The sequence below is a fragment of the Blastococcus carthaginiensis genome, assembly GCF_030731085.1.
Lineage (GTDB): Bacteria > Actinomycetota > Actinomycetes > Mycobacteriales > Geodermatophilaceae > Blastococcus > Blastococcus carthaginiensis.
In genome coordinates this window covers 56,850-114,318 of the sequence record NZ_JASNFN010000021.1, presented here as the reverse complement: position 1 = coordinate 114,318, position 57,469 = coordinate 56,850, and the positions used below count along the sequence as shown (strand labels likewise).

Here is a 57,469-nt window from a genome sequence, read left to right as displayed (position 1 = left end):
CGGACGGCGAGCTCGAGCCGGCCGACCTCGTCGACGTCAGCGCACCCGACGCCGTCGTCCTGCGCTGACCCCGACGCCGGTCCGGTGGCGCTCGGTGGCCGCGCGGGTGCGCACCGGCTCGGGCGGGCTCCCTCCGCGACACGCCGTCGTCCGCGACACGCCCGACACGCACCCCGGTCACGGATCTTTCTGCGCACGCGCGGCGGCGGCGCCTGGATCACGGGATGAGACGTTTCCGGCGCGAGTCGTCACAGCCAGTGGTGCAGATGTGACCAACGGGTCGCAGGAGTCTGGTGCGATCCGCGTCCACCGACACGCCGACCCGGAGAGGGTGCTTGTAGCGCCTCTCGGCACGCACCTAACTTCAACCCCGTCGACCTGGTTGACATAACTGTAAGGCTGAACTCGAGGTTGAGGGACACGGTAGGAGCGCCGCATGACACCTCCGCACAACTATCTAGCGGTCATCAAGGTCGTCGGCATCGGCGGCGGCGGGGTGAACGCGGTCAACCGCATGATCGAAGTCGGCCTCAAGGGGGTCGAGTTCATCGCGATCAACACCGACGCGCAGGCGCTGCTGATGAGCGACGCCGACGTCAAGCTCGACGTCGGCCGTGAGCTCACGCGCGGGCTGGGCGCCGGTGCGCAGCCCGACGTCGGCCGGCAGGCCGCCGAGGACCACCGCGAGGAGATCGAGGAGGTGCTCAAGGGCGCCGACATGGTCTTCGTGACCGCGGGCGAGGGCGGTGGCACCGGCACCGGTGGCGCGCCCGTCGTGGCCTCCATCGCGCGCAAGCTCGGCGCGCTGACCATCGGTGTCGTCACCCGCCCGTTCGCCTTCGAGGGCAAGCGGCGCGCGGTGCAGGCCGAGTCGGGCATCGAGGAGCTGCGCAACGAGTGCGACACGCTCATCGTGATCCCGAACGACCGGCTGCTGCAGCTGGGCGACCGGAACGTCAGCGTCATGGATGCCTTCCGCACCGCCGACCAGGTGCTGCTCTCCGGTGTCCAGGGCATCACCGACCTGATCACCACGCCCGGCCTGATCAACCTGGACTTCGCCGACGTCAAGTCGGTCATGTCCGGGGCGGGCTCGGCGCTGATGGGCATCGGCAGCGCGCGCGGTGACAACCGGGCGCTGCTCGCCGCCGAGCAGGCGATCGCCAGCCCGCTGCTGGAGGCCTCGATGGAGGGCGCCCACGGCGTGCTGCTGTCGATCTCGGGCGGGTCGGACCTCGGCCTGTTCGAGATCAACGAGGCCGCCTCGCTGGTGTCGGACGCCGCGCACCCCGACGCCAACATCATCTTCGGCGCGGTGATCGACGACGCGCTCGGTGACGAGGTGCGGGTGACCGTCATCGCCGCCGGCTTCGACGGCGGCCGGCCCAACACGCGCAAGGACGGCGCGGCGGCGAGCGGTGCGCCGCAGGCGCCGCTCTCCACCGGGGGCGCGTCACCGTTCGCCGCGCACCGCCGCCCGGTGGCCGCCCCGCCGGTGGCCGCCGCACCGCCGCCGGTCGCGGCGCCGTCGGCCGGCTCCGCGCCGGCTGCGGCTCCGGCCCCCGCCGCCCCCCCGGTGACGGGGGAGCGGCTCGCCCAGCAGGCCCCGCCGGCCTCCGGCGGGCGGCCGGGCACCGGGGGCGGCCTGACCGTGCCCCCGCTGCCGCCCATCCAGGGCTCCGCGGGCAACGGCCGTCGGCCGCTGTCGAACGAGGACTTCGAGGAAGAGCTGGACATCCCCGAGTTCCTCAAGGGCTGAAGGACCCCGCCCTCCTCGTCCCTCGCACGCTCGGGACGAGCCTCTGGGCGGGGCCGTAGCGCGCCGGGCACGTATCGTCTGGCGCGATGAGCAACGAACCGGCCGCTCCGTCGGCGGTACGACCTCGCAGGGTCGTCACCGACCGGCGGGGCGGCCGTTCCCGTCCGCCCTACGACTCCTTCAACCTGGGCTCCCACGTGGGCGACGACCCCGGTGACGTCGCCGCCAACCGGGCCCGCGTGGCCCGGGAGCTCGGCGTGGGGGAGGACCGGCTGGTCTGGATGGACCAGGTGCACGGCACCGGCGTCGCCGTCGTCGAGCGGCCGCAGGACGGGCCGGTGCCCGCCACCGACGCGCTGGTGACCGCGACCCCCGGGCTGGTCCTGGCCGTGCTCGCGGCCGACTGCGTGCCGGTCCTGCTGGCCGACCACGAGGCGGGCGTCGTCGCGGCGGTCCACGCCGGCCGCGAGGGGCTGCGCAAGGGCGTGCTCCCGGCAGCTCTGTCCGCCATGGCGAGCCTCGGCGCCCGGGCCAGGAACGTGACCGCGCTGCTGGGCCCGGCGGTCTGCGGGGCCTGCTACGAGGTGCCCGGGGAGATGCAGCGCGAGGTGGCGCGGGTCGCACCCGCCGCGGCGGTCCCCACCCGGGCCGGTAGCGCCGGCCTGGACCTGCGGGCCGGCGTCGAGGAGATCCTCCGGCGCGCCGGCATCCCGGAGGTCGTGCAGGACCCCCGCTGCACCGTCGAGGACCCCACGCTCTACTCCCACCGCCGCGACGGCGTCACCGGCCGCCAGGCCGGTCTGGTCTGGCTGGGCTGAGGAAGGGGAAGGCCCCCGTGCCCCCGTCGCTCGCAGGCTCGCGGCGGGGCCCTGCACGGGGGCCGGTCGCTGCGCGCACAATCTGCGCCGTGAGCTCGCTCGCTGAGAACCTGCGCACGGTGCGCGCCCGCATCGACCGGGCCGCCCGGGCTGCCGGGCGCGACCCCGCGACCGTGCGGCTGCTGGCGGTCAGCAAGACCTGGCCCGCCGAGGACGTGCGCGCGCTCGCCGCGCTCGGGCAGCGGGACTTCGGCGAGAACCGGGTGCAGGAGCTCCTGGGCAAGGCAGGTGAGCTCGGCAGCGTCGACGTGCGGTGGCACCTCGTCGGGCAGTTGCAGCGGAACAAGGCCGCCGCGGTGGCCCGCACCGGGGCCGTCGTCCACTCCCTGGACCGCGCCTCGCTGGCCACCACGCTGGACCGGGCCGGCCAGGAGGCCGGCCGCCCCGTGGACGTGCTGCTCCAGGTGGACCTGGGCGGCCCCGAGGGGGCCGCCGCCGCGCGCGGTGGGGCGCCGCCGGAGGAGGTGCCCGCGCTCGCCGACGCCGTGACGTCGGCCGCCGGCCTGCGGCTGCGCGGTGTCATGGCCGTCGCGCCCCGGGGGGAGGAGCCGGCGCCCGCGTTCGCCCGGCTGGCCCGGGTGGCCGAGCGGCTGCGCGCCGACCACCCGGAGGCCGTCGAGATCTCCGCGGGGATGAGCGGCGACCTGGAGGAGGCGATCGCCGCGGGCGCCACGCTCGTGCGTGTCGGAACCGCGTTGTTCGGCGACCGCCCCCTACCCTCCGGGGAGTTCGAGCAACACCAGCCACGCGAGTCACAGCAGTCGCACGAGCCGCGCCAGGAACGGGGGCGGCCCGGGACGATGTGACGACGACCGTGCAGACGCGACGCTGAGGACACCAGTAGAGGGGGAGGTCCGATGGCCGGAGCCATGCGGAAGATGGGGATCTACCTGGGGCTCGTCGAGGACGACGTGCCCCGCGGCTACGGCCGGTACGACGCCCGCCCGTCCGACGAGCTCGAGCACGATCGTCGCTACGGCCGCTACGACGAGGACCGCTACGGCGAGGGCTTCGCCGACCGCGGCTACGCCGACGACGAGTACGCCGACGACTACGCCGACGACGACCTCGCCCCGGTGCCCCCGGCCCGCGACCTTGAGCCCCTGTCGGTGCGCCGCGTCCAGGCCCGCCCCCTCGGCCTCGCCCCGACCGGCGCCGGCGCGACCGGCGCGACCGGCTCACGCGTGCTGAGCACCACCAGCGGCCCCGTCGCCGCGGCCGGCCTCGCCGTCCGCGAGCCGGTGGTGGCCCCCGAACCCGAGCCCGAGGCGGCACCAGCACCCGTGGCCAAGAGCTACCAGGTCGTCACCCTGCACCCGCGCACCTACAACGAGGCACGCACCATCGGCGAGCGGTTCCGCGACGGCATGCCGGTCATCATGAACCTCACCGAGATGGACGACGCCGACGCCAAGCGCCTCGTCGACTTCGCTGCGGGCCTGAGCTTCGGACTGCGCGGTAGTATCGAGCGCGTCACGGCGAAGGTGTTCCTGCTCAGTCCGCAGGACGTCGCCGTCACCGCTGAGGACAAGGCGAAGATCCGCGAGGGCGGGTTCTCCGAGAAGTCCTGAGCGGCGCAGTGGAGTCGGCACCGGGTGGTGCCCTGATCGAGCGGGGCCCGTGTCTCTTTTCTGGCAGATCGTCTCATCGGTGCTGCTCGTCTTCCTCGTCCTGCTCTTCGCGCGGTTCGTCGTCGACTGGGTGATGGTGCTGGCGCGCAGCTGGCGGCCTTCGGGGGCGGTCGCGGCCGGCCTCGAGATCGTCTACTCCACCACCGACCCGCCGCTGAAGGCGGTGCGGAAGGTGATCCCGCCGTTGAACCTGGGGTCCATCCGGCTGGACCTCGGGTTTATGGTGCTGCTGATCGCCGTGGTGGTCCTCCGGAACGTCACGCTCGCACTCGCATGACCGCTGAAACCCCCCGGGTCAGAGCCGTCGGACGGTGGCGCCCCGCCGCCGCTCCCACCGCCCTGTCCCGCCGTCCGACCTGAGGTGACCTGCGATGCCACTCACGCCTGCCGACGTGCACAACGTCGTCTTCAAGAAGCCGCCCATCGGCAAGCGGGGCTACGACGAGGACGAGGTCGACGCCTTCCTCGACGTGGTGGAGGCCGAGCTGGCCCGCCTGATCGAGGAGAACAACGAGCTGCGCTCCAGCGCCGGCCGGGCCGGTGCGCGCGTCGAGGAGCGGCCCGAGCCGCCGGCCCCCGTCCCGGCTCCGGCGCCGCAGCCGGCTCCCGCGCCGCCCGTGGTGCAGCAGCCCCGCGAGGACGACAGCGCCCGGGCCTCGCGCATGCTCGCGCTGGCCACCGAGACCGCTGACCGCTACGTCAACGAGGCCAAGACCCAGGCCGAGCAGATGCTCACCGGCGCCAAGACCAACAGCGACCGGATGGTGACCGAGGCGCGCGCCAAGAGCGAGCAGATGGTCGCCGAGGCCAAGCACCGGGCCGATTCCATGATCGGTGACGCCCGGACGCGCGCCGAGACGATGGAGCGGGAGGCCCGCGCCAAGGCCGCCGCCCTCGACCAGGACGCCGAGCGCCGGCACGTCGAGGTCATGGGCGGCCTCGAGGAGAAGCGCAGCAGCCTGGAGCGCAAGATCGAGGAGCTGCGCACCTTCGAGCGCGAGTACCGCACGCGGCTGCGGTCCTACCTCGAGTCGCACCTGCGCGACCTGGACAGCCGCGGCTCGGCCGAGCCCGCCGCCGCCGGGCGGCAGAACCAGCACGCCAGCGCCTGAGCACAGCTCGAGGAAGGCCCCGGACCCACGGTCCGGGGCCTTCGTCGTCCCCGGGGCCTGCGGCCGGCCGGTGCCCGGTCCGGCTGGGCGGTCGGGGCCCTCCGCGCGGCGGGCGAGCGGGGGCTCAGCCCTTGACGCTCCCCGCCAGCAGACCGCGCACGAAGAAGCGCTGCAGCGCCAGGAAGACGATCAGCGGCAGGATGATGGAGACGAAGGCGCCGGCCGCGAGCAGGTACCAGTCCGAGCCGCGGGTGCCCACCATGTCGGCCAGCCGCACCGTGAGCGGGGAGACGCCCTGGGCGCCACCGGCGAAGGTGAGGGCGACGAGCAGGTCGTTCCACACCCACAGGAACTGGAAGACGGCGAACGCGGCGATCGCCGGGGTGAGCAGCGGCAGCAGCACCTGGAAGAAGATCTTCACGTGCCCCGCGCCGTCCATGCGGGCGGCCTCGACGAGCGAGGGCGGGATCTCCTTCATGAAGTTGTGCAGCAGGAAGATCGCCAGGGGCAGCGCGAAGATCGCGTGCGAGAGCCAGATGGTCCAGAACGACCCGGCCAGCCCGGCGTCGACGTACAGGCTCAGCAGCGGGATGAGGGTCACCTGGATGGGGACCACCTGCAGCGAGAAGACGGCGACGAAGAGGATGCTGCGGCCCCGGAACGGCACCCAGGCGAAGGCGTAGGCCGCCAGCAGCGCCAGGGTGATCGGGATGACCACCGCCGGAAGCGTGATGACCAGCGAGTTGACGAACAGCCCCGCGAAGTCGGTGCCGCCGTAGAGCACCTGGTTGTAGTTGTCGAGGGTGAACTCGGGGTCGGTGAACGCCGTCCACCAGCCCGAGCGGCGGATGTCGAGCTCCGGCCGGAAGGAGGTGACCAGCAGGCCCAGGATCGGCACGGTCCAGAGGACGGCGATGACGATGGCGATCAGCGACGCGGCGGGGGAGGTGAGCCGCTTCTTGGCCCGCTCCGCCCGGGTGTGCGTCCGGCCGCGGGTGTCCGCCTCCCCGGGCACCGGGGCCATGACGGGGGTCGTGGTGGTCATCGGATCTCCTCGGCCAGGCGCAGCTGGCGGACGTTGTAGGCGATGATCGGGATGACCAGCAGGAAGAGCAGGACCGCCAGCGCGGCGCCGAGGCCGAAGTTGAACTGGCGGAAGGCCTGCGTGTAGAACTCGTTGGCCACGACGCTGGTGCCGAAGTTGCCGCCGGTCATCGTGCGCACGACGTCGAAGACCTTGAGCGTGACGATCGCGATCGTGGTGAGCACCACGACCAGCGCCGGGCGGATGCTCGGCACGGTGACGTAGCGGAACATCTGCAGGCCGCCGACGCCGTCGAGCCGCGCCGCCTCGATGATGTCGTCGGGGATCGCCTTGATCGCCGCGGAGAGCACCGTCATGGCGAACCCGGCCTGGATCCAGATCATCACGACGATGAGGAAGAAGGTGTTCGCCGGCGCGGTCAGCAGGAACTGCTGGGGCTCGATGCCGATCGACACCAGCAGCTGGTTGAGCAGGCCGATCTGGTTGACCCCCGGCTGGTCGGGGCGGAACTCGTAGACGAACTTCCAGATGACGCCCGCCGCCACCATGGAGATCGCCATGGGTAGGAAGACCAGCGCCTTGGCCAGGGACTCGAAGCGGGTGCGGTCGACCAGGTAGGCGTAGACCAGCCCGAGGGCGGTCGTGACCGCCGGGACCAGCAGGACCCAGAGCACGGTGTTGAGCAGCACGCGCTGGAAGTTGTCGTCGGTGAAGACGGTGGCGTAGTTGTCGAAGCCGACGAACTCCGAGCCGTCCTTGTCGTAGAACGAGCCGCGCACGGTCTCCAGCGCGGGGTACACCAGCCCGACCAGCAGCAGGACGAACGTGGGGCCGAGGAAGCCGGCCACGATCACCCAGGTGGGCACCCGCTTGGGCCGGTCGACGGCGAACAGGATCGCGCCCATCACGACGGCGAACAGCAGGATGGCGACCACCATGAGGGCGATCTTGTGACCTGCGGTGTTCGCCTCCAGGAGCCACTGCACCCGTGGCCACCTCCTTCCGACGGTGGATGCCGGGGGCGGCTGGGCTGCAGCCGTCCCCCGGCATCCGGGCTGGTGGGCGCCCGGTCAGCCAGGTGGCTGCCGGGCGCCCGGTGTCACGACCGAGAGGTCAGGACGCGGGCCAGGCCTGCTCGACGTCGGTGAGGACGGCTTCGCTGGACTTGTCGTTGGCGATCCAGTTGGTGAGCTCGGTCCACAGGCGGCCGGCGCCGATCTCGGCCGGCATCAGGTCCGACCCGTCGAACCGGAACACCGACTCCGGGTCCTGGAACAGCTCGGCGGAGAGCTGGTCCACCGGGGACTCCAGGTTGTCGGCGTCCAGGCCGGTGTTGGCGCTGACCCAGCCGGGGCCGGAGACCTGGGCCTTGATGTTCGCCCACTCCGGGGAGGACAGGTAGGTCTGGAACGCCTGGGTGGCCGGGTCGTCGTTGAACGCCGCGGTGAACTCGCCACCACCGAGGACGGGGGCCGTGCCGTCGCCACCGATGGGCGGCAGCGGGAAGGCGAAGACGTCGCCGTCCGGCCCGACCTCGGTGCCCTCCGGCCAGTTGGCCTGGTAGAAGGACGCCTGCCGGTGCATCCAGCAGCTGCCGTCGAGGATCGGCAGACCGGCGTCACCGAACTCGGTGGACGCGATCGACTGCACCTCGCCGAGGCCGGCGTTGACGAACTCGGGGTTCTTGAGGATCTCGCCGACGGTGTTCAGCGCCTCGACGATCCGCGGGTCGTTGAACGGGATCTCGTGGTTGACCCACTGGTCGTAGACCTCGGGGCCGGCCGTGCGGAGGACGACGTCCTCCAGCCAGTCGGTGGCCGGCCAGCCGGTGGCGTCACCGGAGCCGATGCCCGCGCACCACGGCTTGGCGCCGGTGGCGGCGATCTCCTCGGACAGCGCGATCATCTCGTCCCAGGTCTGCGGCACCTCGTAGCCGGCCTCCTCGAAGGCCGACGGCGAGTACCAGACGAAGGACTTGGCGTTGGCGCCCAGCGGCGCGGCGTAGAACTCGCCGTCGACGCTGCCGTACTCCTTCCAGCTCTCGTCCCAGTACTCGTCGACGTTCGCCTCGGTCTGCGCGGGAGCGGCCACGACGTCGCCGGAGCGGACGAGGTTGGCCAGCAGACCCGGCTGCGGGATGAACGCGATGTCGGGCGCGTTGCCGCTCTGGGTGCGGACGACGAGCTGCGCCTCGAACTCCCGGGAGCCCTCGTACTCGACGTCGACGCCGGTGCACTCCTCGAACGGCACGTACGAGTCGATGTGCGGCTGGTCCTCGGGGTCGACGATCGAGGTGTAGACGGAGACCGTCTCGCCCTCCAGGTCGCCGAACTCCTCGTAGGGCGCGCAGTCGATCTCCGTGTCGGCGGCCGCCGCGCCGCCACCGCCGCCGCCGTCGACCTCGTCGGCGCCGCACCCGGTGAGCAGGAGCGTCAGCCCCAGCCCGCCGGCCAGCGCCGCCGCGCCGCGGCCTCTCGCACGCTTGGTCATGTGGTCCCCTCCAGACTTCTGCGGCTCCGTCGCCGCATCGTGTGACTCGTGCCCGGCACCCGATCCCGGGTGCGGCCGCCACATCCGTCCGGCGACATTAGCGGCGCGGGAGATCCCCGGCGGCAACGTTGCCGTAACGGTTGTGCAGCCTCCGAGCGGTGGTGGCTCCTTCGGCGGTGGCTGCGTCGGCGAGCATATGGGAGCGCTCCCACGGTGTCCCGTGCTCGGTGCACGATCGGGGGAGGAATCTGTCCGGACCGGGTGACCCGGTCGGGGACGACGGCGACGTGATGGTGGTCCCGGTGGCCCCGGGCGTGCCAGAGTGACGGCACCGTTCGGCGCAGGAAGGGACCCATGGCCGCCATCACGTTCGACCACGCCACGCTCGTCTACCCCGGCGCGACCCGCCCATCGGTCGACGCGCTGGACCTCGAGATCACCGACGGCGAGTTCCTGGTGCTGGTCGGCCCGTCCGGCTGCGGCAAGTCGACGTCGCTGCGCATGCTGGCCGGCCTGGAGGAGGTCACCGACGGCGCCATCCGGGTCGGGGACCGGGACGTCACCCACCTCCCGCCCAAGGACAGGGACATCGCGATGGTGTTCCAGAACTACGCGCTCTACCCGCACATGACCGTCGCCGAGAACATGGGCTTCGCCCTGAAGATCGCCGGGGTCTCCAAGGAGGAGCGGTCGACCCGGGTCAAGGAGGCCGCCCGCATCCTCGACCTCGAGCCCTACCTCGACCGCAAGCCCAAGGCGCTCTCGGGTGGCCAGCGGCAGCGCGTCGCGATGGGGCGGGCCATCGTGCGCCAGCCGCAGGTCTTCCTGATGGACGAGCCGCTGTCCAACCTCGACGCCAAGCTGCGGGTGCAGACCCGCACCGAGATCGCCGCCCTGCAGCGCCGGCTCGGGGTCACCACCGTCTACGTCACCCACGACCAGGTGGAGGCGATGACGATGGGTGACCGGGTCGCGGTGCTCAGCGAGGGCGTGCTCCAGCAGGTCGACACCCCGCGCAACCTCTACGACAACCCGGCCAACGTGTTCGTCGCGGGCTTCATCGGGTCGCCGGCGATGAACATCGTCCCCGTCTCGCTGACCGAGGGCGGGGCGCAGGTCGCCGGGCACACCGTCCCGCTGCCGCGCGAGGCCCTGTCCGCGATCGCCCGCGAGGGCGGTGCCACCGCGACCCTCGGGTTCCGGCCGGAGTCGGTCGAGTTCGTCGCCGCCGGTCAGGGCATCCCGGTCGAGGTCCTGATCGTGGAGGAGCTCGGCTCGGACGCCTTCGCCTACGGCCGGCTGGCCGCGGGGGAGGCGGGCGGTGAGGACCGGCAGCTCGTGCTGCGGGCCGACCCCCGTCGCCCGCCCATGAAGGGCGAAATCGTCCACGTCGCTATCCGCCCGGGCGAGGCGCACCTCTTCTCCGCGGAGACCGGGCTCCGGGTCACCCAGACCCCGGGCTGACACCCGCCGCACCGGGGGCGTCCAGCGGGCGCCCCCGGCCGGCCGCGCCCTACAGTCCCTGCTGTGATCGTGATCGCCGCGCTGCTCCTGCTGCTGGGCCTCGGTCTCTTCGTGGGCGGCCTGCTGACGGGCAGCACCGCGCTGTACTGGGCCTGCGTGGCGGCCTGCGCCGTCGCCGCGGGGGTCCTGGTGGTGGCCCGCCGGCAGCTCGCCGCCCGCGCCGAGGAGCCGGCGGGCGCGCCGGCGGTGGGCACCGGGTCGACGGCGTCGAGCGCGCGGTCCACGGCTCCGGCGTCGTCCACGGCTCCGGCATCGTCCACGGCGGACGGCGTCCCGGCGTCCGACGCCGGCCCCGCGGCGACCGGGCCGGACCTCGCCACCGGTGCGACCTCGGTCCCGCCCGTGACCGCTCCGCCGCCCGCCGCCGAACCGGCCGCCGCCGACCCGCCCGCCGCCGACCCGCCCGCCGCCGACCCGGCCGCCTCCGAACCGACCCGGCCCGCCTCCGAACCGGTCGCGGTGGCGCCGGACGAGCCCGTGCTCCCGGCTCAGCCGGCCGGACCCCCGGCCGGCGGCCGCACCGCGGTCGGCGCGCGACCCGAGCTGGAGGATCCGCCGGTCGAGGAGGTCGAGGTGACCGACCTGCTGATCATCGTGGACCTCACCGACGAGGTGCTGGTCGTGGACGAGCACCCGCGCTACCACCTGCCCGGCTGCGTCCACCTCCGCGGCCACGAGCCGATCCCGCTGCCGCTGGACGAGGCGCGCACCGACGGCTTCACCCCCTGCGGCGTGTGCCGGCCCGACCGGCAGCTCGCCGACCGGGCCCGCGCCCGCCGGTCCCGGGGCGCCTGAGCCGCGCCCCGGGGCCCCTCAGACGGAGGCCTTGGCCACCCAGAAGCGCGAGCCCTCCGGACCCTCGACGCCCTCCCCGGTGCCGGGGGTGCCGGCGTGCACGGCGACGGCGAGCACCTCACCGGCCAGCTGCCCGGCGTGCTCGGTGAGCGCCTCCGCCATGGCGCCGTCCGCGGTCCACCACAGCTCGATGCGGTCGCTCACCTCCAGGCCGGTCGCCTTGCGCGCTTCCTGCACCAGCCGGATCGCCTCGCGGGCGCGGCCGGCTCGCTCGAGGGCAGGGGTGAGCGCGAGGTCGAGCGCCACGGTGAGCCCCCCGCTGCTGGCCACGGTCCAGCCCTCCCGCGGGGTCTCGGTGACGATCAGGTCGCCGTCGACGAGCTCGACCTCCGCCCCGTCGACCTCGACGCTCGCGGTGCCGGCCCGGTAGGCGGCGACCAGCGCCGGGGCGTCGGCGGCGGCGACGGCCTTGGCCACCGCCTGCACCTGCTTGCCGAGACGGCGGCCCACGGCGCGGAAGTCGATCTTCACGCTCACGTCGACCAGGTCACCGCCGACCGCGGCCAGCTCGAGCACCCCGGCCACGTTGAGCTCGTCCGCCACCTCGGCGACCAGGTCGCGGGGGAGCGAGCCCCACCCGGGCGCGGCGACGACGGCGCGCGCCAGCGGCTGCCGGGTGCGCACCTTGGCGGAGGTCCGGGCCGAGCGGCCCAGCTCCACCAGCCGGCGGACCAGCGCCATCTGCTCGACCAGGGCGTCGTCCAGGGCGTCGGGGTCCACGACGGGCCAGGAGGCCAGGTGCACCGAGTCCGGCACGTCCGAGCCGCCCAGGCCGGGGACGACGGCGCGGGCCCACACCTCGTCGGTGACGAACGGGGTGAAGGGGGCCATCAGCCGGGTCAGCCCGTCGAGCACCTCGTGCAGGGTGCCCAGGGCGGAGAGGTCGCCGTCCCAGAACCGGCGACGGGAGCGGCGCACGTACCAGTTGGAGAGGTCGTCGACGAACTGGGCCAGCAGGCGGCCCGCGCCCTGGGTGTCGAAGTCCTCCAGCGCCGCGGTGACGTCACGGGTGACGGCGGCGAGCTCGGCCAGCGCCCAGCGGTCCAGCAGCGGGCGCTCGGTCCGCGGCGGCGCCGGACTGGCGGCCGGGTCCCAGCCGTTGGTCTCCGCGTACAGGGTGAAGAAGCTCGCGGTGTTCCAGTAGGTGAGCAGCACCTTCCGGACGACCTCGGACAGCGTCTCGTGCCCGACCCGCCGGGCCGACCAGGGCGAACCGCCGGCGAGCATGAACCAGCGGACGGCGTCGGCGCCGTGCCGGTCCATCAGCGGGATGGGCTCGAGGATGTTGCCCAGGTGCTTGCTCATCTTCCGGCCGTCCTCGGCCAGGATGTGGCCCAGGCACAGCACGTTCTCGTAGGAGTTCTTGTCGAACACCAGGGTGCCCACGGCCATGAGCGAGTAGAACCAGCCGCGGGTCTGGTCGATCGCCTCGCAGATGAACTGGGCCGGGTAGGCGGCCTCGAACCGCTCCCGGTTCCGGTAGGGCGCGCCCCACTGGGCGAACGGCATCGAGCCGGAGTCGTACCAGGCGTCGATGACCTGCGGCACGCGCCGGTAGGTGCCCTCCTCGCCGGGGAGCGTGAAGGTCACCTCGTCGATGAAGGGCCGGTGCGGGTCGAGGTCGGAGAGGTCGCGGCCGGTCAGCTCCGAGAGCTCGGCGAGCGAGCCGACGACGACCATCCGCGCCGGGTCGGCGTCGTTGCGCCAGATGGGCAGCGGCGTGCCCCAGTACCGGTCGCGGGAGAGGGCCCAGTCGACGTTGTTGTTCAGCCAGTCGCCGTAGCGGCCGGTCTTGATGCTCTCGGGGTACCAGGTGGTGCGCGCGTTCTCGGCGAGCAGCTGGTCCTTGATCGCGCTGGTGCGGATGTACCAGGACGGCTGCGCGTAGTACATGAGCGGCGTGTGGCAGCGCCAGCAGTGCGGGTAGCTGTGCTCGTACCGGATCTCGCGGAACAGCACACCGCGGCTGTCCAGGTCCTCGACCAGGGCCGGGTCGGCGGCCTTGAAGAAGTGCCCGCCCACCAGCGGCACCTCGGCCAGGAAGTGCCCGGTCGCGTCGATCGGGTTCACCACGGGCAGCCCGTAGCCCCGGCAGACGACCAGGTCGTCGGCGCCGAAGGCGGGGGACTGGTGCACCAGGCCGGTGCCGTCGTCGGTGGTGACGTAGTCGGCGAGGACGACGAAGTGGGCGTCCCCCCCGGGGAACTCGACCAGCTCGAACGGCCGCTGGTAGTGCGTGCGCTCCCACTCGCGGCCCGGCGCGCTGCCCAGCACCTCGGCGCCCTCACCCAGCACCGCGGCGAGCAGCGGCTCGGCCACCACCACGGGGACGTCGTCGGTGCCGGCGGGGCGGGCGACGACGTAGCTGACCTCGGGGTGCACCGCGACGGCGGTGTTCGACGGCAGCGTCCACGGCGTCGTCGTCCACACCAGCAGGTCGGCCCGGCCGGCCCACTCGCCGTCGGTGATCGGCAGGCGGACGTACACCGAGGGGTCGGTGATCGACTCGTATCCCTGGGCCACCTCGTGGTCGGAGAGCCCGGTGCCGCAGCGCGGGCAGTAGGGCGCGACCCGGTGGTCCTCGACCAGGAGGCCCTTGTCGAACACCTGCTTGAGCGACCACCAGACGCTCTCGATGTACGCCGGGTCCATCGTCCAGTACGCGGTGGACAAGTCGACCCAGTAGCCCATGCGGTGGGTCAGCTCGGTGAAGGCGTCGACGTGGCGCTCGACCGACGCGCGGCAGCGGGCGTTGAACTCCGCGATGCCGAAGCGCTCGATGTCGGGCTTGCCGGCGAAGCCCAGCTCCTGCTCGACGGCGATCTCGACGGGCAGGCCGTGGCAGTCCCAGCCCGCGCGGCGGGGCACGTGCCAGCCCTGCATCGTCTTGAACCGGGGGAAGACGTCCTTGAACGCGCGCGCCTCGATGTGGTGGGTGCCGGGGCGGCCGTTCGCCGTCGGCGGGCCCTCGTAGACGTTCCACTGCGGGCGGCCCTGCGAGGCCTCCAGCGACCGGTCGAAGACCTTCTCGCTCTCCCAGCGTTCGAGGATGCGGTGCTCCAGGGCGGGGAGGTCGACCTGCGGGGGCAGCGCGGCGAAGGGACCGGTGGGGGCACTCACGCGGCCCATTCTCCCCGAACCGGCAAACACACCTCCGGTGGGGAACCCGACGCCTCCGGGGGAGCCTGCGAGGCCGTGCGGGAGACTGCCCCCATGGGGCGGCGACGGTGAACACGACGGTCACCGTCGCCCTCGCCCTCGGCGCCGGCGTCGTGCTCCTCGCGGCCGTGGCCCTGCGCCTGGCCGACCGGCTCGGGCTGCCCAGCCTCCTGCTGTACCTGGCGATCGGCGTGGTGCTGGGGGAGAGCGGTCTCGGCATCCAGTTCGACGACGCCGAGCTCACCCAGACCCTCGGCGTCGCCGCGCTCGTGGTCATCCTCGCCGAGGGAGGGCTGACCACCCGGTGGGCCGACGTCCGGAGGGCGATCGGCCCGGGGCTGACCCTCGCCACCGTGGGCGTCGCGGTCAGCGTGGCGGTCACCGCCGGGATCACGGTGTGGCTGCTGGACGCGTCGTGGGGGTTCGCGCTCCTGCTGGCCGCGGTCATCGGCTCGACCGACGCCGCGGCGGTGTTCGCGGCGCTCCGGCGGTTGCCGCTCCCGCGCCGGCTCGCCGCGGCCCTCGAGGCCGAGAGCGGGCTGAACGACGCCCCGGCGATCCTGCTGGTGACGACGCTGGCCGCCGTGCTCACCGACGCGGCGGCCGGCGCCTGGTGGCTGGTCGTCCTGCAGGTGGTCGGCCAGCTCGTCGGCGGGGCCGTCGTCGGCGTGGTCATCGGGCTGCTCGGCGCGGAGCTGCTGCGGCGGGTGGCGCTCCCGCTGGCCGGCTTCTACCCGCTCGCGACGCTGTCGCTCTGCGTGCTCGCCTTCGCGACCGCCACGCTGGCCTGGACCTCGGGCATCGTCGCGGTGTACCTGTGCGGCGTCGTGCTCGGGAACGCCGCGCTGCCGCACCGGACGGCGAGCATCGGCTTCGCCGAGGGCATGGCGTCGCTCGCCCAGATCGGGCTCTTCGTGCTGCTGGGCCTGCTGGTCTCGCCGCCCCGGCTGCTCGACGCCCTGGTGCCGGCCCTCGTCATCGGTGGCGCACTGCTGCTGGTGGCCCGGCCGCTGTCGGTCGCCCTGTCGCTGGTGTGGTTCCGGTGGCCGTGGCCGCAGCAGGCGTTCGTGTCGTGGGCCGGGCTCCGCGGTGCCGTGCCCATCGTCCTCGCCACGTTCCCCGTCACGGCCGGGGTGCCCGGTGCGGCGCGGATCTTCGACACCGTGTTCGTGCTCGTCGTCGTCTTCACGCTCGTGCAGGGCTGGTCGCTGCCCTGGGTGGCCCGCCGCCTGCGGATCGGCGCGCCGATCGCGCCGCGGGAGATCCAGGTGGAGGCCGCACCGCTGGAGGAGTTGGACGCAGAGCTGATGCAGATGCGGGTGCCGGAGGGGTCGCGCCTCCACGGCGTCTACCTGCCCGAGCTGCGGCTGCCCGAGGACGCCGCGGTGGTGCTCATCGTGCGCGGGGGCCGGGCGTTCGTGCCCGACGAGACGACCCGCCTGATGCACGGCGACCAGGCGCTGCTGGTCTCGGCGCGCGCGTCGCGGCCCGAGGCCGAACGCCGGCTGCGGGCGGTCAGCCGGGCCGGCCGGCTGGCCATGTGGCGTGGCGAGGACGGCCGCCCCGACCAGACCGACTGACGAAGGACCACCCTTCCCCCACGTCGCGGCGGCTGCGGCGTGGGATCGTGACGGCCAGCACCTGTCTTCCCCCCGGAGCGCGCCATGCGGTACCTCTTCCGACCACCGGCCACGGACGCGACCGGGCTGCTGTCGCTGCCGTGGGACCAGCCGCTGGAGGAGTGGGACGACGACCTCCTGCTCGACGTCCCCTCGCGCGGCATCTCCCGGCACGTCGTGCGCTTCGTCGCCGTCGAGGACCGGGTCTACGCGCTGAAGGAGATCGACGAGCGGCTGGCCCGCCACGAGTACGCGCTGCTCGCCCAGTTCGAGAACGAGGGCCTGCCCACCGTCTCGGTGCTCGGCATCTGCGTCGACCGGCCCGACGACCAGGCGGCGATCCTGGTCACCCGGTACCTCGAGTACTCGATGTCCTACCGCTGGCTGTTCTCCGGCCCGCGTGGCGGTCAGTCGGCCGACCAGCTGCTCGACACGATGGTCGTGCTGCTGGTGCGGCTGCACCTGGCCGGCGTCTTCTGGGGCGACTGCTCGCTGTCCAACACCCTCTTCCGCCTCGACGCCGGCACCTTCGCCGCCTACCTGGTCGACGCCGAGACCGTCGAGCGCCACCCGCGGCTGTCGCCCGGCCAGCGCCGCTACGACGTCGACCTGGCCTGCGAGCGGGTCGGCGCGGAGCTGCTCGACCTTCAGTTCGGCGGGCTGCTGCCCGAGGACATCGACCCCATCGAGGTGGCCGAGGGCCTGCCGCGGCGGTATGAGTCGCTGTGGGAGGAGGTCACCCGTGAGGAGGTCTTCCGCACCGACGAGCAGCGCTACCGCGTCGCCGAACGCCTGCAGCGGCTGAACGAGCTCGGTTTCGACGTCGGCGAGGTGGAGCTGCTCACGACCGACGAGGGCACCCGGCTGCGGGTGGAGACCCGGGTCGCCGAGCCCGGGCACAACCGCCGCGAGCTGTTCCGCCTCACCGGTCTGGAGGTGCGGGAGCGGCAGGCGCAGCGGTTGCTCAACGACGTCCGCGCCTTCCGCGCGTACCTGGAGCAGAAGTCGGGGCAGGCGGTGCCCGAGACGATCGCCGGCCACCGCTGGCTCGGCGAGGTCTACCAGCCGGTCGTGGACGCCATCCCCGAGCACCTGCGCGGCCGGCTCGAGCCGGCCGAGGTCTTCCACGAGGTCCTCGAGCACCGCTGGTTCCTGTCGGAGAAGGCCGGGCGCGACGTCGGGACGACGAAGGCCGCGCGTTCCTACTTCGACAACGTCCTGCCGGGCACGCCGCAGGAGCTCACCACGCCCTCGGTCATCGCCGGCCGGGGATGAACCGCAGGTGACGGGCCGGTCGGCCCGGTGTCACGTGCACGTCTCGTTCGGTTTGACAGCCTCCGGCGACGGTACGACGCTCCAAGTACCCCCGAGATCATCGGGCTGCACCGAGCGCCAACGGAGGCGATGCGCGTGTCAGCGATCCCCGATCCCCACCCGCCCCGAGCCCGCACGGGGGTTCCCGGCCAGGGCAGGGCCCGGCCGCGGCGCCTCGCGGGTGCAGCCGCCGGCGCGCTCCTGGCCTCCGGGCTCGCGGCCTGCGGCGGCGGGGGCGGGGGTGCTTCGACGCTCACCTGGTACATCAACCCGGACGCCGGCGGGCAGGCCGAGATCGCCGCCCGGTGCACCGAGGAGGCCGACGGCCGGTACACGATCGAGACGGCCCTGCTGCCCCGCGACGCGGCGTCGCAGCGCGAGCAGCTGATCCGGCGCCTCGCGGCCAACGACGACTCGATCGACCTCATGAGCCTGGACCCGCCCTTCATCCCGGAGTTCGCCCAGGCCGGCTTCCTGGCCCCGGTGCCCGACGACGTCGCCGACCGGGTGACCGAGGACGTCGTCGAGAGCGCCGTCGAGGGCTCCACCTGGGACGGTGAGCTCGTCGCGGTCCCCTTCTGGGCCAACACCCAGCTGCTCTGGTACCGGGAGTCGGTGGCGGAGGAGGCAGGGCTGGACATGTCCGAGCCCGTGACCTGGGAGCAGATCGTCCAGGCGGCCGAGGAGACCGGCACGCTGGTCGGCGCCCAGGGCGCCCGGGCCGAGTCGCTGACGGTCTGGTTCAACGCCCTGATCGAGTCCGCGGGCGGCTCCATCATCACCGACGCATCGCCCGAGGACCCGGCTCAGATCGAGCTCGGCCTCACCTCCGAGGCCGGTGTCCGGGCCGCCGAGGTGATGAAGATGGTCGCCGAGTCCGACGCGGCCGGGCCGGCCTTCTCGACGGCGAACGAGGACTCCACCGCCACCGGCTTCGAGAGCGAGGCCGGCGGCTTCCAGGTCAACTACCCGTTCGTCTACCCCCGCGCGCTGGGGGCGGCCGAGGCCGGGACCCTCGACCCGTCGGTGCCGGAGGACTACGCCGCGACCATCTACCCGCGGGTCGACGAGGAGACGCCGGCCGCCCCGCCCTACGGCGGCATCAACCTCGGGGTGAGCGCCTTCAGCGAGAGCCCCGAGCTGGCGTACGAAGCGGCCGAGTGCATCGTCTCCGACGAGAACCAGGCCTACTACTTTGTGACCAACGGCAACCCGGCGTCGTCCACCGCGGTCTACGACGACCCCGAGGTGCTCGAGGCCTTCCCGATGGCCCCGGCGATCCGGGAGTCCCTGGAGATGGCCGCACCCCGGCCGCAGACGCCGTACTACAACGAGATCTCGGTCGGCATCCAGCGCAGCTACCACCCGCCGTCGGGCGTCGACCCCGGCCAGACCGGCAAGGCGGCGACCGAGCTCATCAAGGCAGTCCTGGCGAAGGAGGACCTGTTGTGAGCGAGCTCGCGAGCGAACCGATGGGTGGAGCAGTCCCGCGAACGCGGGCGACGAGCGCCGGCGAGGAGTCCTCGTGAGTACGACGACGCTCCCGCCGACCAAGAAGGACGAACCGGTCTCGGCGCCCAAGGTCCGGGCGAGCGACCGGGCCCGCGGGGAGAAGCGGCTGGGGTGGCTGCTGGCCGGACCGGCGTTCGCGGTGATGCTCCTCGTCACCGCCTACCCGATCCTGCAGGCCACCTACGAGTCGCTGTTCGACTACCGGCTGACCGACCCGGCGAACCGCTCCTTCACCGGGCTCACCAACTACTGGGTGATCCTCACCGACTCGCTGTGGTGGCAGTCGATCGGCGTCACCGCCTTCATCACGGTGGTCACCGTGGCCGTGGAGCTGGTCCTCGGCTTCGGGCTGGCGCTGGTGATGGTGAAGGCGCTGCGGGCGCTGCGTCCGGTCCTCCGGGCGGCGATCCTCATCCCGTACGCGGTCATCACCGTCGTGTCGGCGTTCGCCTGGCAGTTCGCCTTCGACATCCAGTCCGGGTTCGTGAACTCGTGGTTCGCCTGGCTGCCCGGCGTCTCGGAGAGCACCGACTGGTTCGGCGACCGCTGGACGGCGCTGCTGGTCATCTGCCTCGCCGAGATCTGGAAGACCACCCCGTTCATCTCGCTGCTGCTGCTCGCCGGCCTGGCCCAGGTGCCCGAGGTGCTCCAGGAGGCGGCGAAGGTCGACGGCGCGACGCGGTGGCAGCGCCTGTGGAAGGTGACGATCCCCAACATGAAGGCGGCGATCATGGTCGCCCTGCTGTTCCGCACCCTCGACGCGTTCCGGGTGTTCGACAGCATCTTCATCATGACCAACGGTGCGAACGGCACCGAGTCGGTGTCGTTCCTGGCCTACCGGCAGACGATCGCCCGGCTGGAGATCGGCCTGGGGTCCGCGGTCTCGGTGCTGCTGTTCCTCGCGGTCGTGCTGATCGCCTTCAGCTTCATCAAGCTCTTCAAGGTCGACCTGGCCCAGGCGCGGGGGGAGTAGCCCATGTCCACGCGGAACAAGGTGCTCTGGGGCATCGGCGGCGCGCTCATCGTCGTCTACTGCCTGTTCCCGATCGCCTGGATCATCTCGGTGTCGCTCAAGGCGCCCAGCGACCTCTCCAACGGGAGCTTCCTGCCCACCGCGCCCACCTGGCAGAACTACGACCTGATCCTGTTCGGCGGGGCCAGCGACCTCTTCCTGCCGGCCCTGGTGAACTCCTTCGGCATCTGCCTCATCGCGACGGCGATCTCCTGCCTGCTGGCGATGTTCGCCGCCTACGCGATCGCCCGGCTGGACTTCCCGGGCAAGAAGCTGATCCTGTCCACGGCGCTGGCGGTGGCGATCTTCCCGGTCATCTCGATCGTCACGCCGCTGTTCAACCTCTGGCGGAACATCGGCCTGTACGACACCTGGCCGGGGCTGATCATCCCGTACCTGTCGCTGACGCTGCCGATCTCGATCTGGACGATGTCGGCGTTCTTCCGGGAGATCCCCTGGGAGATGGAGCAGGCGGCGCAGGTCGACGGCGCGACCACCTGGCAGGCGTTCCGCAAGGTGATCGTCCCGCTCGCCGCCCCCGGCGTCTTCACCACGGCGATCATCGCGTTCTTCATCGCCTGGAACGACTTCATCTACGGCATCTCGCTGACCTCCACGGAGGCGGCCCGCCCGGTGCCCGCGGCGCTCGGTCTGTTCACGGGTGCCTCGCAGTTCGAGGAGCCGACCGGCGCCATCTCGGCGGCCGCGGTGATCGTCACCATCCCCGTGGTGGTCCTCGTCCTGCTCTTCCAGCGGCGCATCGTCGCCGGCCTCACCAACGGCGCGGTCAAGGGCTGAGCGCCATGACCGACCGCAGTTGCACCTCATCGACCCAGCGAGGGGACGAATCCTGATGGCCTCCATCGACATGAAGAGCATCGTGAAGCAGTACGGCGACGGCTTCCCGGCGGTGAACGACGTCAGCCTGGACATCGCCGATGGGGAGTTCATGATCCTGGTCGGCCCGTCGGGCTGCGGGAAGTCGACGCTGCTGCGGATGATCGTCGGCCTGGAGGACATCACCAGCGGCGACATGGTCATCGGCGGGAAGCGGGTCAACGACCTGGCCCCCCGCGACCGCAACCTGTCGATGGTGTTCCAGAACTACGCGCTGTACCCGCACATGACGGTGTACGAGAACATCGCCTTCCCGCTGCGGCTGTCCAAGACCCCGGACGACGAGGTCCGCCGCAAGGTGGAGGCGGCGTCCGACGTGCTCGAGCTCAAGGAGCACCTGGAGCGCAAGCCGGCCAACCTCTCCGGTGGTCAGCGGCAGCGCGTCGCCATGGGGCGGGCCATCGTCCGTGACGCCGAGGCGTTCCTCTTCGACGAGCCGCTGTCGAACCTGGACGCGAAGCTCCGCGGGCAGATGCGCACCGAGATCTCCCGCCTCCAGCGCCGGCTGGGGATCACCACCGTCTACGTCACCCACGACCAGACCGAGGCGATGACCCTGGGCGACCGGGTCTGCGTGCTCCGCAAGGGCAAGATCCAGCAGGTCGCCTCGCCGCGCGAGCTGTACGAGCAGCCGGTCAACCTCTTCGTCGCCGGGTTCATCGGCTCCCCGCCGATGAACTTCCTCCCCGCGACGCCGGAGGGCAACCGGCTGAAGACGCCCTTCGGCGACATCGAGCTCGACGAGAAGCGGGCCGCGGCGGTCGCCGGGCGCGACCTGCTGCTGGTGGGCATCCGGCCCGAGTACTTCGAGGACGCGACGCTGGTCGACGAGGCCAAGCGGCCGGTCGGCTCCACCTTCCGGGCGCGGGTGGACGTCACCGAGTGGCTGGGCGACTCGCAGTACGCCTACATCCCCTACGACGCCCCCGACTCGATCAAGGCGCAGCTGCGCGACCTGTCCAAGGAGCTCGACTCCGAGGAGCTGCGCACCCAGGCAATCGTCTCGATCGACGCGACCAGCCGGATCCGGGAGGGCCGGGAGGCCGAGTTCTGGCTGGACAGCCGCAAGGTCCACGTCTTCGACCCCGAGACCGGCGACAACCTCACCCGCGACGCCGAGGCCGGCGCCGAGCTGACCCGGCTGGCCACTCAGGACCGGCTGGAGCAGGCCGAGGACGCTCGCGACCGCGAGACCGACGCCCGCGGCGGGGCGACGGCGGTGGGCGTGGGCTGAGCGGGCACCCGGCCCGCCGCCGCAGCGCCGGTGGCGGGCCCGGCTATCGTCGTCGGCACCGCCGGGTCGGCCGGCCGGTGCCGACCGAGCGAGGAGCCCGACCTGTCCGAGCACGTCGACCCGGCCGACGGCGCGGACGGCGGTTCCTCCGCCGCCGAGCCGTCCGGCCGGCCGCGCACCCGGTTGCTGCTGTCCCTCGCCGCCGCCGTCCTGGCGCTCGACCTGGTCACCAAGCTGGTGGTCGTCGCGACCATCGAGCCGGGGGAGGACATCCGCGTCCTGGGCGGCGCGCTGTACCTCACCAACCTGCGCAACACCGGCGCCGCGTTCTCCTTCGCGGAGGGTGCGACGGTGCTGTTCAGCCTGATCGCGGCCGTCGTCTCCGTCGTCATCGTGCGCACCGCCCGCCGCATGCGGTCGACCGGCTGGGCCGTCGCGCTGGGGCTGGTCCTCGGCGGGGCGGTGGGCAACCTGGTCGACCGGGTGTTCCGCGACCCTGGGTTCCTGCGCGGCGGCGTCGTCGACTTCCTGTCGGTGTTCGGTCCGGACGGGAGCGTGTGGCCGGTGTTCAACGTCGCCGACTCGGCCATCGTCTGCGGGGGCATCCTGGGGGTGCTGCTGGCGCTGCGGGGCATCGAGTTCGACGGCACCCGCAGCGGCGCGGACGGGCGGCCCAGCGCCGCCCAGTAGGAGGACCCGCCTGCCCCCCCGCCCCCCCGCCGGTACGGCAACACGTGGGCGGCCCTGTGGGACATCACCACTCGGGTCGAGGCCCTGACACACGGGTCTCCCTCACGACGTGGGTGTGGTGGGTCGCGCGAGCCCGTCACCGGCCGACGATGTGCGCTCACGCCCGCTTCTGACCCCTCGGGAAGTGGGCGTCATCGCACTTCGTCGGATGCTCGATCGTGCCGGGCGGCCCGTTCCGATCTCACCCGTCTCCCGAGGGGGTGCACAGGTCAGAAGGCTGGTTCGAGCGCCGACCCGGTGCGGAAGTCCCCCATCAATGCCCACGTGTTGCCGCACAGGTCCCCCCGCCGCACACAGGCTCGCGCCGGGACCCTGCAGGCGGGCCGTTCCACCACGTCGTCCGGCCCGACCCGCACAATGGACGCCGTGACCAGCACTCCCGGCCTGCACCGGGCCCTCCCGGTGCCCGACGGCCTGGAGGGCCAGCGGGTGGACCAGGCCCTGTCCCGGCTCTTCGGCCTCACCCGCACGGTGGCGGCCGAGCTGGCCGACGCCGGCCACGTCGTCGTCGACGGCCGGGTGCGCGGCAAGGGGGACCGGCTCACCGGGGGCAGCTGGCTCGAGGTCGAGCTGCCACCCCCGCCCGGCGAACCCGCGCCCCCGCAGCCGGTCGAGGGCATGACGGTCCTCCACGACGACGACGACCTGGTGGTCGTCGACAAGCCGGTCGGGGTCGCCGCCCACCCCAGCCCCGGCTGGGACGGGCCCACGGTCATCGGCGGCCTGGCCGCCGCCGGGTACCGCATCTCCACGTCCGGTGCCGCCGAGCGGCAGGGCGTGGTGCACCGGCTGGACGCCGCCACCACCGGCGTCATGGTGGTCGCCAAGAGCGAGCGCGCCTACACCGCGCTGAAGGCCGCCTTCAAGGAGCGCACGGTGGCGAAGGGCTACCACGCGCTCGTGCAGGGCCACCCCGACCCCTCGCGCGGCACCATCGACGCGCCCATCGACCGGCACCCGCGGCACGACTGGAAGTTCGCCGTCGTCAGCGGGGGCCGGCCGTCGGTGACCCACTACGAGGTGACCGAGGCGTTCGCCGCCGCCAGCCTGGTCGACATCCGGCTCGAGACCGGGCGCACGCACCAGATCCGGGTGCACTTCTCGGCCCTGCGCCACCCGTGCGTGGGCGACACGACCTATGGCGCCGATCCGACGCTGGCCGTCCGGCTCGGGGTGTCGCGGCAGTGGCTGCACGCGGTGCGGCTGGGCCTCCCGCACCCGGCCGACGGGCAGTGGGTCGAGTTCACCAGCGAGTACCCGCCCGACCTCGCCGGCGCGCTGGCCCTGCTGCGCGCCGAGGCCTGATCCGCCGGCGGTGACGACCCTGCCGGTCGCCCTCGACGCCTTCGGCCCGGCGGCGCTGGCCGCGGTGGTCGTGGCGGTCTACCTGGTGGTGGGCGAGCCCGTCGTCGGGCACGTGCTGCACCGCCGGTTCGAGGGCCGGCTGCGCACCGACGCCGGGGCGCGCCGCTCGTTCTACCGGCGGTTGCTGGTGCTCGAGTGGGGCCTGGCGGTGGTGGCCTTCGTCGTCTGGCTGGCCTCGCCGGGGGTCGATGCCGCGGCCGTCGGGCTGGTCTGGCCGCGGGAGTGGCCGGGCCCCGGAACCGCGGTGGTCGTCGTGGTGGTGCTGCTGCTCGTCGTGGCCTCCACCCGCCAGCTGCGCGCCGGTGCGCTGCTGGAGGCGACCCGGCCGACGCGGCGCCCCGGAGAAGGTCGGCACGCCGAGCCGCCCGGGCAGTCCACGCTCGCGCTGCTGCCCCGGACCGAGGGGGAGCGGCGGCTGTTCACCCTGGTCGGGGTCACCGCCGGGGTGTGCGAGGAGTGGCTGTACCGGGGGTTCTTCCTCGCCGTGGTCGCCGCCATGGCCGGCGGCCCGCCCGCCTGGGTCCTGGTGGTCGTGGCCGCGGTGGCGTTCGGCCTGGCGCACGCCTACCAGGGCCGAGCGGGGATCGTGCTGACCGGCGTGCTGGGCGGCGTCATGGCGCTGATCTACGTGGACACCGGGTCGCTGCTGCTGCCGGTGCTGCTGCACGCGGTCATCGACCTGCGCTTCCTGCTGGTCCCCGCCAGCGCGCTCCCGGTGTCGGTGCACGAACGGGGCGAGGTCCCCGGCGGCTGAGCCACCACGAGAGGTGGCGAAGGGGCGAGTAGGGGTACTCGCCGTCAGTCGCTGCCCGGATGACGAACGCCGGCTCGCCAGGCCCGGGCTCGGGTCAGGACCTCCCCGATGATGCGCGTCGCGGTCCTCGTCCACTTCCGCAGCCCCCCAGATCGTCTCTGGCGGCGTCTTACACCGGGCGAGACGATGTCGGAATGGCTGCAACGATCATTTTCCGCCCGGACGAGGACACCGCACGGGCGCTCGAGATCCTGACCGGGGACGGGACCTCGGTCTCCACAGCCGTCCGTTCTGCGCTGCTGGCAGCAGCCCGGCAGCGAGCCCGAGCCGACCTGCGGCAGGAGGCCGAGCAGTTGGCCGCTGATGAGCAGGACCTGGCCGAGGCGGCGCAGGTCCTCCGGGACATGGAGACCTTGCGTGCGTGGTGAGGTCTTCCGGCTGCGCGCGCCACGCGAGGCCCGCGGCCACGAGCAGGCCGGCTCCCGATACGCGGTCGTGGTGCAGTCCGACCAGCTACCGCTGTCCACCTGGATGGTGGCGCCCACCTCGACCTCCGCTCGCCCAGCGACTTTCCGGCCCGAGGTCGAGATCCTCTCGGGCTCGACGCACCACCACCAGGCCCGACGGGCGATGATCTCCCCGGCCGAGGGCCGGCACGGTGCGCGGTCCCGACCGTGCGCGGAGAAACGCGCGCCTCCGCAGGAGCCGTGCCACGCCTCCAGCAGCTGACCGGCTGTTCGGGTCGCGCAGAATGTGCGACGTGCCCAACCCTTCCGCGCAGGTCGCCACCGCCGACGACTGGCCGGAGCTCGTGGCCCTGCGCACCCGCGTCTTCGTGGAGGAGCAGGGCGTCCCGCCCGAGATCGAGCAGGACGACGCCGACGCGACCGCCGTCCACGTGCTCAGCCGGGACGACGCGGGCCGGGTGGTGGCGACCGGGCGGCTGCTGCTCGACGGCGTCACGGCGCGGATCGGCCGGATGGCCGCCGACGCCGGGGTGCGCGGCCGCGGCCACGGCGCCGAGGTGCTCGCGGAACTGCACCGCCAGGCCCTCGCCCGGGGCGCCACCGAGGTGGAGCTGCACGCGCAGCTCCCGGCCCGCCGCTTCTACGAGCGGGAGGGCTACACGGCCGTCGGCGAGGTCTACGAAGAGGCCGGCATCGCCCACGTGACGATGCGGCGTGCGCTGCCCTGAGGCACCCCTGTGACGGAACGGTCCGGTGTGAGAAGACACGTCCTGTCAGACCCTCGGCGTAGAACCGAACCAGTGCGAGGATCGACCCACCGGCCCGCCGGTGCCTGCCGCCCCCGCACGCACCGCCGGTCTTCCCCGCCGGTCGCCCGCCGCGTGACGCCGGCCGGGCACGCACGACCCGTGAGGAGCCAGACCCGCTGTGAGCAGCCCGTCCGATTCGTTCGTGCACCTGCACGTGCACACCGAGTACTCGATGCTCGACGGCGCGGCGAAGCTACCGGAGGTCACCAAGGCCGCGGCCGAGCAGGGCATGCCGGCGCTGGCCATGACCGACCACGGCAACGTCTTCGGCGCCTACGACTTCTACAAGCAGGCGGGCGCCGCCGGCGTGAAGCCGATCATCGGCATGGAGGGCTACTACACCCCCGGGTCGCGCTTCGACCGCGCGCCGTTCGACTTCGGCGACAACCTCATCGACGAGGAGGGTGACGGCGGCTCCAACCGGGGCAAGGCCGCCTACACCCACATGACCCTGCTGGCCCGCACCACCGAGGGGATGCACAACCTCTTCCGCATCTCCTCGCTCGCCAGCCTGGAGGGGCAGTACCGCAAGCCGCGGTTCGACCGCGACCTGCTGGAGCGCTACGGCAAGGGCCTGATCGCCACCACCGGCTGCCCGTCGGGCGAGGTGAACATGTGGCTGCGCGCCGGCAAGGAGGACAAGGCGCGCCAGGCGGCCGCCGACTTCCAGGACATCTTCGGGCGCGAGAACTTCTACGCCGAGCTGATGGACCACGGGCTGTCCATCGAGAAGAAGACCCGCCCGGCCCTGCTGGCGATCGCCAAGGACCTCGGCATCCCGCTGCTGGCCACCAACGACCTGCACTACACGCACAAGGAGGACGCCGAGGCCCACGACGCCCTGCTGTGCATCCAGACGGGGTCGCGGCTCAACGAGCCCAACCGCTTCAAGTTCAACGGGAACGGCTACTACCTGAAGTCCGCCGCGGAGATGCGGGCGCTGTTCACCGGCGACCTCCGCGAGGCCTGCGACAACACGCTGCTGATCGCCGAGCAGTGCGAGGTGAGCTTCACCGAGGGCGCCGACCTGATGCCCCGCTTCCCCCTGCCGCCGGGGGAGGACGAGACCTCCTGGTTCGTCAAGGAGGTCGAGCGCGGCCTGCACAAGCGCTACCCGGGTGGCATCCCCGACCACGTGCGCAAGCAGGCCGACTACGAGGTCGGGATCATCACCCAGATGGGCTTCCCGGGGTACTTCCTCGTGGTCGCCGACTTCATCAACTGGGCCAAGGACAACGGCATCCGCGTCGGTCCCGGCCGTGGATCGGCGGCGGGCTCGCTGGCCGCGTACGCCATGGGCATCACCGACCTCGACCCGCTGCAGCACGGGCTGATCTTCGAGCGGTTCCTCAACCCCGAGCGCGTCTCCATGCCCGACGTCGACATCGACTTCGACGACCGCCGGCGCGGGGAGGTCATCCAGTACGTCTCGAAGAAGTACGGCGAGGAGCGGGTCAGCCAGATCGTCACCTACGGGACGATCAAGGCGAAAGCCGCGATCAAGGACGCCGCCCGCGTGCTGGACCGGCCGTACTCGGTGGGCGACGAGCTGACCAAGCTCATGCCGCCGGACGTGATGGGCAAGGGCATCCCGCTCTCGGGCGTCTTCGACCCGGCCCACCCGCGCTACAAGGAGGCCACGGAGTTCCGCGCCCGCTACGAGTCCGACCCCGGCGCGGCCGAGGTCGTCGACCAGGCCCGCAAGCTCGAGGGGCTGAAGCGCCAGTGGGGCGTGCACGCCGCCGGCGTCATCATCGGCCGGTACCCGCTGATCGACTCGATCCCGATCATGCGGCGCGAGGCCGACGGGGCGGTCATCACGCAGTTCGACTACCCGACCTGCGAGACGCTCGGCCTGCTGAAGATGGACTTCCTGGGGCTGCGCAACCTCACGGTCATCGACGACGCGCTGCGCAACATCGTGATCAACGGCAAGGAGCCGGTCGACCTCGACGAGATCAGCAAGAACCTGACCGACCCCAACACGTACGCGTTGCTCTCCCGCGGCGACACCCTCGGGGTCTTCCAGTTCGACGGCGGGCCGATGCGGTCGCTGCTGCGGCTCATGCGGCCGGACAACTTCGAGGACATCTCGGCCGTCGGTGCGCTCTACCGCCCCGGTCCGATGGGCGCGAACTCGCACACCAACTACGCGCTGCGCAAGAACGGCCAGCAGGAGATCACGCCGATCCACCCGGAGCTGGCCGAGCCGCTGGAGGAGATCCTCGGCCAGACCTACGGCCTGATCGTGTACCAGGAGCAGGTCATGGCGATCGCGCAGAAGGTCGCCGGGTACACGCTCGGCAAGGCAGACCTGCTGCGCCGCGCGATGGGCAAGAAGAAGAAGTCGGTCCTGGACGCGGAGTTCGTCGGCTTCGAGGCGGGGATGAAGGCCAACGGCTTCTCCGGCGCCGCGATCAAGACGCTGTGGGACATCCTCGTCCCGTTCGCCGACTACGCCTTCAACAAGGCCCACTCGGCCGCATACGGCCTCGTGTCGTACTGGACGGCCTACCTCAAGGCGAACTACCCGGCCGAGTACATGGCCGGGCTGCTCACCAGCGTCCAGGACGACAAGGACCGCCGACCGGTCTACCTGGCCGAGTGCCGCCGGATGGGCATCAAGGTGCTCCCGCCGGACGTCAACGAGTCCTCCTGGGACTTCACCGCCGTCGGCACCGACATCCGCTTCGGCCTGGCCTCGGTGCGCAACGTCGGCACCAACGTCGTCGAGTCGATCGTCCGGGCGCGCGAGGAGAAGGGCGCGTTCAAGGACTTCGCCGACTTCATGCGCAAGATCGACACGGTGGCCTGCAACAAGAAGGTCATCGAGTCCCTGGCCAAGGCCGGCGCCTTCGACTCGCTCGGCCACTCGCGCCAGGGCGTCGTCGCGATCCACGCGCAGGCCGTCGACTCCGCCATGGGCCTCAAGCGGAAGGAGGCCGAGGGCCAGTTCGACCTCTTCGGCAGCTTCGGCGAGGGCGACGCGGCCGACGACCCCTTCGGCAGCGCGCTGGACATCACGATCCCGACCGCCGACTGGTCCAAGAGCGAGCGGCTGATGTTCGAGCGCGACATGCTCGGCCTCTACGTCTCCGATCACCCGCTGCACGGGGTCGAGCACGTGCTCGCGGCCAACGCCGACACCCCGATCGCCGAGATCAACGCCGGCGGGGTCGAGGACGGCGCCAACGTCACCATCGCCGGCATCCTCACCTCCGTCTCGCCGCGCACCAACAAGCAGGGCGCGCCGTGGGCGATCGCCACGCTGGAGGACCTCGAGTCCGGCATCGAGGTGCTGTTCTTCCCCAAGACCTGGGCCGAGGTCTCGGAGAAGGTCGTCCGCGACCAGATCATCGTGGTGAAGGGCCGGATCAGCCGGCGGGACGACCAGCCCTCGCTGTTCGGCTCCGAGGTCACCATCCCCGAGCTCACCGAGGGGCCGCGCGGGCCGGTGCTGGTCTCGATGGCCGCCGCCCGCTGCACCCCGCCGGTCGTCGAGCGCCTCCGCGAGGTGCTGGGCAGCCACCCGGGCACCACGGAGGTGCAGCTCAAGCTCGTCAACGGCAGCCGCGAGACGGTGCTCCGGCTCGACCAGGGGCTCCGGGTGCGCCCGAGCACGGCGCTGATGGGGGACATCAAGGCCCTCCTCGGGCCGACGAGCGTGGCGCTGCTGTAGGAGGGTCCTTCCGCCCCCGGTCGCGCGATCGTTGTTCACTGGGAGGGTGAGCACTTCACCGCTGCCCGTCCAGCCCGCCCCGGGTGTGCCCGTGCACGCCTACTGGCGGGGGAGGGAGGAGGTCCGGGACGACCTGCACGCCGCCCGGCCGCTGCTCGTGGGGCTGCTGCTCGCCGGGCTTCCCACAGGGGTGCTCTGGTGGCTGCTGGCGCCGCGCGCCGAGTTCCGGCTGACCGAGACCGGCCCGGTGGCCGTCGGCTCGCCGGCGGCCGAGGTCCGGGTCGCCGACGACGCCGTCCTCGTCCTCCTGCTGCTGGGGCTCGGCCTGCTCGCCGGCGCGGCGGCGTGGCAGGTGCGCCGCGGTCGCGGAGTGGGCATGCTGGTCGCCCTCGCGGTCGGGGCGTCGGCTGCCGCCGTGCTCGCGTGGCAGGTCGGTGAGCTGCTCGCGCCCTCGCCGTCGGAGGCGCAGCTGTCCGAGGTCGGCGCGCAGGTCACCACGGGGCTGGTGCTCAGCTCGCTGCCCGGTCTGGCCGCCGCGCCCTTCGCCGCCCTGCTCGTCTACCTGGGGTGCGCGCTGGTGGCCGCCGACGACGGCCTCGGCCGGCACGGCCGCGACGACGCCGTCCCCGGCCCGCCGCCCGTCGTCCTGGCGCCCTGAGCCCGCGGGTCGGTCGCTGCCCCAGCGCGTCGGTCCGGCGACCGGTGTGCACCGTGCACCGTGCACAAACTCGCTGGCCAAGTTGGTGTACGGAGGACGTGGGCACGCTCGCCCACCCTTCGTAGTGTCGGGCGCCACAGGGCCTGCGTGGTGCGGGTCACAGCGAACGAGCACCGAGGAGCCGGCGGCGCATGAGACCGGGTTACCTGCCCTGGGAGCGACTCAGGATGTCCGATGACGCGCCATGCGTGCGGGACGACGACGTGGAACTCACCCGTGCCCAGTTCCGGGCGCGGATCGAGGCCTTCGCCGCCCAGCTGGCCGCAACGGGCTTCGGCCGGGGCGACGTCCTGGCGATCATGCTGCCCAACCGCCTCGAACTGCTCGTGGCATTGTTCGCTGCGTGGCGGCTCGGCGGCGCGGCCACCCCGGTCAACCCGGCCTTCACCGCCAGCGAGGCCGACCACCAGATCACCGACTCCGGCGCCGTCGTCGTGGTGAACGGAGGGCCGGCGGCGCCCACCGGCGGCCGGACGGCGATCCACGTAGGGGACATGCGCACCGCCGACTCCGGTGCCCCGCTCCCACCGGTGGCTCTCCGCCCCGACGACCTGGCGCTGCTCATCTACACCAGCGGGTCCACCGGGCGGCCCAAGGGCGTCATGCTCGACCACGCCAACGTGGAGGCGATGTCGGGCACCATGGCGGCGCACTTCTCGTTGACCGAACGCGACCACTGCCTGCTGGTCCTCCCTCTTTTCCACGCCAACGCGATCATGGTGAGCGCGCTGGCCACCATCCGGGTGGGCGGGCAGCTCAGCATCGTCGGCAGCTTCTCCGCCAGCCGGTTCTTCGACCACGTCGAGAAGCTCCGCCCGACCTACTTCTCGGCCGTGCCGACGATCTACGCGCTGCTGGCGTCCCTCCCCGACGACGTCCGGCCGGACACGTCCTCCCTCCGGTTCGTCGTCTGCGGTGCCGCCCCGGTGTCGGCCGAGCTCCTCGACCGCTGCGAGGAACGATTCGGCTTCACCATGGTCGAGGGCTACGGCCTCACCGAGGGCACCTGTGCCTCGGCGTGCAACCCGGTCGATGGCGTCCGCAAGCTCGGCACCGTCGGGCCCGCGCTGCCGGGGCAGCGGATCGCGATCGTGCGGGAGGACGGATCCCCCGCCGGCACGGGTGACATCGGGGAGGTCGTCATCTCCGGCCCGACCGTCATGCGGGGGTACCTCGGCAAGCCCGAGGTCACCGCCGAGACGCTGGTGGGCGGCTGGCTGTGGACCGGCGACGTCGGCCGGCTCGACGAGGACGGCTACCTCACGATCGTCGACCGCGTGAAGGACATGATCATCCGCGGCGGGGAGAACATCTATCCCAAGGAGATCGAGGCCGTGCTCACGGCGGTGCCCGGCGTTCTCGAGGCCGCCGTCGTCGGACGTCCGGACGACGTCCTGGGGGAGTCGCCCGTGGCGTACGTGAGCCTCTACCCGGACGCCCGGATCGGGGACGACGAACTGCTCGAGCACTGCCGGCGCCATCTCACCCGGGTGAAGGTGCCGGAGCGCATCGAGATCCTCGACGGCCTCCCCAAGAACCCGGTCGGCAAGACGGACAAGCCGACCCTTCGCCGATCGCTGCAACCGCAACCCGTCTAGCCGGCACCGCACTCCCGACCGCACCAGCACTCCCGCTGCACGAGCGCCCCTCGTGCTGATCACCCCTGCCCGAACGAAGGAGCCCCCCGTGGGATTCAAGACCGCAGACATGCCACCGGTGGACCCGGCCGAGTTCGAGTCGATGCCCTTCATGGATCGCATGCGGATGCTCGCCACCCACTGGTGCGAGTACGGCTTCGGTGGCCCGAAGACCAACCACATGCTCTACGTCTACAAGCTGATCTTCTACGTGGCCGGCGGCGTCGCCATCGTCGCCCTCACGACGCCCGGTCTCGGTGGCATCGGGAACCTCGCCTCCTGGTGGGGCGAGCTCATCGTCTACCAGAAGCTGATCGTCTGGACCGTGCTGTTCGAGATCACCGGTTGGGCGTCGTCTTCGGGTCCGCTGGCGTTCAAGTTCAAGCCGTTCATCGGCGGCTTCCTGTACTGGACGCGGCGCAACACCCTGCGCCTGCCCCCGTGGCCGGGAAAGGTGCCGTTCACCAGAGGCGACCACCGCACCACCTTCGACGTCGTCCTCTACTGCAGCATCCTGGCCACGCTGGCCTTCCTGCTGCTCACCCCGGGTTTCGAGTCGTCCGCCGTGCCGGGGAGCGACGCCGGGCTCCTGCCGCAGTGGGGGCTGCTCGCCTACGTCGGCCTGATCGTCGTCATGGGCCTGCGCGACCGGGTCGTCTTCCTGGCCGCGCGGTCGGAGCAGTACGTCGCCGTGCTGTTCTTCTTCGGCGTCCTGAGCACCCAGGTCGACATGGTCCTGGCGGCCAAGATCGCCGTCGTGACGATCTGGATGGGCGCCGGCATCTCGAAGTTCGGCCACCACTTCACCAACGTCGTCCCGCCGATGGTGAGCAACACGCCATGGATCACGTCGCTGACGTTCAAGCGGGCGCTCTACCGCGACTACCCGAACGACCTGCGGCCGTCGAAGATCGCCTGGGGCTTCGCGCACATCGGCGGCACCGTCGTCGAACTCGTGCTGCCGTTGGTGCTGCTGTTCTCGACCGACTCGACGATCACCTGGCTGGCGATCGTGGGCATGGTGGTGTTCCACATCTTCATCACCTCCACCTTCCCGCTCGCGGTGCCGCTGGAGTGGAACGTCTTCTTCATGTTCGCCCCCGTCTGGCTCTTCGCCGGCTTCCCCGCCTCCGAGGGCTACGGCGTCGGCGACATCAGCTCGCCGTGGCTGCTCGTCGCCATCCTCGCCGTCTTCGTCGCCTTCCCGATCCTGGGCAACCTGCGGCCCGACCTGGTCTCGTTCCTGCCGTCGATGCGGCAGTACGCCGGCAACTGGGCCTCGGCGACCTGGGCGTTCCGTGGTGACGAGGCCGAGGACAAGCTGAACAAGCACCTGGTCAAGTACAACCCCAACCAGGTCGACCAGCTCTCCGGGGCGTTCGGCAAGGAGATCGCGGAGATCTTCATGCAGAAGGCGATGGCCTGGCGGACCATGCACAGCCAGGGGCGTGGCCTGATGTCGCTGATGATGCGGCACCTCGACCGCCTGGAGAACTACCGCATCCGCGAGGGCGAGTTCGTCTGCACCACCCTGGTCGGCTGGCAGTTCGGTGACGCGCACCTGCACAACGAGCAGACGATCACCGCCGTGCAGAAGCGCTGCGCGTTCGAGCCGGGCGAGTGCATCGTCGTGTGGGTCGAATCCCAGCCGATCCACCGCTCGACCCAGGCGTACAAGGTCATCGACGCGGCGCTCGGCGTCGTGGAGCGGGGCTACTGGAACGTGGCGGAGGCCGTGGCCGAGCAGCCCTGGCTGCCCAACGGGCCCATCCCGCACACCGTCACGTGGCGCAGCCCCGGCTACGCCCCGGCCGGGGAGCACCCGCACCCGGCGGTCCGTGCCAGTGTGAGTGCATGACCGACGCCGTCGTGGTCGGCAGCGGGCCCAACGGGCTCGCTGCCGCCCTCACTCTCGCTGCCGCCGGTGTCCAGGTGACGGTGCTCGAAGCCGCGGACACCATCGGGGGCGGCACCCGGAGCAGCGCCCTCACCCTGCCCGGGCTCAGCCACGACGAGTGCTCCGGCTTCCACCCGCTGGCCGTCGACACCCCGTTCTCCCGGGCGTTCGACCTGGCGGCGCAGGGGTTGACGTGGCGGTGGGCGGACTTCGAGTACTCCCACCCGCTGGACGGCGGCCGCGGTGCCGCCGTCCAGCGGTCGGTGGACGACACCGCAGCCCGCCTGGGGGAGGACGGCCGTCGCTGGCGCAGCCTGTTCGGACCGCTCGAGCGACGCTTCGACGACATCGCCGAGGACTTCCTGCAGCCGTTGCTGCACGTGCCCGCTCATCCGGTGAAGCTCGCCCGCTTCGGCGCCTACTCCCTGCTGCCGGCCGCGGTGCTGGCCCGGCGGTGGTCGGGGCCGGAGGCACGGGCGCTGTTCGCCGGCGTCGCCGCGCACGCGTTCCGGCCGTTCGGGTCACCGGCGTCCTCAGCGATCGGCGTGGCACTGGGGACGGCAGCGCACCGGTACGGCTGGCCCGTGGCCGAGGGCGGGTCGGCGGCCATCGGCAGGGCGGTCTCCGCGCTGCTCGCCGAGCACGGCGCCAAGGTCGAGACCGGGGTGAGGGTCGGCTCCCTGGACGAGCTCGGCGACCCGGACATCGTGATGCTCGACGTCGCACCCGCCGCGGCGGCGCGCATCGTCGGGGACCGGATGCCCCGGCGGATCTCCCGTGCTCTCATCCGCTACCGCCACGGTCCCGGCTCGTTCAAGGTCGAGTTCGCGGTGCAGGGCGGCGTCCCCTGGACCCACGAGGAGTCCCGGCGCGCCGGCACCGTCCACGTCGGGGGCACCTTCGAGGAGATCGCGGCCACCGAGCGGGACGTCGTCCGGGGGCGGATGCCGGAACGCCCGTTCGTGCTGGTGGGACAGCAGTACGTCGCCGACCCGACCCGGTCCCGGGACGACGTCCACCCCCTGTACGCCTACGCCCACGTGCCGGCCGGTTACACCGGCGACGCGACCGCCGCCATCGAGGACCAGATCGAGCGGTTCGCCCCCGGCTTCCGCGACCGGGTGCTGGCCCGGCACGTGACCTCGACCGCCGGCCTCGAGGCGCACAACGCGAACTACGTCGGCGGGGACGTCGTCACCGGCGCCAACGACCCTCTCCAGCTGGTGTTCCGGCCCCGCGTGGCACTGAATCCGTATGCACTCGGCGTGGACGGCGTCTACCTGTGCTCGGCGGCCACCCCGCCGGGTGCGGGAGCGCACGGGCTGTGCGGTTTCAACGCCGCGCAGTCGGCCCTGAAGCGGAGCTCCTCCTGAACCGGCAGGCGTGGTGAGCGCGGGAGCGGAGGAGCGGGACGGCGTCGGGGGCGCCGACCGCATCCTGGCCCTGGTGTCGGAGGCGGCTCAGCGGCTGGATCGGCGGCAGCCCCGGATCGCGCGGGACATGACCGACCTGATCATGCGGCACATCCGTTCGCTCGACGTCGACCCGCAATTCCTCGAGCTGCTCCGGGCCAGCGTGGACGCCAACACCAAGACGCTGACGCACATCCTGATCAACCACATCCCCATCGAGCACCTGCAGCCCACGACCGCCGCAGTGGAGTACGCGATGCGGCTGGCCCAGCGGGAGGTCCCGGCGAACTCCCTGGTCCGCGCCTACAGCGTGGGCAAGGACGACTTCATCGAGCAGATGTTCCCCGATGTCCAGGCCCTGGACTGCTCCGCGGAGGAGAAGTTCGAGGTCCTGCACCACATGGCCACGGTGGTCGGCCGGTACATCGACTGGATCTCGCAGTACGTCTTCGAGGCGTACGAGGCCGAACGCGAGCGCTGGCTGAGCACCCAGGGGACCGTCCGCGCGGCGCTGATCCACGACGTCCTGGGCGGGCAGAACGTGGCGCCGGTGCACTTCGAGAAGGAGACCGGCTACCGCCTGTCCGCCCACCACCTCGGGATGATCATCTGGTCGGTGGCCGCGGCGCCCGCGCCCGACGAGCTCCGGCTGCTCACCTCGGTGGTGTCCAAGGTGGCCGCCGGTGCCGGCTGCTCGGGTGCGCCCCTGGTGACGGCGGTCGATCGTGAGACCGCCTGGGCGTGGCTGCCCTTCGCGGTGCGGCCGGCGGAGGTGGACACGACCCAGATCGGCACGCTCGTCGGGCAGACGCCGACCTGCCGGGCGGCCCTCGGGCTGTCCGCCTCCGGCGTGACTGGTTTCCGGCGCACCCACGTACAGGCCCAGGCCGCGCGCCGCGTCGCCGTGGCCTCGGGCGGGACCGCACCGATCATGGGCTTCGGGGACGAAGGAGTGGCGATCACCTCGATGCTCGCCGGTGATCTCGACTCCGCCCGGGCCTGGGTCGGGGAGGTCCTGGGACAACTCGCGCTGGACAACGACACGTCGCAGGTGCTGCGGGAGACGCTGCGGGTCTTCTACCTCACCGGGGAGAGCTACACCGACACGGCCGAGATCATGCGGCTGCACCGCAACACCGTGAAGTACCGGGTCTCCCGGGCCCTGGAGCTACGGGACCCCGCCACGCGATCCCACCGGGTGGATCTCGCGGTGGCGCTGAACGCCTGCCACTTCCTGGGGTCCGCCGTCCTCGCCGCCCCAGGTCCGCGCTGACACCGCTCGGCGACCCGCGGTCAGTTGACCGTCATAGGGGTGGCGAACTGCTGCAGCGGCGCCGGCACCGCACCGAGGGTCTGAAGCAGCGTGAGTTCCCGGCGCAGCAGCCGGGACTCCGCGGCCAGGCGCCGGCGCGTCGCGGACTCGGCCAGCAAAGCCTGTCGGTCCTCGGTGGTCAGCAGCGCCGAGGACGCGACCAGCCAGGACAGCGCGGACGGGTCGTCGGCGGCCGCGGCGAGCCGCACCGCCGCCTCCACGCCGTCCCCCTGGGCGCCCGCGCCCAGCGCTGACACCTCGGCGACGTACTGCGTGAAGAGGTCCCCGACCCCGCGGGCCAGCAGGTCCAGCGACCCCCGGGCGACCGAGCTGACGAGCTCGTCCGGGGGAGGCACCAGGCCGGTGCCGTCGCCGTCGGTCACCGCCTCCGCGTCCCCGGCGGCCTCCTCCGCGGCCTCCTCCTCGGCCAGCCACTCGACCTGGGCCTGCAGGTACGGCGGGTCCTCGCCGACCACGACGTCCAGCAGCCGGAACCGCTCGCCGCCCACGGTGACGATGCGGAACCCGCCGTCGGCCTGCGGCTGCAGCCGCTGCAGCCGTGCGGTGCAGCCGATGTCGTAGAGCGCCGCCGCCGGGGCCACCCGCTCGACCTCCCAGCCCTGCCGGATCGCGACCACCCCGAAGAAGCGACGGTCACCGTGCTCGGGCAGGTCCATGAGGTCGCGCATGAGACGGCGGTAGCGGGGCTCGAAGATCTGCAGCGGCAGCACGACCCCGGGGAACAGGGGCCGGCCCAGCGGGAACAGCGGGATCAGCTCGCCCATCCCGGCAAGCGTACGGGCCGCCCGCCGCCGGCCCGTGTGGGCGCCCCGGGGAGGCCGGACGGCGCTGGATACCCTGGGACCCGCGTCGCACCACCCGATCGGACCCCGGAGGCACCCGTGCTGGCACGCATCGACCTGCGTGGAAACGCCCTGCCCGGCGTCCGGGAGCTCGCCGGGCTGCTGCCGCGGGCAGCCACCGACATCGACTCGGTCCTCGCCACCGTCCGCCCGCTCTGCGAGGACGTGCGGCTGCGCGGCGCCCAGGCGGTGCGCGAGATCACCGCTCGGCTCGACGGGGTGGACGCCGAGGACTTCGCCGTCCCGCAGGAGGCGCTGACCCGGGCCCTCGCCGAGTGCGACCCGACGTTGCGCGAGGCCCTGGAGGAGTCCATCGCCCGGGTGCGGAAGGTGCACGCCGACCAGCGGCGCACCGACGTCACCACGGAGGTCGTGGCCGGCGGGACGGTCACCGAGCGCTGGCTGCCGGTCCGGCGCGTGGGGCTGTACGTCCCCGGCGGCCTGGCGCCGCTGCTGTCCAGCGTCGTGATGAACGTGGTCCCCGCGCAGATCGCCGGCGTCGAGTCGATCGCCGTCGCCTCCCCGCCGCAGCGGGACAACGGCGGCCTGCCCGACCCGGGTGTGCTCGCCGCCTGCGCGCTGCTGGGTGTCACCGAGGTCTACGCCGTCGGCGGGGCGCAGGCCATCGCCGTCTTCGGGTACGGCGCCGGCTCCTGCGAGCCGGTGGACATGGTCACCGGCCCCGGCAACGTCTACGTGACGGCGGCCAAGCGGCTGCTGCGCGGGCTGATCGGCATCGACTCCGAGGCCGGCCCGACCGAGGTCGCGATCCTCGCCGACGACACCGCCGATCCCGCGCACGTGGCCGCCGACCTGATCAGCCAGGCCGAGCACGACCCGCTGGCCGGCGCGGTGCTCGTCACCCCCAGCGAGGAGCTGGCCGACGCCGTCCTCACCCTGGTGCCCGGGCAGGTCGCGGCCACCAAGCACTCCGACCGGATCACGACCGCGCTGGAGGGCACCCAGTCGGGCATCGTGCTGGTCGACGACCTCGACGCCGGGGTGCGGGTGGTCGACGCCTACGCCGCCGAGCACCTGGAGATCCAGACTCAGCGACCCCGCGAGGTGGCGATGCGGGTGCGCAACGCCGGGGCGATCTTCGTCGGCGCCTGGTCGCCGGTCTCGCTCGGCGACTACATCGCCGGCTCCAACCACGTGCTGCCCACCGGCGGGTGCGCGCGGCACTCCAGCGGGCTGTCGGTGCAGTCGTTCCTGCGCGGCATCCACCTGGTCGAGTACGACGAGCAGGCGCTCGCCGACGTCGCCGGGCACGTCGACGCCCTCGCCGGCGCCGAGGACCTGCCGGCGCACGCGGCCGCGGTGCGGGTCCGGCAGCGGTCGTGACCGAGCTCGACGAGCTTCCGCTGCGGCCGGAGCTGCGTGGCCGCACGCCCTACGGCGCCCCGCAGCTGCCCGCCACGCACCGGCTCAACACCAACGAGAACCCGCACCCGCTGCCGGCCGAGCTGCTGGCCGACCTGGGGGAGTCGCTGGGTCATGCGGCGCTGGAGCTCAACCGCTACCCCGACCGGGACGCCGTCGCGCTGCGGGCCGACCTCGCCGCCTACCTGTCGCGCACCGGCGGCGTGCCGGTCGAGCCGGCGCAGGTGTGGGCGGCCAACGGCTCCAACGAAGTGCTGCAGCAGGTCCTGCAGGCGTTCGGGGGTGCGGGGCGCACCGCACTGGGGTTCACGCCCTCGTACTCGATGCACCCGATCATCGCGGCCGGCACCGGCACGGCGTGGGTCGACGGGCACCGGGCGGCCGACTTCACCATCGACACCGACGCCGCTGTGGCCCACGTGCAGCAGATGCGGCCCGACGTCGTCTTCGTCACCAGCCCGAACAACCCCACCGGCACCGCCGTCGACCTGGACACGGTGGCCGCGCTCTACGAGGCCACCGAGGGGGTCCTCGTCGTCGACGAGGCGTACGCGGAGTTCGCCCGCACGGGGACGCCGTCGTCGCTCACGCTGCTCCCGGGCCGGCCGCGGCTGGTCGTCAGTCGCACGATGAGCAAGGCGTTCGGCATGGCGGGGCTGCGGCTGGGCTACCTGGCCGCGGACCCGGCCGTCGTCGACGCCATCCAGCTGGTCCGGCTGCCGTACCACCTGAGCTCGCTCACCCAGGCCGCCGCGCGGACGGCGCTGGCGCACACCGACGCCCTGCTGGCGACCGTCGACGCGGTGAAGGCGCAGCGCGACCGCATCGTGGCCGCGCTGCCGGGCATGGGGCTGACGAGCGTGCCCAGTGACGCCAACTTCATCCTCTTCGGCCACTTCGCCGACGCACCCGCTGCGTGGCGGGCGCTGCTGGACCGGGGGGTGCTCGTCCGGGACGTCGGCCTGCCGGGCTGGCTGCGGGTGACCGCCGGGACCGCCGAGGAGACCGACGCGTTCCTCACCGCCCTGGGTGAGGTCGCGCCGGCCCACCGCACGACTCTGGGAGACTGACGCCCATGACCCGCACCGCACGCGTCGAGCGCCGGACCAACGAGACCAAGCTCGTGGTGGAGCTCGACCTCGACGGCACCGGCAGCAGCTTGATCAGCACGGGCGTGGGCTTCTACGATCACATGCTCACCGCGCTGTCCAAGCACAGCGGCATCGACCTCACGGTGCAGGCCGACGGCGACCTGCACATCGACGCGCACCACACGGTCGAGGACGTCGCCATCGCGCTGGGCCAGGCGTTCGCCGAGGCGCTGGGGGACAAGCGCGGCATCACCCGCTACGGCGACGCCACCATCCCGATGGACGAGGTGCTCGCGCAGGCGGCAGTCGACCTCTCCGGCCGGCCGTACTTCGTGCACGCCGAGCCCGAGAACATGACGCCGATGATCGGGCCGGACTACCCGACGTCGCTGACCAAGCACGTGCTCGAGTCGTTCGCCTTCAACGCCCGGATCAGCCTGCACGTGCGGGTGCTCTACGCCGGTCGGGACGCCCACCACATCGTGGAGGCGCAGTTCAAGGCGCTGGCGCGGGCCCTGCGCGCGGCCGTGGCGATCGATCCCCGCGTCACCGACGTGCCCTCGACCAAGGGCGCGCTGTGACCCCGCGCAGCCGGCGGTGAGCGCAGGCCTGCCCCTGCTGCTGCTCGGTGGCTTCCTGCTCGGTGGGGCGTGGAGCATCTGGCGCACGGACGACGACGACGGCCGGCGCACCGGCCCCCAGATCGTCTTCGCGGTCATCCTGCTCGTCGCCGCCGTGCTGGCCAGCGCGGCGGGCGTCCTCCGCCTGATCTGATGGGAGGACCCCCTCCTCCCCGCCCGTCGCAGGCTCCGGGCGGTGCCCTGGAGGGGGCCGCCGGCGAGGAGCGGTTCCTCGGCATCGTGCTGGCCGATCCCACCGTGGCGGCGATCCTCGAGCGCGCACCGGTCCTGGGCGCCCCGGACTGGTGGTTGACCGCCGGGGTGCTGTTCCAGACGGTGTGGAACGAGCTCACCGGCCGGCCGCCGGGCACCGGCATCCGGGACGCCGATCTCTTCTACTTCGACCCGGACACCTCCTGGGACGCGGAGGACGCCGTCATCCGGGCGGGCGCGGAGCTGTTCGCCGACCTGCCGGTGCCGGTGGAGATCCGCAACGAGGCCCGGGTGCACCTCTGGTACGAGGCGCGGTTCGGGGTGCCGGCCGCGCCGTTCCGCGACTGCGCCGACGCCATCGATCACTTCGCGGCCGTGTGCTGCTGCTACGGGGTCCGGGTGGACCGCGAGGGCCGGCCCGAGGTGTACGCGCCACACGGCTACGACGACCTCTTCGACCTCGTGGTCCGCCCCAACCGGCGGCTGGCCCCGCGGCACGTCTACGAGGCGAAGAGCGCACGGTGGCAGCAGCAGTGGCCCGAGCTCACCGTCGTCCCCTGGTCGGGGACCGGATCGGGCTGACCCCCGAACGGCTGAGCCGGCGCGGTCAGGCGGTTGTCGAGCGGGGGGTGACCGGTCAGCCGGCGCGGGAGTTGGCCGGTTCTGCGGTGATGCGGGGCAGGATGAGGATCTCGGTGCCGTCGGGCCGGTAGGTGTGCCATCGGCCGTCTGCGTCGCGGACGATGGTGAACCCGTGGTGGACCTTGGCGTGGTGCCGTTCGCACAGCAGCCCTGAGTTCTCCAGTGAGGTGTCGCCGCCGTCGGCCCAGTGGACGAGGTGGTGGACGTCGCACCAGTGGGCGGGGGCGTCGCAGCCGGCGAAGACGCAGCCGCCGTCGCGGGCCTCCAGGGCGCGGCGCAGCGGGGGTGGGGAGACCCGTTGGCGGCGGCCGTAGTCCAGGACCTCCCCGTCGGGGCCGATGACGATGCGGCTGATGCCGCCGTCGCAGGCCAGCCAGCGGGCGCGGGCGGCGGAGATGATGGTGCCGAAGCCGAGCGTGGCCGCGCCGGGACCGGTGGCGGGGTCGACCAGGTCCTCCAGGTCCACCCGGACCACCACGTGTGGTTTGTGGGTGCGCAGCACCGGCAGGGTGCCGGCGGCCAGCTGGTTGTCGGCGAGCTGGACGAACGCGTCGGCGGACTGCTGAGCGCGGGTGCGCATGTCCCCGGCCGGGCGGTTGGCCTGCACCACCGACTCGATCGCGGCCTGCACCTTCTCCCCACCGACGGCGTCGAGTTCGAACCGGCCGCTCACGCTGCCGTCGGCGTGCCGGACCAGGGTGAACGACCGGCCCTCGGTGGGGTCGGGTTCGGGCCCGTCGGGATCCAACCGGGCCAAGTAGTGGTCCACCACCTGCCGCAGTTCGGCGTGCGGGCGGGTGGCGGCGACCTCGGCCAGCGCCGCATCGACCCCGGCCAGGTCCACACCCTGCGCCTCGGCCGCCGCCAGGTTGGCCGCAGAGGTCACCGGCGCGATCACGGCCAGCGCCTCGGCGGGCACCGCCCCGGTCGCGGCCGCTGCGGCGACCGCGGGCAGGGCCTCCAGTGCCCGCCCAGAGGACACCAGCCGGAAGGCGGCCGCCGGGGAGACCCGGGCGTGCCCGCGCAGCCAGGAGGCCATGGTCTTCTGCCCGTCGTGCTCGGCGGCCCCGGTGAGCTCGCCCTGGCGGACGGTGCGGGCGATCTCGGTAGTGAGCCGGTTCCCGGCCACGAGCAGCGGGCCCCAGCCGTTCGATCAGCTGCGGCCCGAACGCAGCGGTCAGGTCCTCACCGGCCAGGTCGTCCAACGCGGCGACCAACCGGTCGATCGCATCGACCACACCTGTCGAACACATGTACGAATACTATCGCCGATCGGCGACACCCGCAGCATGAATTCGTAGGTCAACGGCTTGTCCACGGATGCAGGCGTGGCCTTGACGACCGGCGATCGGGTCAGCGCGGCGGCCCGGCGGTCGGCCCGCGCGGCCCGGCCGGGTCCCTCGACCCGGTAGCCGGCGCAGCGCGGTCGGGCAGGCCGCCCTCGTCTTCCTCCCGAGGGCAGCGGTCGGGAAGCGACGCCGGGTGTGACGGCCCACGCGCGGGAACACCCCGAGGGCCTCCGGCGCTGGTCGGTAGCGTGGCAGGCGTGAAGAAGGTGGCGGTCCTCGACTACGGCTCGGGCAACCTGCGCTCGGCGGAGCGCGCGCTGCAGCGGGTCGGTGCCGAGGTGACGGTGACCTCCGACGCGCAGACGGCGCTGGACGCCGACGGCCTCGTCGTCCCCGGGGTGGGCGCGTTCGCCGCGTGCATGAAGGGGCTCGACGCCGTCGACGGGCGACGGATCATCGGCCGCCGGCTGGCCGGGGGCCGGCCGGTGCTCGGCATCTGCGTGGGCATGCAGATTCTCTTCGAGCGCGGCGTGGAGCACGGCGTGGACGCCGAGGGCTGCGGCGAGTGGCCCGGCGTCGTCGAGCCGCTCGAGGCTCCGGTGCTGCCGCACATGGGCTGGAACACCGTCCAGGCGCCGCAGGACAGCGTGCTGTTCGACGGGCTGGCCGACCAGCGCTTCTACTTCGTGCACTCCTACGGCGTGCGGAACTTCCCGCTCGGCCAGGACGGCGCCTCCTCGCCGCTGGCCCCACCGAAGGTGACCTGGGCGGAGCACGGCGACCGGTTCGTCGCGGGCGTGGAGAACGCCGCCCTCTCGGCCACCCAGTTCCACCCCGAGAAGAGCGGGGACGCCGGGGCGCAGCTGCTCACCAACTGGCTGCACACGCTGCGCTGAGCTCATTCAACTGCGCAGGTAGCTGGCCCCGTTGACATCGATGATCGTGCCGGTCGAGAACCGGGCCTCCGGCGACGCCAGCCACAGCACCGCCGCGGCGACCTCCTCCGGGCGCGCCACCCGGCCGTAGGGCGACTGCGCCCGGACCGCGTCCCCGCCCGGGCCGTCGAGGATCTCGCGCGCCATCTCGGTCTGCACGAACCCCGGCGCGACGCTGCCCACGCTGATGCCGTGCGGGGCGAGCGCCTGCGCAATCGACTGCCCGAACGCGTTGAGCCCGGCCTTCGCGGCGCCGTAGGCAGGCGTGGCCGGTTCGCCGCGGAAGGCGCCGCGGCTGGTCACGTTGACGACCGCGCCGCCGCCGGCGGCGACCAGGTGCGGCACCGCCCGGAAGGTGGCGTGCATCGCGCCGACCAGGTTCACCTGCAGCGTGCGGGCCACGACCGCCTGCCAGTCGGCCCAGGAGGTCTCCAGGGGCGGGTGCGGCGTGAAGACGCCGGCGTTGTTCACCAGCACGTGCAACCCGCCGAGGGCGGCCGCGGCCTCGTCGACCGCGGCACCGACGGCCTCGGGATCGGCGACGTCGGCCTGGACGACGGCGTGCCCGCTGCCCGGTAGCTCGGCCGCGACCCGCTCGGCCGCCTCGCGCGAGCTGCCGGAGTGCACCACCACCCGGTCGCCCCGGGCGGCGAAGGCGTGCGCGACCGCCCGCCCGATGCCGCGGGAGGCGCCGGTGACCAGGACGGCGCGGGAGGCGGGGACGCTGCTCATGGCGGCAGTCAACCAGCCGCCCGCGGCACGCCGCGCCCCGCGCCTGCCCGGCCGGGGTGCGCCGGCGCCCTAGGGTGCGCGGGTCGCCGTCCAAGGAGGTCGCGTGCCCGCCGAGCGCCCGTCCCGCCCCGGCCGCCTCGTGGGGCTGGCCGTCGTCGCGCTGCTGCTGGCGCTCAGCGCCTGGACCGTCGTGGGGCTCCAGCCGCCGGAGCCGCGCCCGGCCGACGCCCCGGCCGCGGAGTTCAGCGCTGCCCGCGCCTTCGCGCACGTCGAGCGCATCGCGACCGAACCACACGTGGCGGGCAGTCCGGCGAACGACGCGGTGGTGGAGGACCTGGTCGCCACCCTGACCGGCCTCGGCCTGGACACCCGCGTGCAGAACGCCGTCGGCGCCCGGGCCGGCGGCGCGGGGGAGACCCGCATGGCGCGGGTGCGCAACGTCGTCGCCGTCCTCCCGGGAACCGAGCCCACCGGCCGGCTGTACCTGGTGGCGCACCACGACTCGGTGGAGGGCGGCCCGGGGGCGGCCGACGACGCGGCGGGGGTCGCCACGCTGCTGGAGTCGGTCCGCGCGCTGACCGAGGGCCCGCGGCTGCGCAACGACGTCGTCGTCGTCCTCACCGACGCCGAGGAGGCCTGCCTCTGCGGGGCCGAGGCGTTCACCGCCTCGCACCCGCTGGCCGGCGGCGGGGTGGTGCTCAACGTCGAGGCCCGCGGCACCGGCGGACCGCCGATCATGTTCGAGACGTCGCTGGGCAACGCCGGCCTCGCCGCGGCGTTCGCCGACGCCGCGCCGCACCCGGTCGCGAGCAGCTTCGCCGTCGAGGTCTACCGGGCGCTGCCCAACGACACCGACTTCAGCGTGCTGCTCGAGGACGGCGGCTTCACCGGCATGAACACCGCCTTCATCGACGGCGCGGCCGCCTACCACTCGCCGCAGGACACCCCGGAACGGCTGGACCGCGGCACCCTGCAGGCCCTCGGCGACAACACCCTCGCGCTCGCCCGGGAGCTGGGCGGGCGCGACCTGGCCGCCCTCGCCGCGCCGGCGGCCGAGGACGCGACCTACTTCCCGCTCCCGGGCTTGCTCGTGCGCTACCCGGGCTGGCTGGTGTGGCCGCTGGCCGGGGCGGCGCTCGCCGCGGTCGCCGGGCTGGCGTGGACGCTGCGCGCCCGCGGGATCAGCTCGCTGCGGCGCACGGCGGGCGCGGCGGCGCTGGCCCTGGTCCCGCTCGTGGCCGGGCCGCTCGCCGCGCAGGGGCTGTGGTGGGCGCTGGTCGCCACGCGCCCCGGGTACGCCACGATGCTGGACCCCTGGCGGCCGGGGTGGTTCCGGCTGGCCGCGGTCGCGGTGGTGCTCGCCGTGGTGCTGGTCTGGTACGCGCTGCTGCGCCGCCGGGTGGGAGCCGCACCGCTGGTCACGGGTGCGCTGCTGTGGCTCGCCGTGCTGTCGGCGGTGCTCGCCGCGGTGGCGCCGGGCGGCTCCTACCTGGCGGCGTGGCCGGCGCTGGTCGGCGCGCTCACCGGCGTCGTCGCCGTCCTGGTGCGCAGGCGGGCCGTCCGCGCCGTCGCCGCGCTGCTCACCGGGGCGACCGCGGTGCTGGTCCTCGCACCGACGGCCGCGCTCTTCTTCCCCGCCCTCGGCCTGTCGCAGGCGCTGGCGCCGTCGGTGGTCGTCGTCCTCGCCGGGCTGGCCCTGCTCCCGGCGTTCGAACTGCTCTTCCCCGACCCGGGGACGGCGACCGGGGCGCGCGACCGGCTCGCCGCGGCGGCCGTCCCGGTGGTGGCGCTGGGCACGGCGTGGGCCTGCGTCGCCGCGGGGCTTGGGGTCGACCGCTTCGACGCCGAGCACCCCGTGCCCAGCCGGCTGGCGTACGTGCTCGACACCGACCAGGAGCAGGCCAGGTGGGTGACCACCGAGACGACGCCGGGGGAGTGGACCGGCCGCTTCGTCGACGGCCGCGGCACGCTGGGGGTGGAGCTGCCCTACCTCGCCGGCCGCGACCTGCACACCGGGCCGGCCGAGGTCGCCGACCTCCCCGCGCCGGAGGTCACCGTCGTCTCCGACGAGGTGCTCGGCGGGCGGCGCGAGATCGCCGTGCGGGTCACGCCGCAGCGGGCGGGCGTGCGCCTGGTCGACCTCGGGCTGACCGTCGACGGCGGCAGCGTCGTCCGCGGCCGGCTCGCCGGGCGGGACGTGCCCGAGGAGTCGCTGGGCGGCAGCGCGCTGCGCATCACGTTCCACGCGCCGCCCGCCGACGGGCTGCAGGCGGCCTTCACGGTGGAGGGCGACGGCCCGGTGCGGCTGCGCGCCACCGACGGCAGCGACGGGCTCGCCGGGCTCCCCGGGTTCGAGCCACGGCCCGAGGGGGTCGACGTCGCCGGCACGCACGGGGCGGACCTGGTGCTGGTCACGGGGGTCACCGAGCTGGGCTGAGCATCACCACCGCCCGCGGTGCACCACCTCGTCGACGCCCCGCCGGCCGCGGCGCAGCGACGGCGACCGGCGGTCCCCGGCGCCCGGGTAGCCGACCGAGACGCAGCCGACCGGCCGGTACTCCGCCGGCACCCCGAAGGCCGACCGGAAGGCGTCGACGCGCTCGGCCGGGACGCCGAAGAAGCAGGCGCCGAGCCCCTCGTCGACCGCGGTCAGCAGCATCAGCAGCGCGGCCATGCCGGCGTCGACGTCCCAGTACGGCACCGGCCAGCGCGCCTCGTCGCGGTCGGTCCAGCCCTTGTCCGGCTCGGCGTAGCGGTCGAGGTAGGCGCTCTTGTTCGCCAGCGGCACGACCAGTAGCGGCGCCCGCCGCATGCGGGTGAGCCAGCCGTCCGGGGCAGCGTCGTCGGTGGTGGCCGACCAGAAGCGGTGGCGTTCCTCGGCGGTCTCCAGGACGAGGAACGCCCAGCCCTGGCTGAAGCCGGCCGAGGGCGCCCGGATGGCGTGCTCGAGCAGCTGCTCCCGCACCTCGGGGGGCACCGGGCGGTCGGGGTCGTAGTCGCGCACCATGCGGCGGCGGCGGACGACGTCGGCGAACTCCACGCCGTCAGCCTGCCGCACCGGCACGCGGGCCCGTCAGGCGCTCCGGCCGAGACGGGCGAGCACGCGGGTGGGCCGGTCGGCGTCCCCGGGCACGTCCAGGGCCGGGCGGCAGATGCCGTCCATGTGCAGGGCGGGGCCGAAGCCGTCGGCGCCCGCCTCGACCCGGTCGAGCTCCTCGTCGGTGAACGCTGCATCCGCGTCGACGGCGCGGGCGACGTCCCAGCGGTGCACGACCAGGTCCCACACGTAGAACTGCACGAAGGCCGCCCCGACCGTGGTCGGGCCGAAGTGGCCGTCGAACTCCCGGGCGGCGACGGCCTCGTCGGAGACCGCCTCGGCGACCCGCTTCGCGTGCTCCCGCCAGGCGGTCGCAGGGTCGGCGGCGACGTCCGGCGCTTCCCCCAGGTCGACGCCGTGGGTGGTGAGGAAGTCCCGCTGGGTGCCGACCACGTGCCCGACGACGTCGGCGGCGGTCCAGCCCTCGCAGGGCGACGGGCGGGCCCAGCCGGCCGGGGGGACGGCGTCGAGCAGGGCGGTGAAGGGTCGTTCGGCGGCCTGGAAGCTCGCGGCGGTGGAGGTCATGCCCCGCAACGTAGGAGCGTGCGGCAGGCTCGGTCTTGATGAAACCCGACAGCTCCCGGTCGATGGACCACATCGAGCGCGCGCACCTGGTGGAGCCCGGCGACGCCTCGCACGTCATCCACCGCTATCCCGCGGCCCCGGAGTTCGAGGGCCTGCTGCAGCGGTTCTGGATCCCGGTGTGGTCGGTGCCGCCCGGCCAGGAGGCGCCGCAGCGGGTGCTGCAGTACCCGGTCGCGCTGCTGGTCGTCTCCAGCGGCTACGCCCGGTTCTACGGCGTCGTCTCCGGATTGTCGGAGACGACGCTGACCGGCGAGGGCTGGGCGGTGGGTGTCATGTGCGCCCCGGCCGCCGGCGCGCTCGTCGCGGGCGGGCCGATGAGCGGCTACACCGACCGGTTCGTCGACGTCGCCGACGTGCTCGGGGCCGCGGGGGAGAGACTGACCGCGCGCGTGCGGGCCGCCATGGTCCCGGACCCGCGCTCCCCGGACGCCCACGGCGCGGCGATGGCCGCGTTCGGCGACGCGCTGCGGGGCTACCTGCCGGTCGACGACGAGGGCCGCCTGGTCAACGAGGTGGTCGCGTTCGTGGAGGGTGACCGCGAGGTCGTTCGGGTCGCGCAGGTGTGCGACCGCTTCGGGCTCTCCGAGCGGGCGCTGCAGCGGCTGGTGCACCGCCGGCTCGGGCTGACCCCGAAATGGCTGGTCCAGCGCCGACGGCTGCAGGAGGCCGCCGAACGGCTGCGCGGGCAGCCGGCGAGCATGGGGGAGGTGGCCGCGGTGCTCGGCTACGCCGACCAGGCCCACTTCACCCGGGACTTCGCCCGGGTGACCGGCACGACCCCCGGCCGGTTCGCCGCCCGGCACGCCCCCGGGAGCTGACGCAGGCCGCCGGGGCACCGGTCCCTAGGCTGCACACCGTGCCGAAGCTGCAGCTGCTCCCCGCCGTCGACGTCGCCGACGGCCAGGCCGTCCGTCTCGTGCAGGGGGAGGCCGGGAGCGAGACCTCCTACGGCGACCCCCTCGACGCCGCGCTGCAGTGGCAGCGCGATGGCGCCGAGTGGGTGCACCTCGTCGACCTCGACGCCGCCTTCGGCCGCGGCTCCAACCGCGAGCTGCTCGCCCGGGTGGTCGCCGAGCTCGACGTCGACGTCGAGCTCTCCGGCGGCATCCGGGACGATTCGTCGCTCGAGGCGGCGCTGGCCACCGGCTGCCGGCGGGTGAACCTGGGCACCGCCGCCCTGGAGTCGCCCGAGTGGTGCGCCCGGGCCATCGCCGAGCACGGCGACCGGATCGCCGTCGGCCTCGACGTGCGCGGCACCCGGCTGGCCGCCCGCGGGTGGACCCAGGAGGGCGGCGAGCTCTACGAGACCCTCGCCCGCCTCGACGCCGAGGGGTGCGCCCGCTACGTCGTCACCGACATCACGAAGGACGGCACCCTCAAGGGCCCGAACCTCGACCTGCTCCGCGAGGTCTGCGCCGCCACCCCGCGGCCGGTCATCGCCTCCGGCGGGGTCAGCTCGCTCGACGACATCCGGGCGCTGGCCGGCCTGACCGCGATCGGCGTCGAGGGCGCCATCGTCGGCAAGGCGCTGTACGCCGGTGCGTTCACGCTGCCGGAGGCGCTGCGGATCGCCTCCGGGGACGGCGACGGAGCCCTGTCGTGACGGTCCTCAACCTCGGCTCGGCCAACCCCTGGGAGCCGGTGGTCGGCTACAGCCGGATCGTCGTCCGCGGCGACACCGCCTGGGTGAGCGGCACGACGGCGATCGTCGACGGTGCGGTCGCCCACCCCGGCGACGCCGCCGCGCAGACCCGCCAGGTGCTGGCCACCATCGAACGGTCGCTGGAGCGGGCCGGCTTCACCCTCGCCGACGTCGTCCGCACCCGCATGTACGTCACCGACATCACCCGCTGGGAAGAGGTCGGCCGGGCGCACGGCGAGGTGTTCGGTGACATCCGGCCGGCGTCGACGATGGTGGAGGTCTCGGCGCTCATCGACCCCGACCTGCTGGTGGAGATCGAGGCCGACGCCGTGCGGGAGCCCGCGGCATGACGCTCGCCGTGCGGGTCATCCCGTGCCTCGACGTCGACGCCGGGCGGGTGGTGAAGGGCGTCAACTTCGTCGACCTCCGCGACGCCGGCGACCCGGTGGAGATGGCCCGGGTCTACGACGCCGAGGGCGCCGACGAGCTCACCTTCCTCGACATCACCGCGAGCTCCGGCAACCGGGAGACGACCTACGACGTCGTCCGCCGCACCGCCGAGAGCGTCTTCATCCCGCTCACCGTCGGCGGCGGGGTGCGCGGCGTCGAGGACGTCGACAAGCTGCTGCGCGCCGGCGCGGACAAGGTCGCGGTGAACACCGCCGCCGTCGCCCGGCCGGAGCTGATCGCCGAGATCGCGCAGCGCTTCGGCAACCAGGTGCTCGTGCTGTCGCTGGACGCGCGTCGGGTGCGCGACGGCGCGGTCACCGACTCCGGCTGGGAGATCACCACGCACGGCGGCCGCCGGGGCACCGGCCGCGATGCCGTGGAGTGGTGCGTGCAGGCCGCGGAGCTCGGCGTCGGGGAGATCCTGCTCAACTCCATGGACGCCGACGGCACCCGCGCCGGCTTCGACACCGACCTCATCGCCCAGGTGCGCCGGGAGGTCGCCGTCCCGCTGATCGCCAGCGGGGGAGCGGGCGCGGTCGAGCACTTCCCGCCCGCTGTCTCGGCGGGCGCCGACGCGGTGCTGGCCGCGAGCGTCTTCCACTTCGGCCAGCTCCGCGTCGGCGACGTCAAGGCCGGCCTCGCCGCCGCCGGCGTCCCGGTGCGGCGCGAGGGAGACGAGCCACTGCCCTGACCGGTGCCGCGTGAGCACCCCCGGGGCCGGCGCGCCGGGCGCTGCGAGTACGCCGGATTGGGGACGAAGGTCCGTCGCGGGATGCCGCGGGGGAGGAGCAGCATGGTCGCTCTCTGCTCCAGGAGGCAGTCATGGCGACCCCCACGGTGGAGTCCGGTATCCGCGGTTTCCGCGGTGAGCTGCTCCGGCCCGGCGACCCGAGCTACGACGACGCCCGCCGGGTCTTCAACGGCATGGTCGACCGGTCGCCGGCGCTGATCGCCCGGTGCACCGGCACGGACGACGTTGTGGCGGCGGTGGGACACGCCCGCGACACCGGTCTCCCGCTCGCGGTGCACGGCGGAGGGCACGGCGTGGTGGGGCACGCGGTCTGCGACGGCGGCCTCATGCTGGACCTCCGCCCGATGAACCGGGTGCAGGTCCAGGTGTCCGACCGCTCGGTGCGTGCCGAAGGGGGCGCCACGTGGGGGCAGTTCGACGCCGCCACCCAGGAGCACGGGCTGGCGGTCACCGGCGGGCGGGTGTCGTCCACGGGCGTCGGCGGGCTCGCGCTCGGCAGCGGCAGCGGCTGGCTCGAGCGCACGCTGGGCTACACCTGCGACAGCCTCATCGGAGCCCAGGTGGTGACGGCCGCCGGCCAGGTGCTCGAGGTCGGCCCCGAGCAGGAGCCCGACCTGTTCTGGGCGCTGCGCGGTGGTGGGGGCAACTTCGGCGTGGTCACCCGGTTCGACTTCCGTGCCTCGCCGATGGGGCCGGTGCTCCTCGGTGGCATGGTGATGCACCCGCACGAGGCTGCCGTCGACGTGGTCCGCCACTACCGCGACTTCATGGCCCAGGCGCCGGACGAGGTGAACGGCGCGGCCGCCTTCATCTCCGCCCCGCCGGAGCCGTTCGTGCCGGAGCCCGTGCGGGGCCGTCCGGTGCTGGGGCTGGTCGTCGTGTACGCCGGCGACGTGGCACAGGGGCAGGAGGTTCTGCGGCCGCTGCTCGACCACGGCTCCCCGATCGTCACGATGGTGCAGCCGATGCCCTACACGGCGATCCAGCAGATGCTCGACCTCGCCTGCCCGCGCGGGATGCGCAACTGGTGGACGGCGGACTTCCTGCGGGAGCTGCCCGACGACGGCATCGAGGCGATCGCCGAGCGGACCGGCCGGGTGCCGTCACCGATGACCCAGGTGATCCTCGCGCCGGGCGGTGGCGCGCTGGCGCGGGTCCCGCGCGAGGCGACGGCGTTCGACCTGCGGGACGCGCCCTGGAACATCCACTTCCTGAGCATGTGGCCCGACCCGGCCGACGACGAGCGCAACATCGCCTGGACCCGCGAGCTGGCGGCCTCCGTGAAGCCGTACGCCGCCGCCGGCGCCTACCTCAACTTCCTGGGCGACGAGGGGGCCGACCGGGTCCGTGCCGCCTTCGGCCCGGACAAGTACGACCGCCTGGTGGCGCTCAAGGACCGCTACGACCCGGACAACCTGTTCTGCCTCAACCAGAACATCGCCCCGTCCGGCAGGCCGCCGGGGCCGCGCGCGGGCAGCTGACCCCCGGGCGGCGGTCAGCCGACGTCGACGCGGGCGACGTCGCGCCGGCCGGAGACCCACAGCATCAGCTCCAGCGGCTCGCCGGTGACGGTGCGCCCGCCGGCACCGAACCGCTTCTCCTCCCCGGGCACGTCCGAGCGGCGCAGCACGAGGCCGCGGCGACCGGCGACCCGCCGGGCGTAGAGCCCGACGGCCGACCACAGCTGGTCCTGCTCCTCCCGAGGCAGCGACCGCGGCTCCCACCCCGGCTGCGCGCGCCGGACGTCCTCGTGGTGGATGGCGAACTCCGAGACGTTGAACGCCCTGGCCGCGGCGGGGCGGGCCATCGGCGACCAGGACGGCGGCCCGCTGCGCACCTGGCCGACCACCTCGGCGTAGGGCGTGGAGTCGCGCAGCCGGTCCTCCAGCCGGTGCGACCACCAGGCCAGCCGCGCGCCGCCGGGCAGCAGCTCCAGCCCGTACCCCGGCAGGGCGTCGGGCCGCCGGTCGCGGACGGCGAGGTGCGCGGCCAGGTGCGCCGTCGTCCACCCCTCGCAGCACGTCGGCGCTTCCGGCCCCAGCTCGTCGAGGAGGTCGGCCAGCGCGGCGCGCTCGCGGTCCGGCAGGGACGGGGGAGAGGCGCTCATCGCTCCTGCATACCGGGCGGGTGCATCCGGCGACACCCGGGGCCGGGAAGAAGTCGGGTGCACGCTCGGTTGGAGCCGCTTAGCGTCCCTAACGACCGTCCGGCATCCTGGACCGGTCGCCCGACCCCCGAGGAGCTCCGTGTCCCGCCGCAGAGACGCCGTCGTGCGACGCGGGCTCCGCCACATCCGCCGGGCCGTCCGCGAGCAGCCGCGCATGTTCACCCTGGCGCTCCTGGCCAGCAGCCTCTACGGAGGGATGACGGTCGCCAGCGCGTACGTCATCGGGGAGGTCACCGACCGGGTGCTGCTGCCCTCCTTCGAGGACGGCGCCACCACCGGCACGGCGCTGGCGCTCGCCTCGGTCGCCATCCTCGGTGTCGCGCTGCTGAAGATCCTGGGCATCCTGGGCCGCCGGTTGTTCGCCGGGATCATGAGCTACCGGCTGCAGGCCGAGTACCGCCGCCGGGTCACCGGCCAGTACCTCCGGCTGCCGCTCTCCTGGCACCAGCGCCACCCCACCGGGCAGCTCCTCTCCAACGCCAACTCCGACGTCGAGTCCGCCTGGTTCTTCGTCGCGCCGCTGCCGTTCGCCTGCGGTGCCCTGGTGATGATCGCGATCACCAGCGTGGCGCTCGTGCTCACCGATCCGCTGCTCGCGCTCGTCGGCCTGGTCGTCTTCCCGCTGGTCTTCGCGGCCAACGTCGTCTACTCGCAGGTGATGAGCCCCCGGATGCAGCGGGCCCAGCAGCTGCGCGCCGAGGTCAGCGAGATCGCGCACGAGAGCTTCGATGCCGCGCTGGTCGTGAAGACCCTCGGCCGCGAGGACACCGAGACCGGGCGCTTCGCCGACCGGGCCCAGGAGCTGCGCGACGGGCTGATCGCCGTCGGCCGGGTGCGCGGGGTGTTCGACCCGCTGATGGAGGCGCTGCCGAACCTGGGCACCCTCGCCGTCCTGCTCATCGGTGCCGGCCGGGTCGCCGACGGCGCCATCGACGCCGGCGAGCTCGTGTCGATCGCCTACCTGTTCACCCTGCTCGCGCTGCCCATCCGCGCCATCGGCTGGGTGCTGGCCGACCTGCCCCGCGCGCTGGCCGGCTTCGACCGGGTCACCCCTGTCCTGGAGGCGACCGGCGAGACCCCGTACGGGCCGGACGCCGCGGTCGCCGGCGCCGGTGGGGCGGCTGTCGCCCTGCGCGGCGTCGGGTTCCGCTTCGACGGCGGCAGCCGCCCCACGCTCGACGGGGTGACCTTCGACGTGCCCGCCGGCCGCACGGTGGCGGTCGTCGGGCCCACCGGATCGGGCAAGTCCACGCTCGCCGGCCTGCTGGTGCGCCTGGTCGACCCGGCCGACGGCGGCGTGCTCCTCGACGGCGTCGACCTGCGCCGGCTGCGGGAGGGCGAGGTGAGCACCCAGGCCGCGTTCGTCGCGCAGGGCGCCTTCCTCTTCGACGACACCGTGCGCGGCAACGTCACCCTCGGCGCCCCGATGTCCGACGACGACGTGCGGGCGGCGCTGCGCGTGGCGGCCGCCGACGACTTCGTGGCCGCGCTCCCCGAGGGGCTCGACACCCGGGTCGGCGAGCGGGGCGCCTCCCTCTCCGGCGGCCAGCGGCAGCGCCTGGCCCTCGCCCGCGCCGTCATCCGCCGCCCCCGCCTCCTGGTCCTCGACGACGCCACCAGCGCCGTCGACCCGGCCGTGGAGGCGCGCATCCTCGATGCGCTGCGCGCCAGCGGGACGCCGACGACCGTGGTGGTGGTCGCCTACCGGCAGGCGACGATCGCGCTGGCCGACGAGGTGGTGTGGCTGGAGGACGGCCGCGCCGTCGCGCGCGGCACCCACGAGCAGCTGCTGGCCGACGTCCCCGGCTACGCGGCGCTGGTCCGGGCCTACGCGCAGGCGGAGGTGCCGGCGTGACCGCCGCGACGCAGCTCGAGGACCGCGAGCACGAGGGCGCCCTGGCCACGCTGCGGCGGGGCCTGCGCATGATGCCGGAGTTCCGACGCGGCCTGCCGGTCACCTTCGCCCTGGCGCTCGTCGCCACGGCCGGCCGGGTGGTCGTCCCGATCGCCGTGCAGCAGGTCATCGACCGCGGCCTGGCCTCGCCGGAGGGGCCCGACCTCGGCCTGGTCTCCTGGCTGGTCGCCGCCTGCGCGGTGGTGGTGGTGCTCACCGCCGTCGCTGTCTACCGCATGAACGTGCGCCTGTTCCGCACGACCGAGACCGCGCTGGCCGGCCTGCGGGAGCGGGCGTTCCGGCACGTGCACGACCTCTCGGTGCTGCACCAGCAGGGGCAGCGGCGCGGCTCCCTGGTCTCCCGGGTCACCAGCGACGTCGACCAGCTCTCGGTGTTCATGCAGTGGGGCGGTGTGCTCGGGCTGGTCAGCGTGGGCCAGCTCGTCGTGGCCACCGTCGTCATGTTCGTCTACTCCTGGCAGCTCACGCTGCTGGTGCTGGTCTGCTTCGTCCCGCTGGTGTTCGCCGTCCGCTGGTTCGCCCGTCGGCTGGTGCAGGTCTACGGCGTGGTCCGGGAGCGGGTCGGCGACGTGCTGGCCGCCGTCTCCGAGTCGGTCGTCGGGGCTCCCACGGTGCGCGCCTACGGCGTGCGCGCCCGCACCGCCGAGCGGCTCGACGCCGCCATCGACCGGCACTACCGCGCCCAGGTCGATGCGCAGAAGGTGACCGCCGCGGTCTTCGTCAGCGGTGAGTTCGTCGCGGCCGTCGCCAACGCCGCGGTCGTCGTCGTCGGCGTCCTCCTCGGCCTGGCCGGTGACATCACCCCGGGCACGCTGGTGGCCTTCCTGTTCCTGGTCACCCTCTTCGTCGCCCCGGTGCAGACCGCCAGCGAGGTGCTCAACGAGGCCCAGAACGCCGTCGCCGGTTTCCGGCGGGTGCTCGACGTGCTCGACACCGAGCCCGACGTCCGCGACCCCGCCGTCGCCGCGCCCGACCGGGTGCGCGAGCTGCCCGCCGGACCGCTCGGCGTGCGCTTCGAGCACGTCACCTTCCGGTACGCGCCGGGTGCCCGGGCGGCGCTCGACGACGTCGACCTGACCATCGCGCCGCGCACCCGCGCGGCGATCGTCGGCGAGACCGGCTCGGGCAAGACCACCTTCGCCAAGCTCGTCACCCGGCTCATGGACCCCGTCGAGGGCCGGGTGCTGCTCGGCTCCGCCGACGCCGGCTGGGTGCCGCTGCCCGACGTCGCGTTCTCCTCGCTGCGCGCGCGGGTCGTGATGGTGCCCCAGGACGGGTTCCTGTTCGACGCCACCGTCGCCGACAACGTGCGCTACGGCCGGCCCGGCATGACCGACGACGACGTCGTCGCCGCGTTCGGCGACCTCGGCCTCGGCCCGTGGGTCGCCGGCCTGCCCGCGGGGGTCGGGACGCCGGTCGGGCAGCGCGGGGAGTCGCTGTCGGCGGGGGAGCGGCAGCTGGTCGCCGTCGCCCGCGCCTACGTGGCCGATCCCCACCTGCTGGTGCTCGACGAGGCGACCAGCGCGGTGGATCCGGCCACCGAGCAGCGGCTCACCCGGGCGCTGGACACCCTCACCGAGGGTCGGACGACGCTCACCATCGCGCACCGGCTCTCCACCGCCGAACGCGCCGACGAGGTGCTCGTCGTCGACGCGGGCCACGTCGTCCAGCGCGGCACGCACGCCGAGCTGGTCGACGCCGAGGGGCCCTACGCCCGCCTGCACGCCTCGTGGCGGCGGTCCTCGGCGGGGGAGCCCGAGCCGGTCGCCTGACCGGGCACGGGCGAGAGACGCGCGGCGCCACAACTCGCCCACACGGGGGGACGCGTGCGGGGAGGCGCGCCCGCTAGCGTCGCGGCGTGAGCACCGACACGCACAGCACCGAGGCGGACGTCGTCGTGGTGGGCGCGGGCCTGGCCGGCCTGGTCGCCACCGCCGAACTCGCCGACGCCGGCAAGCGGGTGGTCCTGGTCGACCAGGAGCCCGAGGCGTCGCTCGGCGGGCAGGCGTGGTGGTCCTTCGGCGGGCTGTTCCTCGTCGACTCCCCGGAGCAGCGCCGGCTGCGGGTGCGCGACTCCCTCGAGCTCGCCCGCCAGGACTGGTTCGGCACGGCCGGGTTCGACCGCGACAGCGACCACTGGCCGCGGCAGTGGGCCGAGGCCTACCTGCAGTTCGCCGCGGGGGAGAAGCGCGCCTGGCTCAAGGAGCAGGGCATCGGCTTCTTCCCGGTCGTCGGGTGGGCCGAGCGCGGCGG

The 57,469-nt window shown here is 73.4% G+C and carries 52 protein-coding genes (2 of these 52 only partly in view); 42 read left to right on the top strand and 10 right to left on the bottom strand.

The window, feature by feature from the left end; all coding sequences use genetic code 11:
- The 7 genes from QOZ88_RS16585 to wag31 form a co-directional block, all read left to right on the top strand.
- Positions 1-68, top strand: partial view of a cell division protein FtsQ/DivIB gene (locus QOZ88_RS16585; RefSeq protein ID WP_306000832.1) — the 3' end only. Its footprint begins 748 nt before the window's first position; the window shows 68 of its 816 coding nt (coding positions 749-816); its start codon lies off the left edge, out of view; the stop codon is at positions 66-68.
- A gap of 368 nt (positions 69-436) precedes the next feature.
- Complete coding sequence (ftsZ, locus tag QOZ88_RS16580; protein ID WP_306000831.1) at positions 437-1,759, top strand: cell division protein FtsZ; 1,323 nt, start codon at positions 437-439, stop codon at positions 1,757-1,759.
- 86 nt (positions 1,760-1,845) lie between these two features.
- On the top strand, positions 1,846-2,577 hold the full coding sequence (gene pgeF, locus QOZ88_RS16575; RefSeq protein WP_306000830.1) for a peptidoglycan editing factor PgeF: 732 nt from the start codon (positions 1,846-1,848) through the stop codon (positions 2,575-2,577).
- Positions 2,578-2,666: 89 nt separating this feature from the next.
- Positions 2,667-3,443 carry a YggS family pyridoxal phosphate-dependent enzyme gene (locus QOZ88_RS16570; protein ID WP_306000829.1) on the top strand — a complete coding sequence of 259 codons (777 nt, stop codon included), beginning with the start codon at positions 2,667-2,669 and terminating at the stop codon, positions 3,441-3,443.
- Positions 3,444-3,494: 51 nt separating this feature from the next.
- Positions 3,495-4,208, top strand: coding sequence for a cell division protein SepF (locus QOZ88_RS16565; protein ID WP_306000828.1), 714 nt, complete (start codon positions 3,495-3,497; stop codon positions 4,206-4,208).
- A gap of 49 nt (positions 4,209-4,257) precedes the next feature.
- Complete coding sequence (locus QOZ88_RS16560) at positions 4,258-4,545, top strand: YggT family protein (protein WP_091934897.1); 288 nt, start codon at positions 4,258-4,260, stop codon at positions 4,543-4,545.
- Positions 4,546-4,639: 94 nt separating this feature from the next.
- Positions 4,640-5,380, top strand: coding sequence for a DivIVA-like cell division protein Wag31 (wag31, locus tag QOZ88_RS16555; protein ID WP_091934894.1), 741 nt, complete (start codon positions 4,640-4,642; stop codon positions 5,378-5,380).
- Between the two features lie 124 nt (positions 5,381-5,504).
- Here the strand turns inward: wag31 and QOZ88_RS16550 are convergent, their stop codons facing one another.
- The 3 genes from QOZ88_RS16550 to QOZ88_RS16540 form a co-directional block, all read right to left on the bottom strand.
- Entirely contained in the window at positions 5,505-6,425 is a 921-nt protein-coding gene (locus tag QOZ88_RS16550) for a carbohydrate ABC transporter permease (protein ID WP_091934891.1), read from the bottom strand.
- Entirely contained in the window at positions 6,422-7,411 is a 990-nt protein-coding gene (locus QOZ88_RS16545; RefSeq protein ID WP_306000827.1) for a carbohydrate ABC transporter permease, read from the bottom strand. The genes QOZ88_RS16550 and QOZ88_RS16545 overlap by 4 nt, the downstream gene beginning before the upstream one ends.
- A 127-nt stretch (positions 7,412-7,538) precedes the next feature.
- Positions 7,539-8,915 carry an ABC transporter substrate-binding protein gene (locus QOZ88_RS16540; RefSeq protein WP_306000826.1) on the bottom strand — a complete coding sequence of 459 codons (1,377 nt, stop codon included), beginning with the start codon at positions 8,913-8,915 and terminating at the stop codon, positions 7,539-7,541.
- Between the two features lie 354 nt (positions 8,916-9,269).
- Between QOZ88_RS16540 and QOZ88_RS16535 the strand changes: the two genes are divergently transcribed.
- Both QOZ88_RS16535 and QOZ88_RS16530 read left to right on the top strand, forming a co-directional pair.
- Complete coding sequence (locus QOZ88_RS16535) at positions 9,270-10,379, top strand: ABC transporter ATP-binding protein (protein WP_306000825.1); 1,110 nt, start codon at positions 9,270-9,272, stop codon at positions 10,377-10,379.
- A gap of 63 nt (positions 10,380-10,442) precedes the next feature.
- Positions 10,443-11,234 (top strand): hypothetical protein, encoded by a 792-nt coding sequence (locus tag QOZ88_RS16530; protein WP_306000824.1) that lies wholly within the window; start codon positions 10,443-10,445, stop codon positions 11,232-11,234.
- 18 nt (positions 11,235-11,252) lie between these two features.
- Here QOZ88_RS16530 and ileS read toward each other — a convergent pair whose 3' ends face one another.
- Complete coding sequence (ileS, locus tag QOZ88_RS16525; protein ID WP_306000823.1) at positions 11,253-14,414, bottom strand: isoleucine--tRNA ligase; 3,162 nt, start codon at positions 14,412-14,414, stop codon at positions 11,253-11,255.
- 107 nt (positions 14,415-14,521) lie between these two features.
- On the opposite strand from ileS, the gene QOZ88_RS16520 reads away from it, so the two are divergent.
- From QOZ88_RS16520 to QOZ88_RS16435, 18 genes are all read left to right on the top strand, one after another.
- Entirely contained in the window at positions 14,522-16,033 is a 1,512-nt protein-coding gene (locus QOZ88_RS16520) for a potassium/proton antiporter (protein ID WP_306000822.1), read from the top strand.
- Between the two features lie 84 nt (positions 16,034-16,117).
- Positions 16,118-17,347 carry a DUF4032 domain-containing protein gene (locus tag QOZ88_RS16515; protein ID WP_306000821.1) on the top strand — a complete coding sequence of 410 codons (1,230 nt, stop codon included), beginning with the start codon at positions 16,118-16,120 and terminating at the stop codon, positions 17,345-17,347.
- Positions 17,348-17,476: 129 nt separating this feature from the next.
- The gene (locus QOZ88_RS16510; RefSeq protein WP_306000820.1) at positions 17,477-18,838 is read left to right on the top strand and encodes an extracellular solute-binding protein; all 1,362 of its coding nucleotides are present in this window, start codon (positions 17,477-17,479) and stop codon (positions 18,836-18,838) included.
- A gap of 73 nt (positions 18,839-18,911) precedes the next feature.
- Positions 18,912-19,871: a carbohydrate ABC transporter permease gene (locus tag QOZ88_RS16505; RefSeq protein WP_306000819.1), complete on the top strand. Its 960-nt coding sequence runs from the start codon at positions 18,912-18,914 to the stop codon at positions 19,869-19,871.
- Between the two features lie 3 nt (positions 19,872-19,874).
- Complete coding sequence (locus tag QOZ88_RS16500) at positions 19,875-20,708, top strand: carbohydrate ABC transporter permease (RefSeq protein ID WP_306000818.1); 834 nt, start codon at positions 19,875-19,877, stop codon at positions 20,706-20,708.
- Between the two features lie 55 nt (positions 20,709-20,763).
- Complete coding sequence (locus QOZ88_RS16495) at positions 20,764-22,041, top strand: ABC transporter ATP-binding protein (protein ID WP_306000817.1); 1,278 nt, start codon at positions 20,764-20,766, stop codon at positions 22,039-22,041.
- A 30-nt stretch (positions 22,042-22,071) separates the two neighbouring features.
- Positions 22,072-22,731 (top strand): signal peptidase II, encoded by a 660-nt coding sequence (gene lspA, locus QOZ88_RS16490; RefSeq protein WP_306000816.1) that lies wholly within the window; start codon positions 22,072-22,074, stop codon positions 22,729-22,731.
- A gap of 417 nt (positions 22,732-23,148) precedes the next feature.
- Positions 23,149-24,096 (top strand): RluA family pseudouridine synthase, encoded by a 948-nt coding sequence (locus QOZ88_RS16485; protein ID WP_306000815.1) that lies wholly within the window; start codon positions 23,149-23,151, stop codon positions 24,094-24,096.
- Positions 24,097-24,106: 10 nt separating this feature from the next.
- Positions 24,107-24,910: a CPBP family intramembrane glutamic endopeptidase gene (locus QOZ88_RS16480; RefSeq protein WP_306000814.1), complete on the top strand. Its 804-nt coding sequence runs from the start codon at positions 24,107-24,109 to the stop codon at positions 24,908-24,910.
- Between the two features lie 194 nt (positions 24,911-25,104).
- Positions 25,105-25,338, top strand: coding sequence for a hypothetical protein (locus tag QOZ88_RS16475; RefSeq protein ID WP_306000813.1), 234 nt, complete (start codon positions 25,105-25,107; stop codon positions 25,336-25,338).
- Positions 25,274-25,639, top strand: coding sequence for a type II toxin-antitoxin system PemK/MazF family toxin (locus QOZ88_RS16470; protein WP_306000812.1), 366 nt, complete (start codon positions 25,274-25,276; stop codon positions 25,637-25,639). The genes QOZ88_RS16475 and QOZ88_RS16470 overlap by 65 nt, the downstream gene beginning before the upstream one ends.
- A 31-nt stretch (positions 25,640-25,670) precedes the next feature.
- On the top strand, positions 25,671-26,105 hold the full coding sequence (locus QOZ88_RS16465) for a GNAT family N-acetyltransferase (RefSeq protein WP_306000811.1): 435 nt from the start codon (positions 25,671-25,673) through the stop codon (positions 26,103-26,105).
- Positions 26,106-26,304: 199 nt separating this feature from the next.
- Positions 26,305-29,865: a DNA polymerase III subunit alpha gene (dnaE, locus tag QOZ88_RS16460; protein WP_306000810.1), complete on the top strand. Its 3,561-nt coding sequence runs from the start codon at positions 26,305-26,307 to the stop codon at positions 29,863-29,865.
- Positions 29,866-29,911: 46 nt separating this feature from the next.
- Positions 29,912-30,523, top strand: a complete 612-nt coding sequence (locus QOZ88_RS16455) for a DUF2567 domain-containing protein (RefSeq protein ID WP_306000809.1) — start codon at positions 29,912-29,914, stop codon at positions 30,521-30,523.
- Positions 30,524-30,714: 191 nt separating this feature from the next.
- Positions 30,715-32,181, top strand: a complete 1,467-nt coding sequence (locus QOZ88_RS16450; RefSeq protein ID WP_306000808.1) for a class I adenylate-forming enzyme family protein — start codon at positions 30,715-30,717, stop codon at positions 32,179-32,181.
- Positions 32,182-32,269: 88 nt separating this feature from the next.
- On the top strand, positions 32,270-34,078 hold the full coding sequence (locus QOZ88_RS16445) for a DUF3556 domain-containing protein (protein WP_306000807.1): 1,809 nt from the start codon (positions 32,270-32,272) through the stop codon (positions 34,076-34,078).
- Positions 34,075-35,490: a phytoene desaturase family protein gene (locus QOZ88_RS16440; RefSeq protein WP_306000806.1), complete on the top strand. Its 1,416-nt coding sequence runs from the start codon at positions 34,075-34,077 to the stop codon at positions 35,488-35,490. Before QOZ88_RS16445 ends, QOZ88_RS16440 begins: the two co-directional genes overlap by 4 nt.
- Positions 35,491-35,503: 13 nt before the next feature.
- Entirely contained in the window at positions 35,504-36,802 is a 1,299-nt protein-coding gene (locus QOZ88_RS16435) for a helix-turn-helix domain-containing protein (protein WP_211435245.1), read from the top strand.
- 20 nt (positions 36,803-36,822) lie between these two features.
- On the opposite strand, the gene QOZ88_RS16430 is transcribed toward QOZ88_RS16435, so the two are convergent.
- Positions 36,823-37,626, bottom strand: a complete 804-nt coding sequence (locus tag QOZ88_RS16430) for an LON peptidase substrate-binding domain-containing protein (protein ID WP_306000805.1) — start codon at positions 37,624-37,626, stop codon at positions 36,823-36,825.
- 117 nt (positions 37,627-37,743) lie between these two features.
- Between QOZ88_RS16430 and hisD the strand changes: the two genes are divergently transcribed.
- Genes hisD through QOZ88_RS16405 form a run of 5 tightly spaced genes read left to right on the top strand, consistent with a single transcriptional unit; the run spans position 37,744 to position 41,593 of the window.
- Positions 37,744-39,048, top strand: coding sequence for a histidinol dehydrogenase (gene hisD, locus QOZ88_RS16425; RefSeq protein WP_306000804.1), 1,305 nt, complete (start codon positions 37,744-37,746; stop codon positions 39,046-39,048).
- Positions 39,045-40,157 carry a histidinol-phosphate transaminase gene (locus QOZ88_RS16420; RefSeq protein ID WP_306000803.1) on the top strand — a complete coding sequence of 371 codons (1,113 nt, stop codon included), beginning with the start codon at positions 39,045-39,047 and terminating at the stop codon, positions 40,155-40,157. Before hisD ends, QOZ88_RS16420 begins: the two co-directional genes overlap by 4 nt.
- A gap of 5 nt (positions 40,158-40,162) precedes the next feature.
- A complete protein-coding gene (hisB, locus tag QOZ88_RS16415) occupies positions 40,163-40,759 on the top strand; it encodes an imidazoleglycerol-phosphate dehydratase HisB (protein WP_306000802.1) in 597 nt (198 codons plus the stop codon).
- Between the two features lie 16 nt (positions 40,760-40,775).
- On the top strand, positions 40,776-40,952 hold the full coding sequence (locus tag QOZ88_RS16410; protein WP_306000801.1) for a hypothetical protein: 177 nt from the start codon (positions 40,776-40,778) through the stop codon (positions 40,950-40,952).
- Complete coding sequence (locus QOZ88_RS16405) at positions 40,952-41,593, top strand: nucleotidyltransferase family protein (protein ID WP_306000800.1); 642 nt, start codon at positions 40,952-40,954, stop codon at positions 41,591-41,593. The genes QOZ88_RS16410 and QOZ88_RS16405 overlap by 1 nt, the downstream gene beginning before the upstream one ends.
- Before the next feature lie 55 nt (positions 41,594-41,648).
- Here QOZ88_RS16405 and QOZ88_RS16400 read toward each other — a convergent pair whose 3' ends face one another.
- Complete coding sequence (locus tag QOZ88_RS16400; protein WP_319946896.1) at positions 41,649-42,782, bottom strand: HNH endonuclease signature motif containing protein; 1,134 nt, start codon at positions 42,780-42,782, stop codon at positions 41,649-41,651.
- A gap of 417 nt (positions 42,783-43,199) precedes the next feature.
- Between QOZ88_RS16400 and hisH the strand changes: the two genes are divergently transcribed.
- Positions 43,200-43,838 (top strand): imidazole glycerol phosphate synthase subunit HisH, encoded by a 639-nt coding sequence (hisH, locus tag QOZ88_RS16395; RefSeq protein WP_306000799.1) that lies wholly within the window; start codon positions 43,200-43,202, stop codon positions 43,836-43,838.
- A 6-nt stretch (positions 43,839-43,844) separates the two neighbouring features.
- Here hisH and QOZ88_RS16390 read toward each other — a convergent pair whose 3' ends face one another.
- Complete coding sequence (locus tag QOZ88_RS16390) at positions 43,845-44,609, bottom strand: SDR family NAD(P)-dependent oxidoreductase (RefSeq protein ID WP_306000798.1); 765 nt, start codon at positions 44,607-44,609, stop codon at positions 43,845-43,847.
- 103 nt (positions 44,610-44,712) lie between these two features.
- Here QOZ88_RS16390 and QOZ88_RS16385 point away from each other — a divergent pair, with 103 nt between their 5' ends.
- Positions 44,713-47,046: a M20/M25/M40 family metallo-hydrolase gene (locus QOZ88_RS16385; protein WP_306000797.1), complete on the top strand. Its 2,334-nt coding sequence runs from the start codon at positions 44,713-44,715 to the stop codon at positions 47,044-47,046.
- Positions 47,047-47,049: 3 nt separating this feature from the next.
- On the opposite strand, the gene QOZ88_RS16380 is transcribed toward QOZ88_RS16385, so the two are convergent.
- Positions 47,050-47,649, bottom strand: coding sequence for a nitroreductase family protein (locus QOZ88_RS16380; RefSeq protein ID WP_306000796.1), 600 nt, complete (start codon positions 47,647-47,649; stop codon positions 47,050-47,052).
- Positions 47,650-47,682: 33 nt separating this feature from the next.
- Positions 47,683-48,231 (bottom strand): TIGR03086 family metal-binding protein, encoded by a 549-nt coding sequence (locus tag QOZ88_RS16375; RefSeq protein ID WP_306000795.1) that lies wholly within the window; start codon positions 48,229-48,231, stop codon positions 47,683-47,685.
- Positions 48,232-48,269: 38 nt separating this feature from the next.
- Here QOZ88_RS16375 and QOZ88_RS16370 point away from each other — a divergent pair, with 38 nt between their 5' ends.
- The 5 genes from QOZ88_RS16370 to QOZ88_RS16350 all read left to right on the top strand — a co-directional run bounded on the left by QOZ88_RS16370 (position 48,270) and on the right by QOZ88_RS16350 (position 52,615).
- Positions 48,270-49,109, top strand: coding sequence for a helix-turn-helix domain-containing protein (locus QOZ88_RS16370; RefSeq protein WP_306000794.1), 840 nt, complete (start codon positions 48,270-48,272; stop codon positions 49,107-49,109).
- A gap of 38 nt (positions 49,110-49,147) precedes the next feature.
- Complete coding sequence (gene priA, locus QOZ88_RS16365) at positions 49,148-49,894, top strand: bifunctional 1-(5-phosphoribosyl)-5-((5-phosphoribosylamino)methylideneamino)imidazole-4-carboxamide isomerase/phosphoribosylanthranilate isomerase PriA (protein WP_306000793.1); 747 nt, start codon at positions 49,148-49,150, stop codon at positions 49,892-49,894.
- The gene (locus QOZ88_RS16360) at positions 49,891-50,283 is read left to right on the top strand and encodes a RidA family protein (protein ID WP_091931132.1); all 393 of its coding nucleotides are present in this window, start codon (positions 49,891-49,893) and stop codon (positions 50,281-50,283) included. The genes priA and QOZ88_RS16360 overlap by 4 nt, the downstream gene beginning before the upstream one ends.
- Positions 50,280-51,074, top strand: a complete 795-nt coding sequence (gene hisF / locus QOZ88_RS16355; protein ID WP_306000792.1) for an imidazole glycerol phosphate synthase subunit HisF — start codon at positions 50,280-50,282, stop codon at positions 51,072-51,074. The genes QOZ88_RS16360 and hisF overlap by 4 nt, the downstream gene beginning before the upstream one ends.
- A gap of 131 nt (positions 51,075-51,205) precedes the next feature.
- Positions 51,206-52,615, top strand: a complete 1,410-nt coding sequence (locus tag QOZ88_RS16350; protein ID WP_306000791.1) for an FAD-binding oxidoreductase — start codon at positions 51,206-51,208, stop codon at positions 52,613-52,615.
- A gap of 14 nt (positions 52,616-52,629) precedes the next feature.
- Here QOZ88_RS16350 and QOZ88_RS16345 read toward each other — a convergent pair whose 3' ends face one another.
- Positions 52,630-53,241: a TIGR03085 family metal-binding protein gene (locus tag QOZ88_RS16345; RefSeq protein ID WP_306000790.1), complete on the bottom strand. Its 612-nt coding sequence runs from the start codon at positions 53,239-53,241 to the stop codon at positions 52,630-52,632.
- Between the two features lie 139 nt (positions 53,242-53,380).
- Here QOZ88_RS16345 and QOZ88_RS16340 point away from each other — a divergent pair, with 139 nt between their 5' ends.
- The 3 genes from QOZ88_RS16340 to QOZ88_RS16330 form a co-directional block, all read left to right on the top strand.
- Positions 53,381-55,156: an ABC transporter ATP-binding protein gene (locus QOZ88_RS16340; RefSeq protein ID WP_306000789.1), complete on the top strand. Its 1,776-nt coding sequence runs from the start codon at positions 53,381-53,383 to the stop codon at positions 55,154-55,156.
- Entirely contained in the window at positions 55,153-56,988 is a 1,836-nt protein-coding gene (locus QOZ88_RS16335) for an ABC transporter ATP-binding protein (protein WP_306000788.1), read from the top strand. Before QOZ88_RS16340 ends, QOZ88_RS16335 begins: the two co-directional genes overlap by 4 nt.
- Positions 56,989-57,074: 86 nt before the next feature.
- Positions 57,075-57,469, top strand: partial view of an FAD-binding dehydrogenase gene (locus QOZ88_RS16330; protein ID WP_306000787.1) — the beginning only. Its footprint extends 1,276 nt past the window's final position; the window shows 395 of its 1,671 coding nt (coding positions 1-395); it begins with the start codon at positions 57,075-57,077; its stop codon lies off the right edge, out of view.

What these genes read in the sequence shown, in the direction of transcription:
- ftsZ (WP_306000831.1), top strand. Translation starts at nt 437, where the DNA reads ATGACACCTCCGCACAACTATCTAGCGGTCATCAAGGTCGTCGGCATC.
- pgeF (WP_306000830.1), top strand. Translation starts at nt 1,846, where the DNA reads ATGAGCAACGAACCGGCCGCTCCGTCGGCGGTACGACCTCGCAGGGTC.
- QOZ88_RS16565 (WP_306000828.1), top strand. Translation starts at nt 3,495, where the DNA reads ATGGCCGGAGCCATGCGGAAGATGGGGATCTACCTGGGGCTCGTCGAG.
- wag31 (WP_091934894.1), top strand. Translation starts at nt 4,640, where the DNA reads ATGCCACTCACGCCTGCCGACGTGCACAACGTCGTCTTCAAGAAGCCG.
- QOZ88_RS16550 (WP_091934891.1), bottom strand. Translation starts at nt 6,425, where the DNA reads ATGACCACCACGACCCCCGTCATGGCCCCGGTGCCCGGGGAGGCGGAC.
- QOZ88_RS16540 (WP_306000826.1), bottom strand. Translation starts at nt 8,915, where the DNA reads ATGACCAAGCGTGCGAGAGGCCGCGGCGCGGCGGCGCTGGCCGGCGGG.
- QOZ88_RS16535 (WP_306000825.1), top strand. Translation starts at nt 9,270, where the DNA reads ATGGCCGCCATCACGTTCGACCACGCCACGCTCGTCTACCCCGGCGCG.
- QOZ88_RS16515 (WP_306000821.1), top strand. Translation starts at nt 16,118, where the DNA reads ATGCGGTACCTCTTCCGACCACCGGCCACGGACGCGACCGGGCTGCTG.
- QOZ88_RS16510 (WP_306000820.1), top strand. Translation starts at nt 17,477, where the DNA reads ATGCGCGTGTCAGCGATCCCCGATCCCCACCCGCCCCGAGCCCGCACG.
- QOZ88_RS16500 (WP_306000818.1), top strand. Translation starts at nt 19,875, where the DNA reads ATGTCCACGCGGAACAAGGTGCTCTGGGGCATCGGCGGCGCGCTCATC.
- QOZ88_RS16495 (WP_306000817.1), top strand. Translation starts at nt 20,764, where the DNA reads ATGGCCTCCATCGACATGAAGAGCATCGTGAAGCAGTACGGCGACGGC.
- QOZ88_RS16485 (WP_306000815.1), top strand. Translation starts at nt 23,149, where the DNA reads ATGGACGCCGTGACCAGCACTCCCGGCCTGCACCGGGCCCTCCCGGTG.
- QOZ88_RS16475 (WP_306000813.1), top strand. Translation starts at nt 25,105, where the DNA reads ATGGCTGCAACGATCATTTTCCGCCCGGACGAGGACACCGCACGGGCG.
- QOZ88_RS16470 (WP_306000812.1), top strand. Translation starts at nt 25,274, where the DNA reads ATGAGCAGGACCTGGCCGAGGCGGCGCAGGTCCTCCGGGACATGGAGA.
- QOZ88_RS16450 (WP_306000808.1), top strand. Translation starts at nt 30,715, where the DNA reads ATGAGACCGGGTTACCTGCCCTGGGAGCGACTCAGGATGTCCGATGAC.
- QOZ88_RS16440 (WP_306000806.1), top strand. Translation starts at nt 34,075, where the DNA reads ATGACCGACGCCGTCGTGGTCGGCAGCGGGCCCAACGGGCTCGCTGCC.
- QOZ88_RS16430 (WP_306000805.1), bottom strand. Translation starts at nt 37,626, where the DNA reads ATGGGCGAGCTGATCCCGCTGTTCCCGCTGGGCCGGCCCCTGTTCCCC.
- hisB (WP_306000802.1), top strand. Translation starts at nt 40,163, where the DNA reads ATGACCCGCACCGCACGCGTCGAGCGCCGGACCAACGAGACCAAGCTC.
- QOZ88_RS16405 (WP_306000800.1), top strand. Translation starts at nt 40,952, where the DNA reads ATGGGAGGACCCCCTCCTCCCCGCCCGTCGCAGGCTCCGGGCGGTGCC.
- QOZ88_RS16390 (WP_306000798.1), bottom strand. Translation starts at nt 44,609, where the DNA reads ATGAGCAGCGTCCCCGCCTCCCGCGCCGTCCTGGTCACCGGCGCCTCC.
- QOZ88_RS16375 (WP_306000795.1), bottom strand. Translation starts at nt 48,231, where the DNA reads ATGACCTCCACCGCCGCGAGCTTCCAGGCCGCCGAACGACCCTTCACC.
- QOZ88_RS16370 (WP_306000794.1), top strand. Translation starts at nt 48,270, where the DNA reads ATGAAACCCGACAGCTCCCGGTCGATGGACCACATCGAGCGCGCGCAC.
- hisF (WP_306000792.1), top strand. Translation starts at nt 50,280, where the DNA reads ATGACGCTCGCCGTGCGGGTCATCCCGTGCCTCGACGTCGACGCCGGG.
- QOZ88_RS16350 (WP_306000791.1), top strand. Translation starts at nt 51,206, where the DNA reads ATGGCGACCCCCACGGTGGAGTCCGGTATCCGCGGTTTCCGCGGTGAG.
- QOZ88_RS16345 (WP_306000790.1), bottom strand. Translation starts at nt 53,241, where the DNA reads ATGAGCGCCTCTCCCCCGTCCCTGCCGGACCGCGAGCGCGCCGCGCTG.